63 protein-coding genes and 1 riboswitch (2 of these 64 cut by a window edge) are annotated in these 56825 nt (G+C 36.3%); of the genes, 29 read left to right on the top strand and 34 right to left on the bottom strand.

The features are described 5' to 3' along the window. Positions 1 to 1664, bottom strand: the 5' portion of a protein-coding gene (locus tag ACFQO1_RS12565) for a TonB-dependent receptor plug domain-containing protein (RefSeq protein WP_380218501.1). It extends 259 nt beyond the left edge of the window; only the first 1664 of its 1923 coding nucleotides appear in the window; the start codon lies at positions 1662 to 1664; its stop codon lies off the left edge, out of view. Between the two features lie 103 nt (positions 1665 to 1767). Further along, a riboswitch (cobalamin riboswitch) is annotated at positions 1768 to 1963 on the bottom strand. 188 nt (positions 1964 to 2151) lie between these two features. Here ACFQO1_RS12565 and ACFQO1_RS12570 point away from each other — a divergent pair. The 8 genes from ACFQO1_RS12570 to ACFQO1_RS12605 all read left to right on the top strand — a co-directional run bounded on the left by ACFQO1_RS12570 (position 2152) and on the right by ACFQO1_RS12605 (position 8026). Then, complete coding sequence (locus tag ACFQO1_RS12570; RefSeq protein WP_380218502.1) at positions 2152 to 3282, top strand: ABC transporter substrate-binding protein; 1131 nt, start codon at positions 2152 to 2154, stop codon at positions 3280 to 3282. Next, positions 3282 to 4313 (top strand): FecCD family ABC transporter permease, encoded by a 1032-nt coding sequence (locus ACFQO1_RS12575; RefSeq protein ID WP_380218503.1) that lies wholly within the window; start codon positions 3282 to 3284, stop codon positions 4311 to 4313. The genes ACFQO1_RS12570 and ACFQO1_RS12575 overlap by 1 nt, the downstream gene beginning before the upstream one ends. Beyond that, positions 4313 to 5107: an ABC transporter ATP-binding protein gene (locus ACFQO1_RS12580; RefSeq protein WP_380218505.1), complete on the top strand. Its 795-nt coding sequence runs from the start codon at positions 4313 to 4315 to the stop codon at positions 5105 to 5107. The genes ACFQO1_RS12575 and ACFQO1_RS12580 overlap by 1 nt, the downstream gene beginning before the upstream one ends. A 167-nt stretch (positions 5108 to 5274) precedes the next feature. After that, positions 5275 to 6600 carry a DNA recombination protein RmuC gene (locus ACFQO1_RS12585; RefSeq protein WP_380218506.1) on the top strand — a complete coding sequence of 442 codons (1326 nt, stop codon included), beginning with the start codon at positions 5275 to 5277 and terminating at the stop codon, positions 6598 to 6600. A gap of 31 nt (positions 6601 to 6631) precedes the next feature. Beyond that, positions 6632 to 6844, top strand: a complete 213-nt coding sequence (locus tag ACFQO1_RS12590; RefSeq protein WP_380218507.1) for a hypothetical protein — start codon at positions 6632 to 6634, stop codon at positions 6842 to 6844. Positions 6845 to 6877: 33 nt separating this feature from the next. Further along, positions 6878 to 7246 (top strand): 6-phosphogluconate dehydrogenase, encoded by a 369-nt coding sequence (locus ACFQO1_RS12595; protein ID WP_380218508.1) that lies wholly within the window; start codon positions 6878 to 6880, stop codon positions 7244 to 7246. Positions 7247 to 7252: 6 nt separating this feature from the next. Then, complete coding sequence (locus tag ACFQO1_RS12600; RefSeq protein WP_380218509.1) at positions 7253 to 7546, top strand: hypothetical protein; 294 nt, start codon at positions 7253 to 7255, stop codon at positions 7544 to 7546. A gap of 9 nt (positions 7547 to 7555) precedes the next feature. Next, on the top strand, positions 7556 to 8026 hold the full coding sequence (locus ACFQO1_RS12605; RefSeq protein WP_380218510.1) for a DinB family protein: 471 nt from the start codon (positions 7556 to 7558) through the stop codon (positions 8024 to 8026). A 49-nt stretch (positions 8027 to 8075) separates the two neighbouring features. Here the strand turns inward: ACFQO1_RS12605 and ACFQO1_RS12610 are convergent, their stop codons facing one another. The 3 genes from ACFQO1_RS12610 to rpmH form a co-directional block, all read right to left on the bottom strand. Then, positions 8076 to 8654, bottom strand: a complete 579-nt coding sequence (locus ACFQO1_RS12610) for a T9SS type A sorting domain-containing protein (protein WP_380218511.1) — start codon at positions 8652 to 8654, stop codon at positions 8076 to 8078. A gap of 143 nt (positions 8655 to 8797) precedes the next feature. After that, the gene (gene carB / locus ACFQO1_RS12615; RefSeq protein ID WP_380218513.1) at positions 8798 to 11650 is read right to left on the bottom strand and encodes a carbamoyl-phosphate synthase large subunit; all 2853 of its coding nucleotides are present in this window, start codon (positions 11648 to 11650) and stop codon (positions 8798 to 8800) included. A 102-nt stretch (positions 11651 to 11752) separates the two neighbouring features. Next, positions 11753 to 11914, bottom strand: a complete 162-nt coding sequence (gene rpmH, locus ACFQO1_RS12620) for a 50S ribosomal protein L34 (protein ID WP_380218514.1) — start codon at positions 11912 to 11914, stop codon at positions 11753 to 11755. Positions 11915 to 12112: 198 nt separating this feature from the next. On the opposite strand from rpmH, the gene ACFQO1_RS12625 reads away from it, so the two are divergent. Beyond that, positions 12113 to 12676: a DUF2892 domain-containing protein gene (locus ACFQO1_RS12625; protein ID WP_380218515.1), complete on the top strand. Its 564-nt coding sequence runs from the start codon at positions 12113 to 12115 to the stop codon at positions 12674 to 12676. A 96-nt stretch (positions 12677 to 12772) separates the two neighbouring features. Here the strand turns inward: ACFQO1_RS12625 and ACFQO1_RS12630 are convergent, their stop codons facing one another. Genes ACFQO1_RS12630 through ACFQO1_RS12640 form a run of 3 tightly spaced genes read right to left on the bottom strand, consistent with a single transcriptional unit; the run spans position 12773 to position 14823 of the window. Beyond that, positions 12773 to 13144, bottom strand: coding sequence for a TSUP family transporter (locus ACFQO1_RS12630; protein ID WP_380218516.1), 372 nt, complete (start codon positions 13142 to 13144; stop codon positions 12773 to 12775). A 22-nt stretch (positions 13145 to 13166) separates the two neighbouring features. After that, a complete protein-coding gene (locus tag ACFQO1_RS12635) occupies positions 13167 to 14099 on the bottom strand; it encodes a lytic transglycosylase domain-containing protein (protein WP_380218517.1) in 933 nt (310 codons plus the stop codon). A 58-nt stretch (positions 14100 to 14157) separates the two neighbouring features. Beyond that, positions 14158 to 14823 carry an alpha/beta fold hydrolase gene (locus tag ACFQO1_RS12640; protein WP_380218518.1) on the bottom strand — a complete coding sequence of 222 codons (666 nt, stop codon included), beginning with the start codon at positions 14821 to 14823 and terminating at the stop codon, positions 14158 to 14160. A gap of 77 nt (positions 14824 to 14900) precedes the next feature. Between ACFQO1_RS12640 and ACFQO1_RS12645 the strand changes: the two genes are divergently transcribed. Together ACFQO1_RS12645 and ACFQO1_RS12650 are read left to right on the top strand one after the other, a co-directional pair. Next, positions 14901 to 15617 carry a pirin family protein gene (locus ACFQO1_RS12645; protein ID WP_380218519.1) on the top strand — a complete coding sequence of 239 codons (717 nt, stop codon included), beginning with the start codon at positions 14901 to 14903 and terminating at the stop codon, positions 15615 to 15617. 12 nt (positions 15618 to 15629) lie between these two features. After that, complete coding sequence (locus tag ACFQO1_RS12650) at positions 15630 to 15929, top strand: GNAT family N-acetyltransferase (RefSeq protein WP_380218520.1); 300 nt, start codon at positions 15630 to 15632, stop codon at positions 15927 to 15929. On the opposite strand, the gene mtaB is transcribed toward ACFQO1_RS12650, so the two are convergent. Continuing rightward, complete coding sequence (mtaB, locus tag ACFQO1_RS12655; protein ID WP_380218522.1) at positions 15926 to 17266, bottom strand: tRNA (N(6)-L-threonylcarbamoyladenosine(37)-C(2))-methylthiotransferase MtaB; 1341 nt, start codon at positions 17264 to 17266, stop codon at positions 15926 to 15928. The genes ACFQO1_RS12650 and mtaB overlap by 4 nt on opposite strands. A gap of 116 nt (positions 17267 to 17382) precedes the next feature. On the opposite strand from mtaB, the gene ACFQO1_RS12660 reads away from it, so the two are divergent. From ACFQO1_RS12660 to ACFQO1_RS12670, 3 genes are all read left to right on the top strand, one after another. Continuing rightward, on the top strand, positions 17383 to 17745 hold the full coding sequence (locus ACFQO1_RS12660; protein ID WP_380218524.1) for a four helix bundle protein: 363 nt from the start codon (positions 17383 to 17385) through the stop codon (positions 17743 to 17745). Positions 17746 to 17759: 14 nt separating this feature from the next. Beyond that, positions 17760 to 19412 carry an ABC transporter substrate-binding protein gene (locus tag ACFQO1_RS12665; protein ID WP_380218525.1) on the top strand — a complete coding sequence of 551 codons (1653 nt, stop codon included), beginning with the start codon at positions 17760 to 17762 and terminating at the stop codon, positions 19410 to 19412. Positions 19413 to 19478: 66 nt separating this feature from the next. After that, positions 19479 to 19841, top strand: a complete 363-nt coding sequence (locus ACFQO1_RS12670) for a hypothetical protein (protein WP_380218526.1) — start codon at positions 19479 to 19481, stop codon at positions 19839 to 19841. 1 nt (position 19842) lies between these two features. Here the strand turns inward: ACFQO1_RS12670 and ACFQO1_RS12675 are convergent, their stop codons facing one another. Next, on the bottom strand, positions 19843 to 21117 hold the full coding sequence (locus tag ACFQO1_RS12675; protein WP_380218527.1) for an NAD(P)/FAD-dependent oxidoreductase: 1275 nt from the start codon (positions 21115 to 21117) through the stop codon (positions 19843 to 19845). A gap of 111 nt (positions 21118 to 21228) precedes the next feature. Here ACFQO1_RS12675 and ACFQO1_RS12680 point away from each other — a divergent pair, with 111 nt between their 5' ends. Both ACFQO1_RS12680 and ACFQO1_RS12685 read left to right on the top strand, forming a co-directional pair. Continuing rightward, positions 21229 to 21723 (top strand): RNA polymerase sigma factor, encoded by a 495-nt coding sequence (locus ACFQO1_RS12680; protein WP_380218528.1) that lies wholly within the window; start codon positions 21229 to 21231, stop codon positions 21721 to 21723. 4 nt (positions 21724 to 21727) lie between these two features. After that, positions 21728 to 22372 (top strand): hypothetical protein, encoded by a 645-nt coding sequence (locus ACFQO1_RS12685; protein ID WP_380218530.1) that lies wholly within the window; start codon positions 21728 to 21730, stop codon positions 22370 to 22372. Here ACFQO1_RS12685 and ACFQO1_RS12690 read toward each other — a convergent pair. Continuing rightward, positions 22369 to 22908 carry an SRPBCC family protein gene (locus tag ACFQO1_RS12690; RefSeq protein ID WP_380218531.1) on the bottom strand — a complete coding sequence of 180 codons (540 nt, stop codon included), beginning with the start codon at positions 22906 to 22908 and terminating at the stop codon, positions 22369 to 22371. The genes ACFQO1_RS12685 and ACFQO1_RS12690 overlap by 4 nt on opposite strands. 103 nt (positions 22909 to 23011) lie before the next feature. Then, on the bottom strand, positions 23012 to 24076 hold the full coding sequence (locus tag ACFQO1_RS12695) for a zinc metalloprotease (protein ID WP_380218532.1): 1065 nt from the start codon (positions 24074 to 24076) through the stop codon (positions 23012 to 23014). A gap of 92 nt (positions 24077 to 24168) precedes the next feature. Between ACFQO1_RS12695 and ACFQO1_RS12700 the strand changes: the two genes are divergently transcribed. The 6 genes from ACFQO1_RS12700 (at position 24169) to miaA (ending at position 29388) form a co-directional block, all read left to right on the top strand. Beyond that, the gene (locus tag ACFQO1_RS12700) at positions 24169 to 24852 is read left to right on the top strand and encodes an SIR2 family NAD-dependent protein deacylase (RefSeq protein ID WP_380218533.1); all 684 of its coding nucleotides are present in this window, start codon (positions 24169 to 24171) and stop codon (positions 24850 to 24852) included. Beyond that, positions 24849 to 25424 carry an adenylosuccinate lyase gene (locus ACFQO1_RS12705; protein ID WP_380218534.1) on the top strand — a complete coding sequence of 192 codons (576 nt, stop codon included), beginning with the start codon at positions 24849 to 24851 and terminating at the stop codon, positions 25422 to 25424. The genes ACFQO1_RS12700 and ACFQO1_RS12705 overlap by 4 nt, the downstream gene beginning before the upstream one ends. A 75-nt stretch (positions 25425 to 25499) precedes the next feature. Then, entirely contained in the window at positions 25500 to 26153 is a 654-nt protein-coding gene (locus ACFQO1_RS12710) for a YggS family pyridoxal phosphate-dependent enzyme (RefSeq protein ID WP_380218535.1), read from the top strand. Between the two features lie 58 nt (positions 26154 to 26211). Then, positions 26212 to 27591, top strand: a complete 1380-nt coding sequence (locus ACFQO1_RS12715; protein WP_380218536.1) for an exonuclease domain-containing protein — start codon at positions 26212 to 26214, stop codon at positions 27589 to 27591. A gap of 23 nt (positions 27592 to 27614) precedes the next feature. Continuing rightward, the gene (locus ACFQO1_RS12720; protein ID WP_380218537.1) at positions 27615 to 28481 is read left to right on the top strand and encodes an ion transporter; all 867 of its coding nucleotides are present in this window, start codon (positions 27615 to 27617) and stop codon (positions 28479 to 28481) included. Further along, the gene (miaA, locus tag ACFQO1_RS12725) at positions 28426 to 29388 is read left to right on the top strand and encodes a tRNA (adenosine(37)-N6)-dimethylallyltransferase MiaA (protein ID WP_380218538.1); all 963 of its coding nucleotides are present in this window, start codon (positions 28426 to 28428) and stop codon (positions 29386 to 29388) included. Before ACFQO1_RS12720 ends, miaA begins: the two co-directional genes overlap by 56 nt. Positions 29389 to 29422: 34 nt before the next feature. Here the strand turns inward: miaA and ACFQO1_RS12730 are convergent, their stop codons facing one another. The 17 genes from ACFQO1_RS12730 to ACFQO1_RS12810 all read right to left on the bottom strand — a co-directional run bounded on the left by ACFQO1_RS12730 (position 29423) and on the right by ACFQO1_RS12810 (position 45923). Then, positions 29423 to 30139, bottom strand: a complete 717-nt coding sequence (locus ACFQO1_RS12730) for a response regulator transcription factor (RefSeq protein WP_380218539.1) — start codon at positions 30137 to 30139, stop codon at positions 29423 to 29425. A 3-nt stretch (positions 30140 to 30142) separates the two neighbouring features. After that, the gene (locus ACFQO1_RS12735) at positions 30143 to 31705 is read right to left on the bottom strand and encodes a sensor histidine kinase (protein ID WP_380218540.1); all 1563 of its coding nucleotides are present in this window, start codon (positions 31703 to 31705) and stop codon (positions 30143 to 30145) included. 79 nt (positions 31706 to 31784) lie between these two features. Further along, the gene (coaE, locus tag ACFQO1_RS12740; RefSeq protein WP_380218541.1) at positions 31785 to 32366 is read right to left on the bottom strand and encodes a dephospho-CoA kinase; all 582 of its coding nucleotides are present in this window, start codon (positions 32364 to 32366) and stop codon (positions 31785 to 31787) included. Beyond that, positions 32363 to 33310 carry a CdaR family protein gene (locus ACFQO1_RS12745; RefSeq protein ID WP_380218542.1) on the bottom strand — a complete coding sequence of 316 codons (948 nt, stop codon included), beginning with the start codon at positions 33308 to 33310 and terminating at the stop codon, positions 32363 to 32365. Before ACFQO1_RS12745 ends, coaE begins: the two co-directional genes overlap by 4 nt. 22 nt (positions 33311 to 33332) lie before the next feature. Next, entirely contained in the window at positions 33333 to 34334 is a 1002-nt protein-coding gene (locus ACFQO1_RS12750) for a glycosyltransferase family 2 protein (RefSeq protein ID WP_380218544.1), read from the bottom strand. Positions 34335 to 34409: 75 nt separating this feature from the next. Continuing rightward, the gene (locus tag ACFQO1_RS12755; RefSeq protein ID WP_380218545.1) at positions 34410 to 35225 is read right to left on the bottom strand and encodes an enoyl-ACP reductase FabI; all 816 of its coding nucleotides are present in this window, start codon (positions 35223 to 35225) and stop codon (positions 34410 to 34412) included. 35 nt (positions 35226 to 35260) lie between these two features. Further along, a complete protein-coding gene (gene recN, locus ACFQO1_RS12760; protein WP_380218546.1) occupies positions 35261 to 36913 on the bottom strand; it encodes a DNA repair protein RecN in 1653 nt (550 codons plus the stop codon). 68 nt (positions 36914 to 36981) lie between these two features. Then, positions 36982 to 37872, bottom strand: coding sequence for a type IX secretion system protein PorD (gene porD / locus ACFQO1_RS12765; protein ID WP_380218547.1), 891 nt, complete (start codon positions 37870 to 37872; stop codon positions 36982 to 36984). Next, positions 37865 to 39076, bottom strand: a complete 1212-nt coding sequence (gene coaBC, locus ACFQO1_RS12770; protein ID WP_380218548.1) for a bifunctional phosphopantothenoylcysteine decarboxylase/phosphopantothenate--cysteine ligase CoaBC — start codon at positions 39074 to 39076, stop codon at positions 37865 to 37867. The genes porD and coaBC overlap by 8 nt, the downstream gene beginning before the upstream one ends. Before the next feature lie 3 nt (positions 39077 to 39079). Next, positions 39080 to 39415, bottom strand: coding sequence for a DNA-directed RNA polymerase subunit omega (locus ACFQO1_RS12775; RefSeq protein ID WP_380218549.1), 336 nt, complete (start codon positions 39413 to 39415; stop codon positions 39080 to 39082). 9 nt (positions 39416 to 39424) lie between these two features. After that, entirely contained in the window at positions 39425 to 40240 is an 816-nt protein-coding gene (locus tag ACFQO1_RS12780; RefSeq protein WP_380218550.1) for an outer membrane protein assembly factor BamD, read from the bottom strand. Positions 40241 to 40369: 129 nt separating this feature from the next. Beyond that, complete coding sequence (gene dapA / locus ACFQO1_RS12785) at positions 40370 to 41251, bottom strand: 4-hydroxy-tetrahydrodipicolinate synthase (protein WP_380218552.1); 882 nt, start codon at positions 41249 to 41251, stop codon at positions 40370 to 40372. A gap of 22 nt (positions 41252 to 41273) precedes the next feature. Next, on the bottom strand, positions 41274 to 41798 hold the full coding sequence (locus ACFQO1_RS12790) for a DUF6913 domain-containing protein (protein WP_380218553.1): 525 nt from the start codon (positions 41796 to 41798) through the stop codon (positions 41274 to 41276). Positions 41799 to 41868: 70 nt separating this feature from the next. Then, on the bottom strand, positions 41869 to 43899 hold the full coding sequence (ligA, locus tag ACFQO1_RS12795; RefSeq protein WP_380218554.1) for an NAD-dependent DNA ligase LigA: 2031 nt from the start codon (positions 43897 to 43899) through the stop codon (positions 41869 to 41871). A 101-nt stretch (positions 43900 to 44000) separates the two neighbouring features. Then, on the bottom strand, positions 44001 to 44591 hold the full coding sequence (locus tag ACFQO1_RS12800) for an LOG family protein (RefSeq protein WP_380218555.1): 591 nt from the start codon (positions 44589 to 44591) through the stop codon (positions 44001 to 44003). Then, complete coding sequence (gene prmC, locus ACFQO1_RS12805; protein ID WP_380218556.1) at positions 44575 to 45438, bottom strand: peptide chain release factor N(5)-glutamine methyltransferase; 864 nt, start codon at positions 45436 to 45438, stop codon at positions 44575 to 44577. Before prmC ends, ACFQO1_RS12800 begins: the two co-directional genes overlap by 17 nt. Beyond that, complete coding sequence (locus ACFQO1_RS12810) at positions 45435 to 45923, bottom strand: GNAT family N-acetyltransferase (RefSeq protein ID WP_380218557.1); 489 nt, start codon at positions 45921 to 45923, stop codon at positions 45435 to 45437. The genes prmC and ACFQO1_RS12810 overlap by 4 nt, the downstream gene beginning before the upstream one ends. Before the next feature lie 27 nt (positions 45924 to 45950). On the opposite strand from ACFQO1_RS12810, the gene ribD reads away from it, so the two are divergent. The 3 genes from ribD to ACFQO1_RS12825 are packed head-to-tail and all read left to right on the top strand — an operon-like array spanning position 45951 to position 48479. Next, complete coding sequence (ribD, locus tag ACFQO1_RS12815; protein ID WP_380218558.1) at positions 45951 to 47000, top strand: bifunctional diaminohydroxyphosphoribosylaminopyrimidine deaminase/5-amino-6-(5-phosphoribosylamino)uracil reductase RibD; 1050 nt, start codon at positions 45951 to 45953, stop codon at positions 46998 to 47000. Continuing rightward, positions 46997 to 47875: an EamA family transporter gene (locus tag ACFQO1_RS12820; RefSeq protein WP_380218559.1), complete on the top strand. Its 879-nt coding sequence runs from the start codon at positions 46997 to 46999 to the stop codon at positions 47873 to 47875. Before ribD ends, ACFQO1_RS12820 begins: the two co-directional genes overlap by 4 nt. After that, positions 47865 to 48479, top strand: coding sequence for an IMPACT family protein (locus tag ACFQO1_RS12825; protein WP_380218561.1), 615 nt, complete (start codon positions 47865 to 47867; stop codon positions 48477 to 48479). The genes ACFQO1_RS12820 and ACFQO1_RS12825 overlap by 11 nt, the downstream gene beginning before the upstream one ends. A 16-nt stretch (positions 48480 to 48495) precedes the next feature. Here the strand turns inward: ACFQO1_RS12825 and ACFQO1_RS12830 are convergent, their stop codons facing one another. Further along, positions 48496 to 48891 (bottom strand): acyl-CoA thioesterase, encoded by a 396-nt coding sequence (locus ACFQO1_RS12830; RefSeq protein ID WP_380218562.1) that lies wholly within the window; start codon positions 48889 to 48891, stop codon positions 48496 to 48498. A gap of 207 nt (positions 48892 to 49098) precedes the next feature. On the opposite strand from ACFQO1_RS12830, the gene dnaA reads away from it, so the two are divergent. The 4 genes from dnaA to ACFQO1_RS12850 all read left to right on the top strand — a co-directional run bounded on the left by dnaA (position 49099) and on the right by ACFQO1_RS12850 (position 53162). After that, positions 49099 to 50526 (top strand): chromosomal replication initiator protein DnaA, encoded by a 1428-nt coding sequence (gene dnaA, locus ACFQO1_RS12835; RefSeq protein WP_380218563.1) that lies wholly within the window; start codon positions 49099 to 49101, stop codon positions 50524 to 50526. A gap of 62 nt (positions 50527 to 50588) precedes the next feature. Continuing rightward, a complete protein-coding gene (locus ACFQO1_RS12840) occupies positions 50589 to 51041 on the top strand; it encodes a low molecular weight protein-tyrosine-phosphatase (RefSeq protein WP_380218565.1) in 453 nt (150 codons plus the stop codon). 43 nt (positions 51042 to 51084) lie between these two features. Next, a complete protein-coding gene (locus ACFQO1_RS12845; RefSeq protein ID WP_380218566.1) occupies positions 51085 to 52452 on the top strand; it encodes a PQQ-dependent sugar dehydrogenase in 1368 nt (455 codons plus the stop codon). Positions 52453 to 52454: 2 nt separating this feature from the next. Further along, positions 52455 to 53162 carry an SAM-dependent methyltransferase gene (locus ACFQO1_RS12850; protein WP_380218567.1) on the top strand — a complete coding sequence of 236 codons (708 nt, stop codon included), beginning with the start codon at positions 52455 to 52457 and terminating at the stop codon, positions 53160 to 53162. Between the two features lie 6 nt (positions 53163 to 53168). On the opposite strand, the gene ACFQO1_RS12855 is transcribed toward ACFQO1_RS12850, so the two are convergent. From ACFQO1_RS12855 to dapF, 5 genes are all read right to left on the bottom strand, one after another. Then, positions 53169 to 53819, bottom strand: a complete 651-nt coding sequence (locus ACFQO1_RS12855) for a peptidoglycan-binding protein LysM (protein WP_380218569.1) — start codon at positions 53817 to 53819, stop codon at positions 53169 to 53171. Positions 53820 to 53957: 138 nt separating this feature from the next. Further along, entirely contained in the window at positions 53958 to 54599 is a 642-nt protein-coding gene (locus ACFQO1_RS12860) for a hypothetical protein (protein ID WP_380218570.1), read from the bottom strand. 275 nt (positions 54600 to 54874) lie between these two features. Beyond that, a complete protein-coding gene (mltG, locus tag ACFQO1_RS12865; RefSeq protein WP_380218572.1) occupies positions 54875 to 55918 on the bottom strand; it encodes an endolytic transglycosylase MltG in 1044 nt (347 codons plus the stop codon). A gap of 36 nt (positions 55919 to 55954) precedes the next feature. Further along, positions 55955 to 56482, bottom strand: a complete 528-nt coding sequence (locus ACFQO1_RS12870; RefSeq protein ID WP_380218573.1) for a GNAT family N-acetyltransferase — start codon at positions 56480 to 56482, stop codon at positions 55955 to 55957. Continuing rightward, positions 56479 to 56825 carry the end of a diaminopimelate epimerase gene (gene dapF, locus ACFQO1_RS12875; RefSeq protein WP_380218574.1) on the bottom strand. The gene runs 427 nt beyond the window's last position, so only the last 347 of its 774 coding nucleotides appear in the window; its start codon lies off the right edge, out of view; it ends in the stop codon at positions 56479 to 56481. The genes ACFQO1_RS12870 and dapF overlap by 4 nt, the downstream gene beginning before the upstream one ends.

Below are 56825 nucleotides of genomic sequence, written 5' to 3' on the forward strand. Positions count from 1 at the left end.
CCATATTGGTAGGTAACACCGGCATTTATTTTATGCTCCGGAATTCGAAGTGCAAATTTTTCATCTGCTTGCGTATTGGTATAATTTGCTGAAAGCTGCAACCCAAAATCAAAGGTCTTGGAAGCTTCAACTTCTACACCACTTGCTTCAAATGTTTCATCAATATTGCGATACTGAAAAATAAATAGGTCCGGATCCACTGTTACAAAGTCAACAAAATTATCTTCGTTTCGATTAAAGTAAACGGCGCTGATGCGCAAATCATTTTCTAGTGTGAATTCCAAGCCTCCTTCAATAGTTCTGTTTTCTTCTGGGAGTAAGTTCTCATTACCATATAATGGATCATACAGCTGAAATAATGAAGGTGTAATGTATGCGGTACTATACGAACCTAATACTTTCAGGTTAGTTTCCCCTATTCCGAAGTTATAACTCGGATTCACATTGTACACAATATGCGTATCATAAATACTATGAATGTTCACCCGTGCACCGGCATTTAGATTCAATCCGAAATCCGAAATATAGGTGACATTTATATAAGGATCAATATAGTGTAGCTTGGCTGTGTCCTCATCGATATCTTGGGCAAATTCGGTTTCACCAAACGGAATAGTGAAAGAATTAAACTTACTATTATTATAATTCAATCCAACTAAACCGGTAATTGTTGAGGAAAAATTATACGTTAGATAGTTATCCATTGTATAGGATTTACTATCATACGTTGCAGGAAACGACGATTCTATCTCGCGTTCGATCCAAGTAAAGCTATCATTAAAAACATACGTTCCTTTGGCATATTTCCATTCAAAATGCCCTCCAGTTTTCATTTGTTCGGTTATCGAACGATTTTCTGCATCCGCAAAACTGAAATCGTCAAAACCCGCCTTAAATTTATCGAAAGCAAAAAACTGACTTATCGTGATATCATTGTTAAACCTATACCCTAGATTAATTCGTCCGTCAAAACGATTAAATACATCTGCCTCAAAACGGTCTTGTCCTTCGGGGGCAGCTATAGCTGATATTCCATCTACATAACGATTGCTAAAATTCCCATTATAGAAAAACTTTTTAAGCGTTCCGTTTACTGAAATATAATTAGTGAATTCTTCAAATTTGTAGTTTTTATCTTCATTTTCTGAAGAACGATTGCTCCCAAATGTTGAAGTGACTGTTGCAGCTATAGGTCGTTTAGAGGCTTTTTTAGTGGTGATACTGATGACTGCAGTAGCAGCACCGCTTCCATAAAGTACGCTAGAAGCACCTTTAATAATTTCAATAGTTTCGATGGATGAAGCAGGAACTAATCGTAGATCGTAATCATTAGAGATTTGCGAAGGATCATTGAGCTGCACCCCATCCACCATAATAACCACTTGTCGGTTTCGTCCTCCTCGTACAAAATAGCCAAGATTTTGTCCGTCGTTGCTCCTGCTCCCGTTGATCTCAATTCCGGAGACCTCATTAATAAGTTGAGCTACAGTTTTCCCGGTACTGCGTTCTAGTGTTTCAGCAGAAATGGTAGCAATCACTTTTCCACTGTTCTTTCGGGCTATAGGAATTTTCGTGTCCAGATAAACACTATCGAGGATTTCTGCTTTTTGAGCAAAAGTAGTACCTGTAATAAAAAGGCTGAAGAAAATTAAATTACGTATCATTTTACAATTTATTTTTTTCAGAAGAAAACAAATGTGAGAAGGCAGTGCATAATAGTATTGCACGATATTGCGTTTCATCACCTTACTTTTATCCCGAAAGTTTGACAATAATAGAAATGTGGCAGGTCTCCTGGCTCGTCTGCGTGAACCTTCCCATCCCGTTAAAAAAGGACAGTGGTATAGATTTCACAATCCCGACCTACTATGTCGGGAGACTTACAGTTGCGGGAACAGCTTCGGCTTAACCGAATTCCCTTTTAAGAATGTAAAAAACATTCACCAAAAATCTGACGCGAATGTACCACAATCCTTTTATTGAAAACCAAGAATAGATGAATTATTTTAATTTATTGTTTTCGTTCTCAACTGTCATCTCGAAGAAAGTGAGAGATCTCATTAAAGTGAGAAAAAAAAATTAACCCTGTAATGTGATTTCTCGTCGCTACGCTCTGTCGAAATGACAAAATAAAAACCTTACTTTTACCCCATGAATAGAATTTTTCTTTTTATTATACTACTTATAAGTTTTAGCAGCTGCGAATTTAAAAACAAAGACATCATTGTAGAAGGTGCTATTCCTGAATCTATAAGCTATGCGAAAGGTTTCAGCATTGAAAAAATGACGAATATGACCTTGCTTCATATTACAAATCCGTGGCCAGGCGCAGATCAAAGTTATACCTATGCATTGGTAGAAAAAGGTTCAGAAGTAAAAAAAGGAAATGGTATTGACGCTGTAGTAGCAGTTCCTGTTTCGACTATTGTGGTGACTTCTACAACTCATATTCCATCCTTAGAAATGTTGGGTGTTTCAGAAAAACTGATAGGATTTCCAAATCTGGATTATATTTCTTCGGAAAAAACTCGAGAGCATATCGATATAGGAGCAATCAAAGAATTAGGTAAAAATGAAGCCATTAATACCGAAGTCCTTATCGATCTATCGCCAGATGTGGTTGTGGGTTTTGCTGTCGACGGAAACAACACAACATTTAATACGATAGAAAACACAGGAATTCCTGTTTTGTATAATGCAGACTGGACCGAAACGCACCCATTGGGTAAAGCCGAATGGATTAAATTTTTTGGAGCACTCTTCGGAAAGCAAAAAGAAGCCGATAGTATTTTTAGTACCATAGAAAGAAACTACAACGAGGCAAAAAATATTGCTTCTAAAGCATCCTCCTCTCCTACTGTATTAAGTGGTGCCATGTATAAAGATGTATGGTATTTACCTCAAGGCGATAGTTGGGCAGCACAGTTTATTGCAGATGCCAATGGTGACTATCTCTGGAAAGACACCAAAGGAACAGGAAGTATTGCAGCCAATGTTGAAACTGTTTTGGAAAAAGGGCAAAATGCTCAATTCTGGATTGGCCCGGGACAATTTACTTCATTACAACAAATGCAAGACTATCACTCAGCCTATAGTGAGTTTGAAGCATTTAACACTAAAAACATCTATAGTTTTACAAACAAAAAAGGAGCTACTGGCGGAGTTCTCTATTATGAATTAGCACCCAACAGACCCGATCTTGTCCTTAAGGATATGATAAAGATTCTACATCCGGAGTTGTTGCCCAACTACGAATTATACTTTTTCAGTACATTGCAATAGTGCAAACTACACAAACATACCGCATTTATTTTATACTGCTTAGTGGTATGTTGGTACTGACTTTTTTGCTGAATATTAGTTTAGGATCGGTAGGAATTCCCTTGGAAGAAATTGTAAAAATACTAACAGGGTCTGAAGCTATTAAGTCAAGTTGGAGCTATATTGTTCTGGATTACAGATTGCCAAAAGCATTAACTGCAATTCTTGCTGGTGGTGGATTGGCAGTTTCTGGACTGTTGATGCAAACGCTGTTTCGTAACCCACTGGCAGGGCCTTTTGTATTAGGGCTTAGCAGTGGCGCAAGCTTAGGAGTAGCTATTTTAATTTTAGGTGCTGGAGCTTTTGGTGGTTTTTTGGGTAGCCTATTGTTAAGTCAGTGGAGTTTAGTAATCGCATCAGCATTAGGAAGTTTCTTGGTACTATTGGCGGTTCTTGCAGTGACTTTACGAGTAAAAGATACGATGGCAATTTTGATCATAGGATTAATGTTTGGAAGTGTAACTGCAGCCGTAGTAGCTGTATTAAGTTATTTTAGTAATGCCGAGCAATTACAACAGTATATTTTTTGGAGTTTTGGGAGTTTAGGAAATCAATCCTGGAGCGGAGTATTCATTTTAGTCATTTGTTGTCTTATTGGATTATTGCTCAGTGTTTTTAACAGCAAATCGTTAAATGCGTTATTACTGGGAGAAAACTATGCTAAAAGCATGGGTTTACAGATGAAGAAAACCACTTTTCTAATCATTATTGCAACTAGTTTGTTAGCTGGAAGCATTACAGCTTTTGCAGGACCTATTGCTTTTGTTGGGTTGGCTGTTCCACATCTTACCAGACAGTTTATAAAAACTTCCAATCATTTTATTTTAATCCCAACTGTGTTACTTTGCGGAGCAATTCTAATGTTGTTATGCGATACCGTAGCGCAGCTTCCATTTTCTGAATACACCTTACCAATCAATGCAATTACCTCGCTTTTGGGAGCTCCTGTTGTGATCTGGTTATTGGTTAGAAAACGTAAATTATTGTTTTAATGGCTGAAGGAGAAAAAAATATTGTGCTAGAAACCCAGAATCTAATGGTAGGGTATTATCAAAAAAAGAACTCTTTTCCCATTGCATCAGATATTAATTTTAGTTTAACTGAAGGACAATTAATAGGATTAGTAGGTACCAACGGTATTGGAAAGTCAACTTTACTCCGAACGTTAACAAGAATGCAACCCGAACTTGGAGGGAATATTGTACTGAAAGGAAAGTCGCTATCAGACTATTCTTCTGTGCAATTAGCAACTCAAATCAGCGTGGTTTTAACTGAAGCATTTGCGTCAAAAAACCTAACCGTTCTTGAAATGGTTTCTTTAGGCAGACAACCGTACACTAACTGGATTGGTCAACTTTCCGAAGCCGACAAAAGCGCTATTGCAGAAGCACTTTACATAACAGAAACCAAAGCACTTTCAGAAAAAAAATGCTATGAAATAAGTGATGGCCAGTTACAACGTGTCGCAATTGCCAGAGCCTTGGCGCAGGATACACCCATCATAATTCTGGATGAGCCTACCACACATCTGGACTTATATCATCGAGCCTATATATTAAAAATGCTTAAAAAACTCGCTATCGAAAAGGACAAAACTATTCTCTTTTCCACCCATGAAATCGATCTTGCTATTCAGCTTGCCGACAGTATGATTGTGATGACTCCGTCAAAAACATACTTTAATACTCCCTGCCAACTCATTGAAGAAGGCACCTTCGCCTCACTATTCCCTAAAGAAACCATTGCTTTTGATGAAAATACAGGACGGTTTGGGGTAAATTCTTAAAATAATATCTTCCTACCATAGAAGGTAAGAGTTGATCTACACTGCTACTATTTCATTTTTGTTTACGGGGAGATGGTTTTCAGTTTACTGAAAATCTGGGTGGTCTGAAACATAAATTCTCGCTATCTTTACTACAAAATCTATTAAAAATAATACCCTATTATATTTTGAACGAAACTTTTCTTTTTCTTCTTCTTGCCGCAATTTGCCTACTTATTGGAGCTTTTATAGGCAATCTCATTGCACGTCTCAAACAAAAATCGGAAACTGGAAAACTTGAAGAACGTTTGTTGCAAGCCAGTCATCAAGAGGAAAAATTACAGGAACGTTTTGAAAATGTACTGAATGAGCGTGAAGCGATACGGAAAGAAAAAGAATTTTTAAATTCTGAATTGGTCAAACGAAATACAGAATTTGACAATCTAGAACAAAAAAACAGGGAACAAAAAGCCGAGGTTGAAAAGCTTCAGGAGAAGTTCACCAAAGAGTTTGAAAATCTTGCCAATAAAATTCTGGATGAAAAATCCACCAAGTTTACCAAGCAGAATAAAGAAAGTTTGGAGGTTTTGTTAAATCCACTTTCAGAAAAGATAAAAGTATTTGAAAAACGGGTTGAAGATACACACAAAGAAAGTATCGATCGCCACGCCATGCTCCGCCAGCAAATTATTGGTTTAAAAGAACTCAACGAACAGATGAGTAAAGAAGCTACCAATCTTACTAAAGCGTTAAAGGGAGATAGCAAAATACAGGGAAACTGGGGAGAGTTGGTATTAGAGCGTGTTTTAGAGAAAAGCGGACTTGAAAAAGATAGAGAGTATTTTGTTCAAAATAGTTATACCAATGTTGAGGGTAAAAGAGTACTTCCAGATGTGGTGCTTCATTTACCCGACCATAAAAAAATGATTATTGATAGTAAGGTATCATTGGTTGCCTATGAGCGTTTTGTGAATGAAGAAGATGAAGAGTTGCGACCAAAATATCTAAAAGAGCATATCGCCTCCCTTCGAAAGCATATAGATCAGTTAAGTGCAAAAAATTACCAGGATATTTATCATATTGAAAGTCCTGATTTTGTATTACTGTTTGTCCCTATTGAACCAGCCTTTGCTGTAGCTATTAATCAGGATAGTAGTTTATATAATTGGGCATTTGAAAAGAATATTGTCATCGTCACTCCTTCTACCCTATTAGCTACGTTGCGTACAATCGACAGCATGTGGACAAATGAAAAACAACAACAAAATGCTATAGAAATTGCGACACAAGCAGGTGCACTTTACGATAGTTTTACTAACTTAACAGACGAATTAATTAAAGTTGGGAAACAAATAGGTACTGTCCAAGGTAGTTACGAAAGTGCTATGAAAAAGCTAACTGGAAGAGGAAATCTTGTTTCACGAGTTGAAAAACTAAAAAGATTAGGCGCTAAAGCCAGCAAACATATTGATCAGAAGTTGCTGGAAAGGGCAAAAGAAAATGATGATGAATAAAGTGGGAAAAATAATTTTAAATTGATACATCATGGATAAAACAACAAAAGCATTAATCAAAGCAGATAGTATTACGTACTTGATATTTAGTATATTACTTATTGGCGGTGGAATTTACAGTTTACTTGCAACTCCTGTAAGTCCTGGGAATAACATTAATACTTTCTACCAAGCTGTTGGTGTATTTATGTTATTAATTGGGGTTGGAGTTTTTGTTGCTTTATTGATTAAACACAAAAAATAATTAATAAAATCACTGCTTTCGCAGAGATATACTATGAAAAAAATACTCTTTATCATTTTGGGCGTGCTATTTGCCGGTTACTTATTATATTTTGCATTTGTATACTTTGTACCTTATAGTGAAGGTACACGTGCAGGAGAGCTCATAAAATTTAGTCATAAAGGAGTCATTGTAAAAACATGGGAAGGTGAGATAAGCCAGGGAATTAGTGGCGCCCAAATCTTTGAGTTTTCGGTATTGGATCAAAATGAACAGGTTATAGAGGATCTCAAAGAATACCAAGGACAGTATGTAAAACTCACTTATGTAGAACGGTTTGGCACCTTCTTTTTCTGGGGTGACACAAAATACTTTATTACAGCTGTTGAGCAGGAACAATCCCCTCATTTTAATAGAAATTAATAAATAATGATGGTGTTTTTTAATAAAAGGTTTTTTATAATATTGCTTATCATAATGACATTGTTGTTACTCCCTTTGATAGCAGGATACTTCAGCAAACAAATTAACTGGTCACTATCTGATTATGTTATTGCAGGTGGACTCTTCATTTTTGCAGGTGGATGTATCGAATTAATTTTAAGCAGAGCTATAAAACCTAAGCATAAATATTTAGGTATTTTAATTATCATTACCATACTACTGCTTGTTTTTATTGAGCTTGCAGTAGGATTATTTGGAACACCTTTCGCAGGTAGTTAAAATAACATCATGGAGGACTCAAAAAACCTTTCCGTTCGTTTTAAAGAAGTATTGTTTCATGGCACCTGGGTTGCCAATACAAATTATAGAGCTCAATTAGAGAATTTAGATTGGCAAACAGCTACTACTCACATAGCCGACCTTAACAGTATCGCTGCACTTACGCAACATATCAATTATTATATTAAAGGTGTCAATCAAGTATTTGATGGAGGCCAATTAGAAATACGTGACACTTATAGCTTTGACTTTCCTGAGGTTACTTCTCAAGAACAATGGAAAACTATTTTAAATGAGTTTTGGAAGAACGCAAACGATTTCGCCTCTTATATCGAAGCACTTTCAGAAGAGAAACTTGCGACTCACTTTGTGGATAAAAAATATGGAAGCTATCTGCGGAATGTGGAGGGCATGATAGAACATTGCTACTATCATTTAGGGCAAATTGTACTCATTAAGAAAATGCTTCAGAAACAATAAAATAAAAAATCCCGCCGAAGCAGGATTTAAATTCATTCAGAAGATATAATTATCTTTTTACTACCTGAAAAGTTGTTGACAAACCTCCAGATTTTGCTGTTACAAGATACATACCTCTTGATAGATCAGACATATCAATTTCTGTGATATTTCCTGAAGCACTTCCTTGAGTTATTACTTTCCCGAGTACGTTATGAATTACAAAACTATCCAACTCAAATAATGAGCTTACAGTTAAGGTATTTGATACTGGATTTGGATAATAGTTTATGTTTGTAGCAAACTTGTCATCCACACCTAATTCTTCAGTAATTGTAAGTCTTCCAAACATTGAGCCTGGATGTATGGTACATAAATAGTCTATTTCTGCCACACTCATAAAGGTATAAGAATAAACAAATCCCATCCCCGTTTCGGTTCCAGAACTAAAATCTCCTGGAGCATCCGGGTCTGTACTTTCAACATTGTGGGGTGCCGTATTACCCCAAGTCCATTCAACTGTATCCCCAACCTCTAATGTTACGTTTGCGTCTGTAGTTCCCTGAAGCCAGGAAACATTAAAGGTGTCTTGTGCAAAAAGCATTGTGCTGGAAAGTATAAATGCTACGAATAAAGTAATTTTTTTCATGTTGTTATGTATTTAGTTTTGTAAAAGATACGATATAAATTAGGTCTTGGTTCTAATATTAAAGATATTAGTTAAATTTAAATATTTTAAAAAGCAAAAATCCCACAAATAATGGCAGGATTTTATTTTTAAAAAGGTTTTTATTATTTACTTAAATACATTTTTCTTCTAGAATATAAATCGTAGAATTCATCATCTTTTAAACTGTCTATAAATAAGATACTTTCGCCGGTACTTTTCATCTCCGGACCTAATTGTTTATTTACATTCGGAAATTTATTAAAGCTAAAAACTGGTTGCTTGATAGCATAGCCCTCAAGATGTGGTTTAAAATCGAAGTCGGTTACCTTATTGTGCCCCAGCATTACTTTTGTAGCGTAATTTACATAGGGCTCTCCATATGCTTTTGCAATAAATGGAACTGTTCTCGAGGCTCTAGGATTGGCTTCAATTATAAATACCTTATCATCTTTAATCGCAAACTGAATATTAATAAGGCCTACCGTATTTAAAGCTCTAGCAATTTTGAACGTATGGTCTTTTATTTGCTGAAGCACTAGGTCTCCTAAGTTAAACGGAGGTAACAATGCATTGGAATCACCCGAGTGAATTCCGCACGGTTCTATATGCTCCATAATCCCTATAATATACACATTCTCACCATCACAAATTGCGTCTGCTTCTGCCTCGATGGCTCCGTCCAGATAATGATCGAGCAATAATTTGTTATTCGGAATTTTACGCAATAAGTCAACTACGTGCTCTTCCAATTCCTTTTTGTTGATAACAATTTTCATCCCTTGACCGCCCAATACATATGAAGGTCTAATTAATAAAGGGAAATCCAACTCTTCTGAAAGTGCCAAGGCTTCTTCTGTTGTTTCAGCAGTTCCAAACTCTGGATACGGAATGTTATTTTCTTTTAACAAGGTAGAGAAGCTTCCGCGATCTTCGGCTAAATCAAGTGACTTATAGCTCGTTCCCAGTACTTTGATTCCGTAGCGATCTAACTTTTCGGCAAGCTTTAAAGCTGTTTGTCCTCCTAACTGAACAATCACTCCTTCTGGATTTTCATGCCGAATAATATCATAAATATGTTCCCAGAAAACAGGTTCAAAATACAGTTTGTCGGCTACATCAAAATCGGTAGATACCGTTTCAGGATTACAGTTGATCATAATGGTCTCATACCCAATTTCTGAAGCTGCCAACACCCCATGAACACAGCAGTAATCGAATTCAATTCCTTGCCCGATACGGTTAGGCCCAGAACCTAACACAATAATTTTTTTCTTATCGGTTACTACACTATCGTTTTCTGAATAACGGTTTCCATCTGCAGTTTCCATTTCATTCTCGAAAGTAGAGTAGTAATAAGGAGTTTGTGCTTTAAACTCGGCAGCACACGTATCCACTAGCTTGTAAACACGCTGAATATTCATTTCTTCACGTTTTTTATACACCTGACTTTCAAGACACTTCAACATATGAGCGATCTGCCGATCTCCATATCCTTTTTGCTTCGCCTCTAGTAATAATTCTCTCGGAAGGGTATCGAGATTAAATTTAGATATCTCTTTTTCAAGCATGTATAATTCTTCGTACTGACGTAAGAACCACATATCAATTTTGGTGATCTCATGTATTCTGCTTAGTGGAATACCCATTTGTATGGCATCGTAAATTACAAATACACGATCCCAACTAGCATTTTTCAATTTATCTAAGATCTGTTCGTAGTCGGTATAACTTTTACCATCGGCTCCTAGTCCATTCCTTTTAATTTCAAGGGATTGGGTAGCTTTATGTAGTGCTTCTTGAAAACAACGGCCAATTCCCATAACTTCTCCTACGGCTTTCATTTGGAGACCAAGCGTACGGTCACTACCTTCAAATTTGTCAAAATTCCAACGTGGGATTTTAACAATGACATAATCTAAGGTTGGTTCAAATAAAGCTGAAGTAGATTTTGTAATCTGATTGTCGAGCTCGTCAAGATGATATCCAACAGCAAGTTTTGCTGCGATTTTAGCAATTGGATAACCCGTTGCTTTTGAAGCTAAGGCTGAAGAACGTGAGACTCGGGGATTAATTTCAATAGCAATGATATCCTCTTTTTCATCTGGACTTACAGCAAATTGAACGTTACATCCACCTGCAAAATCACCAATACTTCGCATCATATGGATTGCCATATCTCGCATTCGTTGATAGGTACGATCACTTAAAGTCATTGCCGGAGCAACAGTAATGGAGTCACCCGTATGAATTCCCATTGGATCCATATTTTCAATCGCACAAATGATTACTACATTATCATTGGCATCACGTAGAAGTTCTAATTCGTATTCTTTCCAGCCAATTAAAGCCTTGTCAATCATGACTTCATGAATGGGAGAAATTTCTAGACCATGGCGTAGCAAATCATCAAAATCTTCTTCTTTATACACAATGGAAGCTCCAGCTCCACCCAACGTAAAAGAAGCTCTAATCACCAACGGAAAGCCAAATTCCTGGGCAATTTCTTTACCTTTTAAGTACGAATTTGCAGTAGCTTGTGGAGCCATTGGAATTCCAATTTTAAGCATCAATTCTCTAAACTGCTCTCTGTCTTCGGTGATATTAATAGCATCAATATCTACTCCAATGATTTCAACTCCAAAATCTTTCCAGATTCCCTTTTCATCTGCTTCAATACAAAGATTCAAAGCGGTTTGTCCTCCCATGGTTGGAAGTACTGCATCAATTTGTGGATGCTCTTTTAGTACTTTAACTATTGATTTTGTAGTAAGAGGCAATAAGTACACATGATCTGCCATAGAAGGGTCTGTCATGATAGTTGCCGGATTAGAATTTATAAGTATGGTTTCAATTCCATCTTCTCTAAGGGAGCGCAATGCCTGCGATCCTGAGTAGTCAAATTCGCAAGCCTGTCCAATAATAATAGGGCCTGAGCCGATAAGTAAGATGGATTTTAATTTAGAATTTTTTGGCATTTTGAGGTGCTTTTTTTGATGGCTTAAAATTACGATTCAATAGGGTATAAAAAAAAGGTGTTGCTTTTAAAACAACACCTTTTTATATATAACTTATCAACATTATTTTTTGTGACGAGCTTCGGTTGATACAGAAAGTTTCTTACGGCCTTTCGCTCTGCGCGCAGCCAATACTTTTCTTCCGTTTACAGACGCCATACGCTCTCTAAAACCGTGCTTGTTTCTTCTTTTTCTTTTTGATGGCTGAAATGTTCTTTTGCTCATTTTAGTATACTTTAACTTGTATCAATTCTTTCTTTAAAATTCTCTTTTGAGAGCGCCTAAACAAAAGCTTCTTAACTACAACATACTTCTTCGCGTAGGCGGGTGCAAATATACAACGTTTTTTTACTTTCCAAAGAGATTTTGTAAAATATTTTTGAATGTTTTTAGTACCTTTGACACCCGTTAAAAAACCAATACATGTTCAACAAAAATATTAAATTAGTTTTAACCGCATTATGCATAGCAGCAGCTGTCTGGCAGTTTGTAGAAGAAAATATTGGAAACGGTATTATGTTCATTCTGCTTGCCGGCATTTTTGTGTTTCTTTACTTTAAAAACGAAATTATACTATTAGCCTTTCTCCGTCTTAGAAAGCAGGACTTTCCTGGCGCTAAAAAATGGCTTGATAAAATTAAAAATCCCGAAGCTGCATTAGTTAAAAAACAACAAGGGTATTACAATTACCTCAACGGTTTAATGGTTTCTCAAACCAATATGAATGAAGCTGAAAAGTATTTTAAAAAGGCTGTAAGTCTTGGTTTAAGTATGGATACAGATATGGCAATGACAAAATTAAATCTTGCTGGAATTGCAATGACCAAGAATCGGAAACGAGAAGCAGAAAAGCTATTGGCCGAAGCTAAAAAACTCGACAAGCACAATATGATGGATGAGCAGATAAAAATGATGAAACAACAAATGAAACGTGCGGGACAACCTAAGCAACAATACGGCGGAGGCCGCGGAGGTAGAAGACGCTAACTTACGGAACAATCTTCAGTGGTTATTAACACAAAAACAAAAGCCTCAAATAAATAGAAATACTAATTTGAGGCTTTTTTTAGTATTTGAATCTTATTACTTTCCGAAGAACAGTTTTACTGCTGCAATAACTAGGACCACAGCAAAGATCTTTTTAAGAATGTTTTGATCAACTTTTACAGCAAATTTAGACCCTACTAGTGCCCCAACCACAAAAAATACAGCGATAATCAAAGCGAACTTCCAGTCTATTGGAAATCCAGAAGTGTGATAGGTATAGGCAGCAATCAAGGTTACCGGAATTGCCAAAACTGCCAGACTCAATCCTTGAGCTTCATGCTGATTGAACCCTAGAAAAAGAATCATAAGTGGAATCATGACTACACCTCCACCTACGCCCATAAATCCGCTAAAAATTCCGGCAAGCAACCCAATTGCAATAAGTGAAAGTACCACTGTTAAATTCATATCCATGTCATGATTTAGTTATTTATTGTCCCACTGTATAATATCCAGTTTCAGGTATTTCTATATAATATTTTTTTCCTGAGGCATTTTTTAAATACGTATCGCGTAACCACGGATTGTGGATTTTTAAGATCTTGTAATTAATTCCCTGTTCTTTTGCAAAAGCTGCAAAATCTTCAACAGGCTTATCTACCAATACTTTTCGAGTAGGAATCATGGTATATAAATCTTTTTCTCGGAAATTAAATCCATACTTTTTCGGATTACTCATAATCTCTTTAAAGGCAAGAATTCTAAAGACATATCGAGATGTTTCAGAGTTTAACAACAACTCATAATATCCATCTGCGTCCTGGCGCTCCATTTGATTATTCACGCCTGCATTGCCCGCGTTATACGCTGCGCAAGCTGCTGTCCAAGTTCCAAACCGTTCTTTAGACTTTTTAAGGTATTCTGCAGCAACTTCTGTCGCTTTCTCTAGGTTATAACGTTCATCTACATAGTCATTAATTTCTAAACCATATTCTTTGCCCGTCCCTTTTAAAAACTGCCAAAAACCTGCAGCACCAGCAGGAGATCGTACGTTATCTAATCCGCTTTCTGCAACTGCAAGGTATTTAAAATCATCTGGCAAACCATGTTCCTGTAACAAACGCTCGATCGTTGGAAAATATTTATTAGCACGTTTGATCATGATTAACATGTTAGATTGCCAATAGGTGTTTACTAATAATTCGCGGTCAAATCGTTCTCTAATATCAGGATCTGTAAGCGGCACTTCTTCCCCTGCAAAGTTCATACTGTCTGGCAACGGTAATGCATACACATTGTAATCGTTGACTAATTTTTTTTCCATCGTCTCGTCTGTGGTAGGTGCTTCCTGCACCGCATTTACACACAAACTGCTCACTACAAAAAGTATAGTGACCATTCCAATTTTTGTTATTAAGCTCATATTGTATTTTTTTTTATAAAGATATGGAAATCATTCAGCTTTCCATAGTACAGTCTGGCTATTTCTCTTGAATAATGTCAACTATTTTTTCTGAAACTTCTTTCCCTTTATTTAAGATCATGACATGCGTACCCCCTTTTATTATAGCACAATCTTCTATGTTTTTAAGAGGAAAAACTATATCTGAATCCCCGTGAATATGAGAAATCCCAGGTAAGACCTCTCGCCTTTTCCAACAAACCATATTTTTGATTGCCCAATCCAGATAATCCTTGTCCCTAACATGCAAATAATCATTATAAAGTCCTAACCGCTTTTTGGACCTGGGTCCAACAGCATATTTTGTAAGATCATCTGTACTTAACACCAGTCTTGTTGGCACCAATTTATACAGCCCTGTTTTACTGGCGATACGCAATCTTTTAGGTAATTCTGTTCGCTTTTTTACACTTGAAATAATGATAAGTTTATCACATTTTAAAAATTTACTCATTTCCTGAGCAACGACTCCTCCAAAAGAAACCCCTATGAGCACCGGATTTTTATGATGAATTTTCGCAGCCATACGCTGGGCATACGACGACATTTTTTCTTTGTTTTCTGGAAGCAACCACTCTAGAATATGAATTTGAAACGTATCTTCTGGTAACTTTATGTTTCTGAAAATCTCTTTTCCTGCAGCCAGCCCAGGCACAAAATAAACATGTATTTTTTGAGAATTCATAGGAGGTTGTTAACAAATAAGAATCTAACCGATATAATTCGTAACTTTACAACAAAGGTACTTTATCTAAAGCTTCCATGAAAAAGATTTTACACCCAGCTGCGACGAGGGGCACTGCAGATTATGGATGGTTAAAAGCCAACTATTCTTTCAGTTTTGCGAATTTTTATGACCCAAACCGATTAGGCTTCGGAAAGTTACGAGTTTTAAATGACGATTTTATTGCTCCAGCAATGGGCTTCAGCAAGCATCCTCATGCAAATATGGAAATAGTTACCATTCCGCAGACAGGATCTCTAAAACATAAAGATTCTATGGGTTTTTCTGAAGTAATACGAAGTGGTGAAATTCAAATTATGAGTGCTGGTAGTGGTGTTGAACATAGCGAAGTAAATGCAAGTACCACTGAAGCTATCTCCTTATTTCAAATTTGGATACTTCCAGAAACTGAAAATGTACCTCCCCGATACGCACAAGAAAAAATTGCTCCACTATTAATTGAAAATAAACTTACAACCATTGTTTGGCCTAAAGACAAAGCTACGAACACAGAGCTTTATGTACATCAACAGGCCTATTTTAATTTAGGAGACTTTACAGAAGACACAATAACCACCTATACGCTTCATCAACAAAACCATGGCGCCTATATATTCGTAATTAGTGGTACTGTTTTTGTTGACAGTGAGAAACTTAGCGACCGAGATGCTATTGGAATCTGGGATACAGATTCTATAGCTTTGGATATAAAAAAACACAGCAGGGTACTTCTTATTGAAGTTCCTATGAATTAAAAAACTTAAGTTATGATTGAAGATGTAGAAATTAACGACAACGAATTTTTAAGACAATTTGAGCTGGAAGTGGGAGATAATATGGCTCGAATTGAATACTCATTACAGGATCGAAAAATCTTTCTTACCAAATACGACATGCCAGATGATTTGGAAGAACAAGGTTTTAGAGATATTTTTATTAAGGCTGTGTTTGAAGAAGTTCGTGAGCGCGGTATTAGCGTGGTTCCTACTTGTGTAGAAGTGAAAAGTTTTATGCGTAAAAACCGAAGAAAATACAGAGACCTTCTCCCTGTAGGGATTAGTATTTAATGTAAAACCGCTGCTGTTTCTTTGACAAAATCAAAGCGAACCAGCCCGTCTTCATCAATTTTGGTCAAAACGACTTTATGTAAAGTATTTATCAATTCTGGATTCCAAGGTGCTTTTACTTTGATATAATTTTCGGTAAATCCATGAATATAGCCTTCTTTATTTTCCCCTTCAAAGAGAACAGTTCGTGTACTCCCTATTTGCTGCTCATAAAAGGCTCGTCTTTTTTTTACAGAAAGTCCGCGTAGCATTTTACTGCGTTTTTTTCGGGCTCTATTTGATACAACTCCAGACATCAAAGCTGCTTCGGTATTATCTCTTTCAGAATACATAAAAACATGAAGATACGAGATGTCAAGCTCGTTTAAAAAAGTATAAGTTTCTAGAAAAAGTTCCTCAGTTTCACCCGGAAAGCCTACAATTACATCAACCCCTATACAGGCATGAGGCATTACCTCCCGAATTTTTTTCACCCTATCTACATATAATTCCCGCATATAGCGACGTTTCATCAATTTTAGAATATCATTGCTTCCACTTTGCAATGGAATGTGAAAATGAGGCACAAATGTTTTAGCCTTGGAAACAAATTCAATTGTTTCATTTTTGAGTAGGTTTGGTTCTATGGAAGAGATTCGTAATCTTTCAATTCCTGGAACTTTTTCTAATGCTACGCATAGTTCGTAAAAAGTGTGTTTATGTTTTTTATTTCCAAACTCACCTTTACCATAATCTCCAATATTAACTCCAGTAAGAACTATTTCCTTAATCCCTTTTGCCGAAATTTCTTCGGCATTCTTTAACACATTTTCAAGCGTATCACTTCTTGAAATTCCTCTGGCTAGTGGGATTGTACAATAGGTACATTTGTAATCACACCCATCCTGAACTTTTAAAAAAGCTCTGGTACGTTCACCAACAGAATACGAACCCACATAAAAATCGGCTTCCTCAATTTCACAAGAATGCACTTCACCCATGTCATTCTTAGTAAGATCATTTAAATAATCTGTAATCTTGAATTTTTCGGTAGCACCCAATACCAAGTCTACACCATCCACATCTGCCAATTCCTGTGGTTTTAATTGCGCATAACAGCCTACGGCTATTACAAAAGCTTCAGAGTTTACTTTTTGAGCTTTTTTAACAATGGATTTAAATCGCTTATCGGCATTTTCAGTAACACTACAGGTATTTATCACATAAATATCTGCAGATTCAGAAAAATCTACACGATTAAAACCTTCATTAGTAAAACCACGCGATATGGTAGCAGTCTCGCTAAAATTAAGTTTGCATCCTAAGGTATAAAAAGCAACTGTATTCTTTGTTTCCATTGAATTGTAAAAGGAGGGCAAATTTACAGTTTTTTTTAAAATGGCAGGAAGATGGAAGTTAGAAGAGCAAAATTAAAAATTTATTAAATTTGATATACTCCCCACTAAAAGTGATTATGAGTTTTAAATTTGAAAAAATGATAATCTGGCAAAAAGCAATGGATTTAGGTGAAGCAACAAATCTTTTAGCGGAAACATTTCCAAAGAAAGAAATCTATAACTTAAGTTCACAAATTAGGAGGGCAGGAGACTCTATAGCATTAAATATCTCTGAAGGTTCCATTCTACAATCAGATCCAGAATTCAGAAAATTTTTAGGTTATGCTATTCGCTCTACTGCAGAAGTAGTAACTTGCCTCCATAAAGCAAAACGAAGGAATTATTTTAATGAGTCTACCTTTGAATTGCATTATACTAATTGTTTTGATCTTATTAATATGTCTATTGCTTTTAGAAACAGACTAAATCCTAAAAAATAGTTTTAAATTTCAAAATGCTCAAGTTAAAAAACAAAGTCGAGCTTCTGGCTTCCTGCTTCAAACTTCCAGTCATTAAAATTTTAAGTCTAGGGGCACTATTAGTATCCATAATATCTTGCACACAAACTAAAGATTATTACAATGAAAATCTCGTTTTTAGATATAATGAACATAGCAACATTGCTTCATTAGATCCAGCTTTTGCAAGAAACCCCCAGATTATCTGGCCTACCAACCAACTCTATAATGGGTTACTGCAGTTAGATGATTCCTTGAATATTAAACCCGACATCGCAAAATCCTGGGAAATTAACGACAGTACTTCCACCTATACATTTACGTTACGTGACGATGTGTTTTTTCATAAGAATAAAGTCTTCGGAAGGGATTCAACTCGAAATGTAGTTGCACAGGATTTTGTGTATAGTTTTGATAGATTACTTTCCAGTGAAGTAGCCTCTCCCGGAAGTTGGGTGCTTCAAAATGTAGATTATTATAAAGCTGAGAATGATTCAACATTCGTCATCAAGCTAAAAAGTCCGTTTCCTGCGTTTTTAGGCCTTTTATCTATGCGATACTGCTCGGTAGTCCCAAAAGAAGCTGTAGAAGGGTATGGAAATTCTTTCCGAAGAAATCCTGTAGGCACTGGTCCGTTTCAATTTAAATTTTGGGAAGAAAATGTAAAATTGGTGCTTCGTAGAAATCCGTTGTACTTTGAAAAGGATCAAAATGGAGAGCAGCTCCCTTACCTAGAGGCCGTTGCGATTACTTTTTTGCCAGACAAACAAAGTGAGTTTCTTCAGTTTGCGCAAGAAAAAATTGATATGGTATCTGGGCTTGACAATTCGTACAAAGATGAAATTATCACTACCACAGGAAACCTTCAGCCTGCTTATTCCGAAAAATTTAAATTAATTACTACTCCCTATCTCAACACAGAGTATCTAGGGTTCTTTTTGGGCACTGAAACTTCAGAAATCAATTCGAAAGCATTGCGACAGGCTGTTAACTACGGATTTGACAGAGAAAAAATGGTAAAATATCTTCGAAACGGAATGGGGTTTCCTGCTGTAAACGGATTTATTCCAAAAGGCTTAGCAGGGTTTGATGCTATTGAAGGGTATACCTATCAGCCAGAAAAAGCAAGGCAACTTATTGAACAATATAAAACTGAAACTGGGGATACAAGCCCCCAAATAACAATTGGCACCAATAGTCAATATCTGGATATTTGTGAATATATACAACGTGAACTGGAAAAACTGGGGCTTGATGTGATCATTGATGTGGTTCCCCCTTCTACCCTTAGACAAATGAAGAGTAGTGGTGAATTGGATATTTTTAGAGCGAGTTGGGTAGCAGATTATCCCGATGCCGAAAATTATTTATCACTCTTTTACAGTCCTAATTTTACACCAAACGGTCCTAACTATACGCATTATAAAAATGAAGTATTTGACAGCCTGTATCTAAAATCACAAAGCATATCTACGATAGACGACCGCAAAAAATTGTACACTAAAATGGACAGTATTGTAATTGCAGATGCTCCTATAGTACCTTTATATTATGATATGGCCATACGGTTTGTCAATAAAAAAGTTACAGGTTTAGGGATTAATCCGCAAAATTTTCTGGTTTTAAAAAGAGTAAAAAAAGGTAAATAAGGTGTGTGGTTAATTTTTTGGAACAATTTGTGTTTCAGAAAATAATAAATTTAAACACACTATCTTATGAAAACCGATACGTATACTAAAGTAATTTTAACCATCATTGCTGTTTGCTTAACACTAAACGTGCTAAAAGATTTTGAAATTTTACCGAAAGCATATGCAACTGAGTTTGAAAACAACTTAGAAATCCCAATTGATTATAAACTTGTTCCCGTAAATGCTTCAACTACTATGGATGTTCGCATTGTCGATATTGCTACCTATGACGAATTAAATGTAAATCTAAAAAGTGTAGATACGTATGACGAGGTAAAAGTAAACCTGAAAAGTATTGACACCAGTGATGAGTTGGATGTTAATATTGATGAAGTTGGAGGAAGTTATTTGGGTGCTGGAGGTGCAATTAAAGTAAAAACCGACTGATTTATTTTTTCTTAAAAGGCCTTATAATTAACCGTGCAGCACGATCGTAATTGATATAATTATAGGTCCAATTGAAAAAAGTAATTACGCGATTACGAAAACCAACTAAAAAAAATAAATGAATAAACATCCATAAAAACCAGGCCAAGGGACCTCCAAAATTAAGTTTTTTAATATCCACAACAGCTTTATTACGGCCAACGGTAGCCATCGTCCCTTTATTAAAATAGTCAAATGGCTTTAACTCTTCATTAGCCAATAGCCGCTTAAAATTTTCACCCAAATGTTTTCCCTGCTGTATGGCTGGTTGGGCAACTTGCGGATGGCCCTCTGGAAAATCCTTCGTATTCATTAATGCGATATCTCCTAATGCAAAAATGGTGTCATACCCCACTACCCTATTAAAACTATCCACTTGATATCTGTTAGGTTTTTCTAGCAATGCTTCGCCATTTAATCCTTGTACTGGAGCGCCTGTAACCCCAGCCGCCCAAATAAATGTAGCCGTTCTAAAATTTTTACCATCTTTTGTTTTAACTAAGGTACCATCATAGTCCTCTATGAGTGTGTTTAGATGAACTTTTACCCTTAGCTTCTCCAGATATTTTTGTGCATTTTTTGAAGATTTTTTACTCATGGGCGGCAAAACACGGTCTGACCCCTCGACAAGATGCACATTCATTTCTTCTTCTTCTAATTCTGGATAATCATGCTCTAAAATGCCTTTTCGAAACTCTGCCAAGGCACCAGCTAGCTCTACCCCGGTAGGACCAGCTCCAGCGATGACAAAATTAAGTAGTCGCTCCCGTTCTTTCGGATCTTCGCTAATATCTGCTTCTTCAATATTTTGGAGCATCAAACTGCGAATATTAAGCGCCTGAGGAACTGTCTTCATTGGCATACTGTTCGATTCTATATTTTTGTTTCCGAAGTAATTGGTACGTGTCCCTGTTGCGATTACCAAATAATCATATGTCAATTCGCCTATAGAAGTTGTAATTTTCTTTTCTGAAGGAGCAATCTCTAGTACATCCGCCATTCTGAAGTGAAAATTCTTATGGTTTCTGAAAATTTTCCGAAGCGGATATGCAATCGAATCAGGTTCTAAGCCAGCAGTGGAAACCTGATAAAGTAATGGCTGAAACGTATGATAATTATGCCTGTCAAAAAGTACTATCTGTACCTTTAATTTTTTTAGTTGTTTGATAAGCGAAATACCTGCAAAACCTCCACCTATAACAATAACTCGAGGATGTGTTGAAGAGGGAATATTCATAGAAAGACGTTTCTACAAAAATACATAATTGAAGGCTGGCATAGATTAATTTTAGGTATTTTGTAACAAAGAAAGAACTCTTCACACTAACGTAATAACTATCAATCAACCTTGAACAAAGAACTAGAACATAGTTTTGTAACGCAGCTAGAAGCTAATCAAAACATTGTGCATAAAATTTGTCGTTTATACACCAATGACAATGATGCACATAATGATTTGTTTCAGGAAATTACAATCCAATTATGGAAAGCATTTCCTAAGTTTCGTGGCGACTCTAAATTTAGCACTTGGATGTATCGTGTAGCACTTAACACAGCTATTACATTATACCGAAAGTCAAAACGAAGGGTTCAAACTCAGGATTTTGAAGGAGTTAGTTTTAAAATTTCTTCGGAAGAATATGACGATACTGTGGAAGAGCAATTAAAATTAATGTACAGCGCGGTTAAAACGTTAAATGATATTGATAAGGCGCTGGTATTCTTGTATCTGGAAAATAAAAATTATAAAGAAATTTCTGAAACTCTAGGAATTAGCGAAGTGAATTCACGGGTAAAGATGAACCGAATTAAGGAAAAATTGAGAAAAATACTAAATCCGTAATGCTATGGATGAATTAGAATTATTAAAAGAAAGATGGCAAACTAGAGAGCAGGAGCTCCCTTCATTGTCGTATAAAGATATCTACGGAATGTTATTAAAAAAGTCTTCTTCTATTGTGAAGTGGATCTTTTTAATTAGTGTAATCGAGCTCGCATTTTGGGTGAGCATGACTTTTTTCCTTCCTGAAACTGGAAAAGAATTTTATGCTGAAATGGGACTTAAAAATATTATGGTTGCCCTTACGGTATTTAATTATACAGTTATGGCTTTCTTTATTTACCTGTTTTATAAAAACCATAGAGCCATTAAAGTCACAGATTCTGCCAAGGATTTAATGAAAAACATTTTAAAAACTCGAAAAACTGTTCGCTATTTTGTAATTTTTAATGTAGGAGTGACTGGGCTTATGTTACTTATCTTCAATATTTACTTCTATCTAGAAAAAGATAAACTCAACAATATATTATCTGGAATGGAAGGGTATAATTCGTTACCTCCCAATGATGTAACTACTGTATTCTTTGTTGCTCAAATTGTAGTTGGCGTAGTGATGTTAGGGTTGCTTATGCTCATCTATTGGTTAATCTATGGAATGCTTCTTAAAAGATTGAATAGAAATTACAATGAACTAAAAAAGATAGAGGTCTAGTTTTCAAGAATTCTCTTTAACTCGCTAAGTCCTTCTTCAAAATCTTTTCCTACTGCTTTGTCCATATTAAAAAATAAACCAAAAACATTTGCAGGAATTTTATGAGTTCCTTCAAATCCCCAAGTGACCTCGGTTTTTTCTGGATTGATCTCAGTAAGAATAAAGAATCCGTTGCTTTTAGACTTCCAAGGTTTAAAGAAGCGAAGTTCACTATCAATACGGGTAGGAGACACAAGAAATTTGATTTCCTGTTCTCCACTTCCTACTTGTTTGTGATTACTATCCCATTTTGATATAAATCCAACCTCTCCATCGGTACCTATATAAGTCTGCTTCATTTCTGGGTCTCTTTTTTTCCAAGGAGACCACTCATCCTGATTTTTAATAAAACGCAAATACTTGTAAATTTCTTTGACTGGTCTTTTAATAATCATACTTCGTTCTACATGATATTTTTTTGGAGCAATAAGAGCTAAAAGGATTATGGCGACAACAACTATGGCTACCACCATACCAATAATTGTAAGTATATACATTCTAATTAAGTTGAAATTGTTTAGGTAAAGCTACAAAAAATAACGATTTCCTAAATAAAAAAAGGTGCCTTTGAAGACACCTTTTTACTAATGTTTAAACTATTTAAGGTATAAATGAATCTCGGGGTCCACCTGCTAAGAAAATGGTTCGCATTCTGGTTTTTTGACCTTCAGAAAACATTTGCATACAAGCATCGTCTACATAATCCATATAATTCATACTCATATCATTTGAGCGACAGTTGTTAACTGGATAATTTGGACAGCCATAGTTTGGTGCATCAGACTTAGGTGTATCATTAACAAAATCATCTCTGTTACATCTACCGTCACCCCAAATATGTCTTAAGTTTAGCCAGTGTCCTACTTCATGTGTTGCTGTTCTACCTTTATCAAATGGTGCAGAAACAAATCCTGTTGTGCCGAAAAATTGTGGACCAACTACGACACCATCTGTAGCAGAATTACCGCCTGGAAATTGAGCATACCCTAAGATTCCACCTCCTATGTTACACACCCATATATTTAATTTGGTATTGGGTGAAACTGCATCAGAACCCCCATTTGATGAGAATTTCATAGCATCATTTGTGCCCCAAGACGTTCTCGTAGAAGACACTCTAATTACTTGATCTAAAGTAAAGTTTACATCTACATCTGCAATTAATGAACTAAACTCTGATGGAACCTGATTAAGATCACTATTTGATTTATTGAAATCAGCATTCAACACATTAATTTGACTAGTAATTTGTTGGTCTGAAATATTCTGATTGGCATTATTATATATTACATGAACTACAACAGGAATGGTAATCGCACCTAAATTGTCACCTGTTGGATCTGGGTCTGGATCTCCACCGCCACTATTCCCATTGCCATTACCGTTCCCATTTCCAGGGGGTCTACTTTGTATTTGAGCTTGAATGCGTGTAAATTCTTCAATTTCATACATTCTTTGAATTAATTCTGGGTTTTCAGAAATCTGTCTGTTAAGGACTTCCATAGAATGACATTGACGACCCTGTTCAGCTGATGGGGTTTCTTCTATAGTTAATCGAAAATCGCTCATATCGATTTGATTTTCAAGATTTTCTTCTTGGGGATCATTTTCACATGCTGTGAAAGTTAGTGCTGCAAGCGATGCATACATTATTAGTTTTCTCATAAAAAATTAGGTTTTTGTTATTAAAATTAAATTATTGTTAAATATATATTAAGTAAATTAATAAAAAGGATATAAATTAATTTTTTTACAAAATGAAAATAGTAGTACTCACAGGAGCCGGAATTAGTGCAGAGAGTGGTTTAAAAACATTTAGAGATAGTAACGGTCTTTGGGAAGGACATGATGTATTATCTGTTGCTTCTCCAGAAGGTTATGCAAACAATCCAGAACTTGTTTTGGATTTTTATAATAAACGTCGTCAACAATTACTGGAAGTAACACCTAATATTGCCCATAAAGCTTTAGCTGCATTAGAGAAAGAACACGATGTTGTGATCATTACTCAAAATGTAGACGATCTACACGAAAGAGCAGGCAGTAATCATGTGATTCATTTACATGGGGAGTTGTTAAAAGTACGGAGCACCTTTGATGAAAACTTAGTATTGGATTGGAAAGAGGATCTTAATCTGGGGGATTTTTGTGAACATAACCACCAATTGCGTCCACATATTGTATGGTTTGGAGAAGCAGTTCCTATGTTAGATATTGCTATCGAGCAGGTAGAAAATGCAGATATTATAATTATTGTAGGAACATCTATGCAAGTATATCCAGCGGCTGATCTTATACAATACGCTCCTTACGACTCTCAAATCTATTTTGTGGATCCCAATCCCTCTATTGCTTCCAGCAAACAAATTAAAGTCTATGCCGAAAAAGCAACTACAGGAGTCCCTAAAGTTGTAGCGAATATAAATGCTTTGGAAGGATGAGCAGCTCCGGATTACTTGAACACATAAATTATGAAAAGGCCTATCGGATAAATAGATTAGAAGCTGCGAACTGGGTGCTTGCGCACCCTGAAACACTGCCAGAATTAGTGGCGTATTGCTTCGGAAAGGATAAAAAAATAGCTACCAAAGCTGCTTGGGTGTTAGAATTTGTCTGTCGCTCTAAGCTTTCATTGTTGTTTCCCCATTTAAATACCTTTATCATCCAACTACCAAAAGCCGAAGGTCATGGCGCTTTAAGGGCTGTTTCTCTTATATGTGAATTGCTTATGCTCGATTATTATAAAAATAAAAATGCAAAGCTCCAGGCAATATTGACCTCCCAACATAAGACAATTATTACCGAATGTTGTTTTGATTGGATGATTACCAATCAAAAGGTAGCATGTCAAGCAAGAGCCATGCTCGCACTCTATTTGCTAGGAACAGAAATTGACTGGATTCACCCAGAACTACAGGCCATCCTTAATCAAAATATCGTTAAGGGAAGCGCCGGATACAAATCTAGAGGCGGAAAAATCTTAGAAAAGATACATCGCTTTAAGCAACCATGAGGTTAGAATATCTTCATTATCAAATCTTTTAATTTGTGATGACTTCTATACAAAAACTTCTATTTTTGTACCTCTATGAGTATTACCGAAAATCTTCAACAAATTACCTCTTCTATTCCTGCTACGATTACGTTAGTAGCCGTTTCAAAAACAAAACCTGTTTCAGATATACAAAAAGCCTATAATGCAGGACACCGTGTTTTTGGCGAAAATAAAGTGCAGGAAATGGAAGCCAAATGGAAAGAATTGCCAGAGGATATTCAATGGCATATGATTGGTCATGTACAACGCAATAAAGTAAAATATATGGCTCCATTTGTGAGTTTAATTCATTCGGTTGATAGTCCACGATTGCTGAAAGAAATAAACAAGCAAGGAAAGAAAAATAATCGGTTGATTGATTGTCTGCTTCAGTTGCGTATTGCAGAAGAAGACACAAAATTTGGTATGACGGAAGCAGCTATTACTGCACTGTTAGCTTCAGAAGAAACAAAGAATTTTCAGCATGTAAACATTAAAGGATTGATGGGGATGGCTACGTTTACTGAAGATACTTCTCAACTCACACGTGAGTTTCAGAAATTAAAATCCTTTTACGACTCGTTGAAGCAAACACAGCAATTTTCAGTTTTATCTATGGGAATGAGTGGAGATTACCAGCTTGCTATCCAAAACGGAAGCAATATGATACGAGTTGGGAGTGCCATTTTTGGTGAAAGAAATTATTAAATTTTAATGCCGAAAAGCTAAAAATAAAAAAAACTACTTTTAACATTTAACTAGAATAGTGTACGCAATACTTGATATAGAGACTACCGGCGGAAAATACAATGAAGAAGGCATCACAGAGATTGCTATTTATAAGTTTGACGGACACCAAATTGTAGATCAGTTTGCGAGCCTAATCAATCCGGAGCGCAGTATACAACCCTTTGTAGTTAATCTTACAGGTATTAATAGTGAAATGCTTCGAAATGCACCAAAATTTTACGAGGTTGCAAAACGCATAATTGAAATTACCGAAGACTCCATTTTAGTTGCACATAATGCAAAATTTGACAACAGAATTCTAACAACAGAATTTGACAGATTGGGCTACAATTTTGAAAAAGATACTTTGTGTACTGTAGAACTTTCAAAAAAGTTGATTCCAGATTTACCTTCTTATAGTCTTGGAAAATTGGTGCGTTCTTTAGGGATTCCGTTGAGTGACAGACACAGAGCCCAAGGAGATGCAAAAGCAACGGTAGCTCTTTTTAAGATGCTTCTTAACAAGGATGCTGCAAAAGAAATCATCACAAAATCTGTTCGCAAAGATCCAAAACGACAGTTAGAAACCAAGCTGTTAGATATGATCGCCTTGGCTCCTACAGATACTGGAGTGTATTATATGCACAATAAGGATGGAGATGTTATTTACATTGGGAAAAGTAAAAACATTCAAAAGAGACTTACCCAGCATTTTACCAGTGATAACCGAAAATCAAAACGAATTCAGTTAGAAGTTACTACGGTAAGTTTTGAGAAGACCGGCAATGAACTTATTGCATTACTAAAAGAAAGTTCAGAAATAAAAGGGTTAAAGCCAAAATATAATAGAGCACTTCGTAGGACTCTCTTTCACTATCAATTAAATTCATTTATAGATGCTGAAGGCTACATACACCTTAAGATTGAAAAAGCGGACGCACGAAAAAAACCAATCACTACATTTACCAACTATCAGCAGGCAAAAACTTCTCTTATCAATATTACTGAAAAATACAATCTTTGTCAGAAGCTTACTGGAATTCATACTACCAGCGGAAGCTGTTTTAATTACAACATTAAAGAGTGTGAGGGAGCTTGTATTGGAGAAGAAAGCCCTTTAGAATACAACGAAAAAGTGACATCATTTTTGGAGGACTACAGTTTTGCAAACAAATCGATGCTTATTATAGACAAGGGTCGTGATCTTGATGAACGGTCGGTCATTTTGGTTGAAAATGGAGTGTATCAGGGTTTTGGTTATTATAATCTAAATTATCAAATCACTAATCTTGATATCTTAAAGTCTATTATTAATCCGATGAAAAATGATCGTGATTCGCAACATATCATTCAGTCGTATCTTAAAAAAAGAAAAGTACTTAAGATTGTAAATTTGGAAAAAAATACAACCAATTAGCATAAACTTAGTACATTTAGGAAATGGAAGCAACTTCAAAAAGTTCATGGCGTAAAAAACTGCATCAGATTATCTACGAAGCAGATACTCCAGCTGGAAAATTATTTGACGTAATGCTGCTTGTCCTCATTCTATTGAGTGTCATTTTTGTCATGATAGAAAGCATAAGGGGGCAACCAGAAGTGGTCTATGATCTCCTTTATTATGGAGAATGGGTGATTACCATTTTTTTTACATTCGAATATATTGCTAGAGTCATTACTGTAAAAAAACCATCTAAATATATTTTTAGTTTTTATGGAATAATTGATTTTCTTTCAACAATCCCATTGTATCTGTCATTTATTTTAGTGGGCAGTAACTTTTTACTAACGGTAAGGGCCTTGCGTCTGTTACGTGTCTTTAGAATTTTAAAGATTACTCGTTACATTGGGGAATCGAATAAGCTACGAAAGGCTTTAAATGATAGCCGCCCAAAAATCTTTGTATTTCTTTTTGCGGTACTTATTATATCAATTATCGCTGGTACTCTTATGTATATTGTAGAAGGTGAAGAAAGTGGGTTTGTTAGTATTCCTGTGAGTGTTTATTGGTGTATTGTAACATTAACCACAGTTGGTTTTGGAGATATCGCTCCGGTTACGCCATTGGGACAGTTTATTGCTGCCGTCATTATGATTATGGGATATGGAATTATAGCGGTACCCACAGGCATTGTAAGTGCAGAATATGCAAATGCGAACAAACCCAAGGATAAAATTACCATAGATGATAAGGAATATGTGCATGTAAACAGTCAGAGCTGTAGAAATTGCGGATCTTCTAAACATAGAGATGACTCAGAATACTGCCATAGATGTGGAGAATCTTTACATCCTGATGAGTTCTAAAAAACCATTATTAATTTGTGTTGTAGGCCCTACCGCGATAGGCAAAACTGCTCTCGCTATTGAAATTGCCCGTGCTTTTTCTACGGAAATTGTTTCGGCAGACTCACGCCAGTTTTTTCAGGAGATGAATATAGGAACTGCCGTACCTTCTGTAGAAGAATTAGCATTGGTACCTCATCACTTTATTCAGCAGATCTCGATTACCGAAAATTATTCGGTAGGAGATTTTGAAAGAGATGCATTACAAACATTAGATACTCTATTTAAAAAAAAGGATGTTGCTGTTATGGTGGGTGGATCGGGATTATATGTCGATGCGGTTGTAAAGGGATTGGATACTTTTCCTGAAGTACCTTCAGAAATAAGAAATCAACTTACCAAAGAACTTGAAGAAAACGGATTGGAGGCACTTCAGAAAGAACTTGAAAAAGTAGACCCTACATACTATAAAACCATCGATTTTCAAAATCCCAGACGTATTACGCGTGCTCTCGAAATATATAGAACTACTGGTAATCCCTACTCTACTTATATAAGGTCAAAACCTGCAGCACGTAATTTTAATACTATATATATTGGAATTCGTGCAGATCGTAAAATTATCTATGACCGTATCAACCAACGGGTAGATATTATGATGGATCATGGATTACTAAACGAAGCTGAAAAGCTTTACGAACATAGAGATCTAAATGCGTTGCAAACAGTAGGCTACAGGGAATTATTTCAATATTTTGATGGAGCATTTTCACTAGCTGAAGCAGTTTCAGAAATCAAAAAAAACACCCGAAGATTTGCCAAGCGGCAATTAACCTGGCTGCGAAAAAACGAAGCCATTCATTGGATTGATTTTCCCGTACATGTTTCCGAAGTAATCACTCAAATTAAAGCAAAAAACACCCTATAAAAGGGTGTTTCTACTAATTAAACTACTCTTAAAATTAGTTGTCTACTTCATCTTTTACGACAAGACGGAAACCTTCTCCATGAATATTGATAATTTCAACTCCATCATCTTTTCCTAAGTATTTACGAAGCTTAGCGATGTAAACATCCATACTTCTTGAAGTAAAGTAGTTGTCATCTCTCCATATTTTTGTCAGTGCCAGTTCACGAGGCATCAAATCATTTTTATGAAGTGCAAGCAATCGTAATAACTCGTTTTCTTTTGGAGATAGTTTTATAGGATCTTCTTTCTTATAGGTTAAGAAGCGTAACTTAGAATTTAAAAAGAAATTACCCACTTCAAACTCAAATTGTTTGCTGTCTGCAATAGAATCTGTGGCTTTTCTCTGTATGATGGCTTTAATTTTCATTAGGAGAACTTCACTATCAAACGGCTTATTTAAATAGTCGTCTGCTCCTACTTTATACCCTTTTAAAACATCTTCTTTCATCGCCTTAGCAGTTAAGAAAATGATAGGCACTTCTTCGTTTTTTTCACGAATCTCTTTCGCTAAGGTAAAGCCATCTTTATAAGGCATCATAACGTCTAAGATACAAAGATCATAGTCGTCTTTTTTAAACTTTTCAAAGCCTTCCATTCCGTTTTTAGCGTGAGTGACATCATAGTCGTTCATTGCTAAATAGTCTTTTAGTACTGTTCCAAAGTTTGGATCGTCTTCTACTAAGAGAATTTTTTTGTTTTCAGTTTCCATAATTTAAGATATTAAGTGTAGTTTAATTATAAATGTGCTTCCTTTGTCTTTATCACTTTCCACATAAATTTGTGCGTCGTGATCATCTAATATTCTTTTAACGTACGCTAAGCCTAAGCCGTGCCCTTTTACATTGTGAATGTCTCCCGTGTGTTCTCTGTAAAACTTTTCAAATATTTTTTTCTGAACAGCCTTACTCATACCAATACCTTGGTCACGAATTTTTACAAAAATAGCATTCTTTGCATTTTCTGTAAAAACATCGATTTTAGGGGAGTCTTCACTGTATTTAATTGCATTGTCCAATAAATTTACAATTACATTGGTCAAGTGTGATTCATTTCCTAGTACAGAAGATTTTAATGCTCCAAAATGCGTTTTAACATAACCGCCTTTATCTTCTACAATTAGACTTACATGTGAAATTGCATCTTCTACTACGTCGTGAAGTTTTATTCGTTCTTTTGGTAAATCCAATTCATTTTTCTCCAGTTTTGAAATACGTAGTACATTTTCTACTTGAGCATGCATTCGTTTATTTTCATCCCTGATCATTCCCAAGTAACGCGAAAGAAATTCTTGATTGTCTTTCACTTTAGGATTTTTTAAAGCATCTAAAGCAAGATTTATCGTTGCAATAGGTGTTTTAAATTCATGCGTCATGTTATTGATAAAGTCACTTTTTATTTGTGAAATCTGTCGTTGTCTAAAGATTTGAGATAATGCATTGGCAAAAGCAATTACGATCACTCCTGTAAAAACCAGTGATAAAACAGCCATTCCCAAAATAGAATTCAATACATCTTTTTCCTTTTCTGAAAAATTTACATACAGTTGATAGCTTGTATTTAATTCGTCATTGACAAACAAGGGTACTTCATACGTTGACCCTGGATCGAGTTTAAAATTTTTAGACCGAACTTTTGTCGCCAACCCGTTACTGAAAATAGCAAAAGAATAGGTCGATTTTACGTCTCTGCTTTTTAGTTGTTCTTTTAAATAAGAGTCAATTTCTTCTGTAGTCACCCGTTTATGTATGGGTTGCTTGGCGGCTATATTTTTAAAAAAATCTTCAAACTGATTTCTCTCATGATCTTCTAACCTTCTGAAGCTTTCAGTAATCACTTCGGTATCTCCCTCTTCATCGATTCCTTTTTTTATCTTTCGGGTGGTTTTCTTGTTGGTTATTTTTTTAAACTGAAAACTATCTGTTTCATAATCCAATAGATTTGAAGATATTTTGTAATCTTCAGCTAAAATTCCATCTGAAAAAATTATTGTTTCATTGGTATTGTCATCCCGCGTACTATAAATCAATTCACTAATAGCAATATTATCAGGCTTTTCAACACTGTCTGCAAGTCCGCTATACACATTGTAGTAGTCTTCTGCTTCTCTAAATTGAACTTGTTTTGCAACTTCAATTAAAACTTGTTTTACGTTAAAATTGAATTGATCTTCTTTTGTTTTGTAGGAGTTTGAGATCCAATACCCTTGAACAAAAATAATCCCTAGCAACGATAGGGACATCAATGCAATTAGCAAGATGAATAGCTTTTTGTTCATGTCCCCAAAAGTAAGATTTTAACATTTAGGCAAGCCTAGGTTTAACCAAATGTTAACAAAATGAAATGTTGCAGATTTATTAGGCTAAAGAGAGCTTTTTGTGTATTTTTTTTACTTCTTTTTGAGTGGCTTCTAAATTTATATTTTCGATGCAATAAGTAGCAAGTTTTATTTTTTTTGCATCGGTCCATTGCGCATTCATTCGTTCTTGTATCGCCTGTTTGGTAGTGGTATCTCTTTGCAAAACTCTCGTTATACGAATTTCTTCAGGAGCAGTTACTAAAATGGTCGCATCGCATTGCTTATAGCCTCCGTTTTCAAATAAAATAGCAGCTTCTTTTATGCAATATTCGCCATCTTGTTTAGCAACCCATTTTTTAAAATGACGTGCTACTCTTGGGTGGATAATTGAATTTAGAGCTTCTAGCTTTTCCGAATCCTTAAAAACAATACCCGCCACATAATCACGGTCCAGCTCTTGATCTTTAAAGCTTTTGTTTCCTAAAAGTTCTATTATTTTTCGTTTAATAACTTTAGACCTATTGGTAAGTGCCCGGGCTTCAATATCTGCAATGTAAACAGGCACTCCTAATTCAGAAAACATAGCAGCCACAGTAGTTTTCCCACTTCCAATACCACCCGTAAGTCCTACAATTTTCATTTTACTATTAAGAAATCTACTTTTTTTGTATCCAATTCAACATCCCTGATTTGTTCTGGTCTTTTCACCAGCTTCGGTATGATAAAATTTCCTTCTTTATTTCTTTCTGAAAAATCACAAACCAATTCAAAATCCTCTTTTGTTATTTTATTAAAATCACTCAACGATACATTAAAAGTTACCGTAGCAGTTTTTGGCAATAGTTTTATGGTTTGCCCAGGAGGGAAATTAATTCTGTTAATTGGTAATAACAATTGTTTTTGAGTGAACTCTTCCACCTTAATTTTAAATGCAACTTCTTTTGGATCTACTGTTAAGCCATCTACGTTGGGTAGTTGCAATCCAATTGTTCCCTTACTGCTATTCTCTAAATTTTCTAAACGTATTTTCGCGGTAGCTATAGAGTCAATTGTCTCTAACAATTCTCTAGAACCAAACAATGCTACAGAGTCTGGAATTACCTCCATTGGTTTTACCGATTTATATCCTTCTTTGTAGGTAATCTCTTTGATGGCAATAACAGGTACTTTCTTCACCTGGATGATGTGTAGATTAATTTTTAACTCGTTTATTGAAAGGTTTTTTACCGAAAGATTTTTCTCCAATTGGGCCGTGACCAATCGTGTTAGCTGTTCTTTTGAGATGACGATTTGCTCATTTCCTTCGCTGTAATATTCGGTAATATTGAACGTAATAACAGGTTCATTTAATTTATAAGATAAAAATTCAAATCCGTTGGCGGCTAAATCAAATGAAAATGATTTCATGTTATCATCTGCGAGCAACACTGCTTGAGGTAAATTTGAATAGACGACCTTAGCCTGAACTGTGGCTTCATATTCTTTCGAAAAAATAGTAAGGATCCAAAAAACAACAGCAAGTAACAGGAAGAAAAAGAATGTCCTAAGTTTCGTTTGTTTGTATTTTCTGGAAGGTGGATTCATTTGCTTTGTTCTGAAACTAAAATTACTTAAAAAATAACTCTGGAAATTGTTTCTTAGGGTCTTTCTTCAGTAAATTTATATAAAAAATTGAGTGTAAGAAGGCAAGCCCATATCCAAAAAACTGTACAAACATCGCAAAGATCGAAAGAAAACCTATCAACGGATTCCAATTTACAATAGAAGAATGAATATATAAGATACCAATGTAAACTAGCAATAAAATATAAAATAGAGGAAATCCTGCTATCATTACTACCACAGATAAAAAACAATAGAACACAAAGAGAGAGGGCAACCAATAAGTTATTTTAGCAGCTTCTGGATGCCAGCTATTTAAAATAGGTCGTACCAATCCAAATTTTCTCACTTGAGTATAAAATTTTCTCCACGAAATTCTTCGTTTATGATATACATACGCATTTTCAATAAATGTTGTGCGAAAGCCTGCTTTTCTAATACGTTGTGATAAATCTGGATCTTCACCCGGATGTATTTTACCAAAACCTTTAGTCTTTATAAAGGCCTCTTTTGAAATTCCCATATTAAAACTACGGGGCTCAAATTTTGAAACACTATTCTTACTTCCACGAATGCCTCCGGTGGTTAAAAAAGAAGTCATAACATAATTGATCGCCTTTTGAAGAGCTGTAAAACTTTCATGAGCAGCATCTGCACCTCCAAAACAATCCACAAAAGTTTCAGATAAAAACGCATCTACAGTTTGCAAATAATGTGGCGGCAGTAAACAATCACTGTCCAAAATGATAAAATAGTTTCCTTTTGCTTTTTTCATTCCGAAGTTTCGGGAGTCTCCTGGTCCAGAATTTTCCTTGAAGTAATACGAAATGTTTAATCTGTCTTTAAAATTTTCGACAACCGTTTGTGAACGTTCCGAAGAGCCGTCTTCAACAATCACAATTTCGAAATCACCCTCAAATTGCATCTTGGTAAAACTTTCCAATAGCTCTCTGGTTTCTTCAGGCCTGTTAAAAACAGGAATAATAAAAGAGTAGGACAACTTCATATTGCGAATATAGGAATAAAGAAAAAGCTCCTCACGAATATTATCAGGAGGAGCCTTTCATCTAAATTTTTGCAGTTATTCTTCAGTAAAATAATCAATCACCTCATTGCTAACTCCCATGTTAGAAAAACCACCGTCGTTAAATAAATTCTGAAGCGTTACTCTTTTTGTTAAATCACTAAACAAGGTAACTGTATAATTTGCACAGTCTATTGCGGTTGCGTTTCCAAGTGGCGACATTTTTTCTGCATACGCAATAAAGCCGTCAAATCCCTTAACACCTTGACCAGCCGTAGTAGGGGTTGGTGATTGTGAAATCGTATTTACTCGTACTTTTTTATCTTTTCCGAAGAAATAACCAAAACTTCTTGCAATCGACTCCAAATAGGCTTTATTATCTGCCATATCATTGTAATCTGGAAATACTCGCTGCGCTGCCATATAGGTTAACGCTACAATACTTCCCCATTCATTCATAGCATCCTTTTTATACAAGGTTTGCATCGTTTTATGAAACGACACCGCCGAAACGTCCCAACCCTTATGCGTCCAGTCGTAATTTTGATCAGTGTAGGCCTTTCCTTTACGTACATTAACAGACATGCCAATAGAATGTAGTACAAAATCAAGTTTTCCTCCTAAGATCTCTGTCGCTTTATCTACAAGGTTTTCGAGATCCTCCAGATTGGTAGCATCTGCAGGGATAATTTGAGAACCTGTTTTTTCTGCTAACTGATTGATCTGTCCCATTCTCATTGCTATAGGAGCGTTTGTCAATACAAATGTCCCTCCTTCTTCATGCACTCGTTCTGCAGTTTTCCAAGCGATCGAATTTTCATCTAAAGCTCCAAAAATAATACCTCGTTTTCCTTTCAGTAAGTTATATGACATAGTTTGATTGTTTTGATTTATACCACAAAGATACACTAATTGAGTAATTCTTTCGCGTTTGCAATTGCTGCATCACTCACGTTTTTACCACCAATCATTTGAGCAATCTCCACAATACGCTGTTCTTCGTTTAAAGTTTGTAATCTGGTTTGCGTAGCTTCGTTGACATCTTCCTTATAAATTTTTAAATGATGTTCTCCTTTGGCAGCAATTTGCGGCAAATGCGTAATACTTAGAAGTTGCATAGTTGCACTCATCTCACTCATAATTTCTGCCATTTTATGAGCTATTTCTCCTGAAACTCCAGTATCAATCTCATCAAAAATAATAGTTGGCAATTTTTTATAGCGCGACAATACTGCTTTTACTGCAAGCATGATACGACTCATTTCACCTCCTGAAGCCACTTTTTTCAACGAACCAAAAGCCAAACCTTTATTGGCAGTAAACAGTAACTCAAGATCATTAATACCGTTCTTTCTGAAAGTTTCTGAAGGTTTTAAATCAAATTGAAATCGTGCGTTTGGCAATCCCAGTTCGCCCAGAATAGTTTCCAATTGTTGCTTTAACTTCGGAATCGCTATCGCTCGGGACTCCTCTATTTTTTTTCCGGTAGTACGTGTTTTTTCTTTTTCTGAAGCGACCTCTTTCTCCAGTTTCTCTATCTCTGAATCAATATGCAATGTCACCTCTATTTTTTCAGACAAACGGGCTTCTATCTCAAGCAACTCCTCAACAGTAGCAACATTATGCTTTTTCTGAAGCGTATACAAGGTTTGTAATTTTTCGTTCAATACCGCAATTTCTTTTGGGTCTGCCTCCATAGTTTCGGCAACTGTTTCAACCGAAGATTCTATGTCCTCCAATTCAATGATCACACTATTGATTCGCTCCCACAATTCCTCAAATTGCTTAGAATAGGTTCGAAGTTTCCCTAAAGACTGCCTCGCTTCTTTGGAGGTTTGAAGCGTTCCTATTTGGTCTTCAGATAAAAGTTGCGCTACCTGTGATAATGTTTCTGTAATTTCTTCGGCATTGGTAAGTTGCTCGTAGGTTTCCTCCAAGGCTTCCTGGTCGGTTCCTTTTAGATTTGCTTCAGTAAGTTCGGTATGTAAAAAAGTATTGAAATCAAGTTCTTTGGTAGCTTCAGCTTTCTGATTTTTTAATGCGGAAAGTCTTTCCGAAGCCTTTAAAAAATTACGCCACTGAGTACTATACTCCTGTAAAAGCAATTTATTTCCTGCCAGTGCATCTACAACTTCCATTTGATATGCCGTATCTGTTAACGCAAGCGTTTCATGCTGACTATGAATATCTACAAGATGGATTCCCAGTGCTTGCAGTTGCGCAACAGAAACTGGCGTATCGTTAACAAATGCGCGTGACTTTCCGCTAGGAAGAATTTCACGCCGAACAATCGTATCACTTTCATAATCCAAATCATTTTCAGCAAAAATTGATTCCAGCTGATAGCCTCCTAATGAGAATTCTGCTTCAATGATGCATTTTTTAGAAGCGTCTTTCACACTACTAATGTCTGCCCTTTTCCCTAAAAGCAATGATAATGCACCCAGCAAAATTGATTTTCCCGCCCCTGTTTCACCGGTAATTATAGTCATGCCAGCGTTAAGATCGACACGTATGTCTTCTATAAGGGCATAATTTTTTATGGAAAGAAATGTAATCAAATTGCAGTTTAATGGTTGTTCTAATGTAATAGGCTTTTACAACTTCTGCAAGTAAAAAGAAGTGTTATTTAGAACTTAATTTCGCTCCAATTGTCTCTTTTGGTAGGTGCCATTCTATTTAAGTCATCTACGAGCTTTGCGATATCGACACTAGGACCTCCGCTAAAAATATTCTGAATTTCCTGCGCTTTTGCATCAAAGAACGTTCTAAGCAAAAAAGAATTAGGGCGTCTATCGTTAATTCGCCTTAGGTCACTTAAAGATTTTTTGAGACTATTTTTAGCAATCTTTGCATCTACGCTCATTAGATCGAGACCTAGCCTATGATAATTGTACATTACGTCATGGAATTGCCGGTACACACTTGATAGTAGATCATCATTAAAACTGAATCGGGAAGGTCTGCTATCATTCGCTTTCCAGCCTAAAAAATTACTAGACGCTGCAGTATTAACAATTTGTTTTGCAGTTTCAAAATAAGGATCGCCTCCATTTAATTCAAAAGTACTCGAATCAAGACCAATGATCGTATACACATGGAAAGCTATAACAGACATTAAGTTAGAATCGAACGAATTTAAATTAAAATTTAAAGGCTGAAACTCTACATAATCAAAAGAAAATTGCTTGTCATTATAGTTGTATATAGGAGTATCGTAGGTAGAATTAAAGACGGGTCTCGAAGCCTGAACCTGTAAGGTTGCTGTAAATAAATCTGAATTGTACTCTGAAATAATAATCGAAAAGTTACAATCAATACGTTCTTGGTTTTTGTATTCTCTGTTGGTCCAACGCGTGGTGCTAATAAATTCGGTTAACTGTCGCTGTAATGTTCTAAATACTTGTAAATCTGGAACGGCTGTTTGGCTGGCATCTACTGTTACAGTAGCATTAAGCTCCTGAGCTTTTAGTGTAGTTGTGATCGTCAATAACGCGAAGAAAAGTAAAAATTTACGCATGAATATGTTTAATAATGTGTTCTAAAATATCTTTGGCGACTTCAGTCTTAGGTTTAACTTTAAAAGGGATGGTTTTATTGTCCTTCCCAATTAAGGTAATTTTATTGGTATCGCCTTTAAACCCTGCTCCCTTATCGTTTAGCGAATTTAACACAATTAAATCTAAATTCTTTTTTTTGAGCTTCGTTTTTGCATTTTCTACTTCGTTTTCAGTTTCTAATGCAAAGCCAACCAGATATTGATGTTTTTTGATAGCTCCCAAAGAAGCTAGTATATCTTTTGTTTTAGTAAGTTGAAGTGATAAATTTTCATCCTTCTTCTTTATTTTTTGGTCGGCAACATTTACTGGCTTGTAGTCTGCTACAGCTGCACTTAGAATTGCAATATCACAGGATTCAAAATTTTTATGAGCCGCATCATACATTTCCTGTGCAGAAGTTATCTTTATCAAGGTTACAAAACTGTGCTCAAGCTGTAGACCTACAGGTCCTGTAATGAGCGTCACCTCAGCACCAAGATTGGCTGCGGCTTCAGCAATAGCAAAACCCATTTTTCCACTGGAGTGGTTTCCAATAAACCGTACTGGATCAATTGCTTCAAAAGTAGGGCCTGCAGTAATTAAAACCTTCTTTCCGCGTAAAGGCAGTTGTTTTAAAATATCTTGTTCTAAAAAAGCCACAATAGTTTCTGGTTCGGCCATTCTGCCTTGTCCAACTAAGCCACTGGCAAGTTCGCCAGATTCGGCTGGAATTTGAATGTTTCCGAAGGAATTCAACGTAGAAAAAGTAGCATTCGTACTGGGATGCTTATACATATCCAAATCCATAGCTGGAGCGTAATACACAGGGCACTTTGCCGAAAGATAGGTCGCAAGTAATAAGTTGTCGGAGGCACCATGTGCCATTTTTGAGAGGGTATTGGCAGTGGCTGGGGCGATTATAAAAAAATCTGCCCAAAGGCCTAACTCAACATGGTTATTCCATTGGGCATTATTATTTTCTTCATCGGTAAATGATGAAAACACTTCATTCTTTGAAAGCGTAGAAAGCGTAAGTGGGGTTACAAATTCGGTAGCCGAAGGTGTCATTACTACCTTAACATTGGCTCCCTTTTTAACTAGTAGCCGAACTAAAAAAGCAGATTTATAAGCAGCAATACCGGCTGTAACACCCAGTAATATATTTTTACCGCTTAAAATTGACATTTTTTATTGGTCTAATTCGTCCTCTGCTGTATTGCGAAAGTAGATCTTCTCCTCTAACCATTCCTGTACAGCCAAAGCATGTGGTTTTGGCAATTTTTCGTAAAACTTAGACACTTCAATTTGTTCTTTGTTTTCGAAAATCTCTTCAAGACTATCGTTATACGTTGCAAATTCGTCTAATTTTTCTAATAACTCCTTTTTAATGTCTCCATTAATCTGGTTTGCTCTTTTAGAAATTATAGAGATCGCCTCGTAAATATTGTTTGTAGGTGCATCTACTAAATTCTTATCAATCGTAGTTGTATTGATAGGTGCGTCGCTGTTCTTAATATCGCTCATATGTATGTATTAACTTGTAGGTTCTGAAACTTCTAATCTGTTATTGATATCTTGTAAAATAGCATCTGCCTCATCTTTTAAGTCGCTATCGCTATAATACTTATTAAAACTATTGTAAAATTCTTTGGCTGAAAGTAATCGTTGATTTACCAACGATGGTAAACTATTAATTGCCTGTTGATATGCTGCATTAAATCTTCCAAAAAAGGCATCTTTTCTATAAATAGATCCCGGGTGGTCTGTAATAAAATTATCATAGGATTCGATCGCAGGCTTGTAACTACCAAAGGTTTGTGCCGTTCTTAAGTGCTGATTTGCAATCTCAATATCCTTTTTCTCCAGTTTTTCACGAAGCTCTTTTACCAAAGCATTTGCTTCAATTCTTTTTTCAGATTCTGGATATTTATTGATAAACTTCTGAAGCTTCTCAAGCCCCGTGTAGGTATCTTTTTGATCTAATGAATAGCGTGGTGATAGCTCGTAAAAACTTCTAGCAGAACGATAGGCTGCAACTTCAACACTATCACTGGTAGGATAGGTTTGTTCAAATCGCTCAAACTGATACCCTGCCAAGTAATAATCCTCTAACAGATAAAATGAATTCGCATAAATGAACATCAAGCGTTGCGCCTGAGCTTTACCGCGATACGCAGGCACTATCTGCTCCATTAACTGCAAGCTTTTTTTATACTTCCCTGCATTGTATAACGAGTCTGCCATAGCATATTTCCTGCTCGTGTCGTCACCATTTAATACTCGTTGGTATTGGCTACAAGAAGCAAATAAAATAACACTGCAAAAAAGGATTAAAATTTTAGTTTTCATAGTTGTAAAAAACATCGTGCAAAAGTAGTAAATTATCCGTTACTATTAAAACTTATTATGAATAAGCAAGTCTTTTACAACGTGGGGTTTATAGATTAATTTTATTTCTAAAAATATCCAGTGGTTTTTTTAAGGTTGGTGGATATCAAGATACCGCACTATTTTTTCTTGAAGCGGTTTACTTACTCCTACCAAAGGCAGTCTAACCGAAGCATCACAAAGTTTCAATTGATGCAACATGCATTTAATTCCAGACGGATTTCCTTCAGCAAAAATATAATCGATCGAAGGCGCAATTTTATAATGCAAATCATAAGCGTTTGCAACATTTTTAGCCAGTCCTTGTCGTACCATTTCGGAGAAATCTGCAGGAAGACCTTGTCCAATTACAGAAATAACTCCAGCACCACCCGCCAAAATCATAGGCAAGGCAATCATATCATCACCAGAAATTACTAAGAACTCTTCAGGACAACCATCAATCAATCGCATTGCCTGTACCATATCTCCTGCAGCTTCCTTTATCGCAACAATAGTGTCAAAATCGTTTGCTAATCGTATTACAGTTTCTGGCAACATGTTGGAAGCTGTTCTTCCCGGTACGTTATACAAAATAATTGGTTTTTCTGAAGCTTTCGCAATCGCAGCAAAATGTTGATAAATACCTTCCTGCGAGGGCTTATTGTACATTGGCGACACCGAAAGTATTGCTGTAAAAGCTGACAAATCCCGTGATTTAATCTCTTCAATTATGGCTGTAGTATTGTTTCCTCCAATACCTAAAACCAGTGGCAAGCGTCCATTGTTTGCCTTAATAACAGTATTGACAACCAGTTCCTTTTCTTCGGAAGAAAGTGTCGCACTTTCACCCGTAGTTCCCAATACCACTAAATAATCAATACCATTTTCGATATTAAAATCCACCACTCGTTTTAATCCGTCTACATCAACCTCAAGATCCTTTGTAAAAGGAGTGATCAATGCAACGCCTGTACCTATTAATGCTTTCATAGAAATTTTTTGTAATCGGTTTTTACTTGTTTTTTAATTTCCCTAAAACGGTTAGGTATTTTTTTAATTCCGTTTTAAATTTTCCGAAGTCATCCAGAGACACATCAATCAGCAAATCATATAAATCTGGATTCGCTTTCGACACGCCCACTTTGAACTTCGCTTTGCTTTTTGCCATCATCATATCCAAATACCGATGCTCATTAGTGTAATACCCTACTAACACATCAAACGTAGCGTCCAAAAACTCTACTGCATTTTTATTGGTGATAACTCCCTTCCAACTAAAGTCTTTATTACTTACTTGATTCTGCCGTAAAGACGGTGCTTTTTTACTGTATGTTACAAAAGTAAATACCTTTACATCCTTTGGCTGCAATCCAAAATACGCATAGGATTCTAATAACGCATCTAGTTCCTTAAACGTATCTTCATTTACCAAAAAACCCAACGTATGCATTTCAGAATTGATCTGAGAGCAATCACGTTTAGCTATTTCGCTTGCCATCGTCTTTTCAAAAGAACGCTGTTTAAAGGTTTGAAACATGTTTATTTAGTTGTCCTCGCAAAAATACGTTGAAGGTTTATATTACTGAAAGGTTTACACCCAATTTATCTTAGGCGATCATTCCAAGAAAAACATCTTCAGAAATGATAGGAATTCCAAGTGATTCGGCTTTGGCTAACTTACTCGGACCCATATTCTCACCTGCGACCACATACGAAGTTTTTCCAGAAATACTTCCCGAAACCTTCCCGCCGTTATCCTCAATTAATTTTTTAAGCTCTGTTCTGGAAACTTTCGCAAATACCCCTGAAACGACAAAGGTATTTCCCTGTAGCTTGTCGGTCTGATGTGCCAATTTCTCTGCGGAAATTTCTAACTGAACGCCATAAGACCGTAATCTTTCTATAATCTGTCTATTGTTTTCTCCTTCGGAAGGATTTGAAAATAAATCTTCTTTTTCCGTAGCAAAAAATGCAACCACACTTTCTGCAATACTTATTCCAATTTCATCTACTAAAACCAATTCTTCTACCGAAGCATTCATCAAGGCATCAATTGTCTTAAAATGTTTTGCTAGTTTTTTGGCAACCGTTTCTCCTACATATCGAATCCCTAACCCAAACAAAACTCGTTCAAAAGGAATATTTTTTGAAGCTTCCACTCCAGCAACCAAATTTTCGGCGCTTTTCTGCGCCATACGTTCAAGTGGTAGTAAATTTTCCACTTTCAATGTATATAAATCTGCATAGTTATGGATCAATCCATTCGTGACCAACAGAGCGACGGTTTCACCTCCCAGCCCTTCAATATCTAGAGCTTTTCGCGAAATATAATGCTGGATACGTCCTATGATTTGTGGTGGGCACCCGGCAGTGTTTGGACAATAATGTTGTGCTTCCCCTTCAGTTCGGATAAGAGTCGTGTGACATTCGGGACAGTGTGTGATGTACTGAGTTGCTTCTGAGTTTGGGTCTCTTTCAGTAAAATCTACACCAATGATCTTTGGAATGATTTCTCCTCCTTTTTCCACAAACACCGTGTCACCCTCGCGTATGTCCAGCTTTGCTATCTGATCTGCATTATGCAATGAAGCACGTTTTACTATGGTTCCAGCCAACTCCACAGCCTCGAGATTAGCTACAGGTGTAATAGCCCCTGTACGTCCTACCTGATATGTGATTTCATTTAGTTTTGTGGATACCTGTTCGGCTTTAAATTTATACGCCATTGCCCATCGGGGAGCTTTGGCAGTATATCCTAATTCTTCTTGCTGTTGTAAATTATTCACTTTAATCACCACACCATCGGTTTCATAAGGTAAATCATGCCGATGAGTATCCCAGTAATTCACAAAGGCCAGCACCTCATCAATATTCTTAGCAAGCTTCGCAATCTCAGGAACTTTAAATCCCCATGCTTTTGCCTTTTCTAGCGCTTCCATTTGTGTTTTGACAGGCAACTTATTCCCCACCAAACTATACAACAAACACTCTAAAGGTCGTTTGGCCACCTCAGCACTATCTTGCAATTTTAGACTCCCAGAGGCTGTGTTTCGAGGATTCCTATACGGCTCCTCGCCTTCCGCTACTCTTTCAGCATTCATTTTTACAAATCCTTCAAAAGGCAGCACAATTTCTCCTCGAATTTCGAATTCTGGTGGATAATCGCCTTTTAGTTGAAGCGGTACTGATTTAATCGTTTTTATGTTCGCAGTCACATCATCCCCCTGAAATCCGTCACCTCTTGTTACCGCTCTAAGCAAACTTCCGTTTTGATAGGTGAGGCTCATAGAAGCTCCATCATACTTTAACTCACAACTATACTGGACTTCCCCATCGACCATTTTTTTTATTCGTTTTTCCCAGTCTTCAAGGTCTTCTTTGGAATAACTGTTATCCAAAGAATACATTCTATAGGTATGCGCCACCGTTTCAAAATTTTTAGTGATGGCTCCACCCACCCGAAGACTTGGTGAATTAGCATCATAAAATTCGGGATGCGCAGCTTCAAGCGCTTGAAGATCCTTCAGTTTTGTATCGAAATCGAAATCGGATATGGTAGGATTATCCAGCACATAATAGTTATAATTATGGTCACGGAGTTCCTTGCGGAGATGCTTAATTTTTTCTTCAGTTGTCATAAAAACAAAGATAGAAAAAGTGGAGATGAGTATCTTGGTATATTAGTAAGTTAGTATTTTAGATTTTCTAAATCTCTAAATAAAAAGGGACAATAAACTCTTTAAGTTCTCTCTGGCTTTAGCCATTTTGGTAATTGAGGGGGCTTAAAATCTTCCATCTTTTGAAGCAAATTTTCTACGGAAGTATCTACGAGTAGTAATTCATAATTATTCATTGAAACAAACCCTTTTTTAACCATGGTTTCCAACATGGCGATAAGGTCGTCATAAAATCCGTTACTATTTAAAAGACCAATAGGTTTGCTATGAAGCCCCAACTGAAGCCAGGTAATAATTTCAAAAAGCTCTTCTAACGTTCCAAAACCTCCAGGAAGCGCAATAAATCCATCACTTATTTCTTGCATTTGTAATTTACGCTCATGCATATTCTGAGTGGTAATAAGTTCTGTCAAACCCAAATGCACCACCTCTTTTTTCTTTAAAAATTGAGGAATGATCCCTATTACGCTTCCGTTAGCGTCAAGGACTGTTTTGGCAAGAGTTCCCATCACTCCAATTTTTGCAGCGCCGTACACCAAGGTGATATCTCTTTCGGCAAAAAGCGTTGCAAGTTTGAAAGCATCTGCTTCAATCTGAGGGTCATTTCCGCTACTGCTTCCGCAGAACACACATATCTTAGAAAGTTGAGTCATTAGATGTACATTTTAACATTCGGTCCTTTCCGAAGATATCTTTTTTTAATTCAAGTTCTGAAAAACCTTCGGTGATTAACATCTGTTTCATAGCTTCTCCAAGATACTCATTAATCTCGAAGAAAAGAAATCCATTAGGCTTCAAATGCTTTTTTGCCAAGCGTGCAATCTTTCTGTAAAATACAAGCGGGTCTTTGTCACTTACAAACAATGCTTGTTCTGGTTCGTAATCCAATACATTTTTTTGCATCTTTTCTTTTTCCAGTTCGCGAACGTAGGGCGGGTTGGAAACGATAATGTCATAGGATACCGGCAGATTTTCTGCCAGTAAAATATCTTTTTGAAGAAAATTGACCTCAACGTTATTCAATACTGCATTTTCTGATGCGACTTTCAATGCTTCCTTTGAAATATCTATAGCAGAAACAGAGGCTTCCTTAAGGTGTTTTGCCAGCGAAACTGCGATACAACCAGAGCCGGTACCGATGTCTACAATCGTGAAACTTGAATTGTGATTAGTGTATTGTGATAGAATCCATTCTACTAATTCTTCGGTTTCCGGGCGTGGAATAAGGGTATCTTTTGTTACTGTAAAGGGCAGTCCATAAAATTCTGTTTGACCAATAATATACTGAATGGGTTTGTATTGCTTTAGCTGGGAGATTGCATTTTCAAACTGTTGCCCACTTTCTGCCGCAAGTTCCTCTTCTGCCTTTACAGAAGTTTCATAACGTGTAAGTTTCAGAATCCTTTCAGAAAGAATCCCAAAAAACGACTGAATCTCCTCGACGGGATATAACCCTTCGAGCTCCTTATTAAATTGGTTTCGTAATTCTTTAATTTTCATGAGAGCTCTTTCAGCATCTGCACAGGACAGGCACAATGACCCGTGTCTCCCATAGGGCCATCGAGATATTCAAATCCGTGCTTTTTATATAATTTTTGAGCCGCTTCCATATAGGTCATGGTTTCCAGATAGCATTTTTCAAAGCCAAAACTTGTAGCTGCTTCTAAACACTTTGAGATCATTTCATGACCAATCCCGCGTCCTCTGGCTTGAGGCATGTAATACATTTTTTGCAGTTCGCATACGTTTCCGTCGTAATTAGCCAACTGAGCAATCCCTGCACCTCCAATAAGTGTTTTATTTTCTTCGACTACAAAGTAGACTGCACGCTCTGTAGCATAGGCTTCAAACATACAATCGAGTGCTGTATCTGCATAAGCGGTCCCTACCTTTGGGACATTATGCTCGATCAATACACTACGTATCACTCTGGCTATTTGCTCGTTATCATTTTTCTGAATGGGTCTAATCGTATACGTACTCATGTCACATTTAAGCTGTATTTTTGAGGTGTGAAAATACATGAAAAATACATGTCACGCTGTATTCAGCTCGCAAAAAATGGATTAGGAACTACCTATCCAAATCCGTTAGTAGGAAGTGTACTAGTGTACAATGATAAAATTATTGGCGAAGGCTGGCATTATCAAGCAGGACTTCCCCATGCCGAAGTCAATGCAATGGCAAGTGTTAGCACTTCTGAAAGTGATAACCTTTTAGAAGCAACCATGTATGTAAGCCTGGAGCCTTGTAGTCATTTTGGAAAAACACCTCCTTGTGCCGATCTTATTATTGAAAAAGGGATAAAAAAAGTGGTTGTGGGCAGCACAGATCCAAATCCGAAAGTAGCTGGACGCGGCATTAAAAAATTGTTGGAGGCTGGCTGTGAAGTCATTGTAGGTGTATTAGAAACTGAATGTGACGCCCTCAACAAGCGGTTTTTCACCTTTCAGAATAAAAAACGGCCGTTTATCTTTTTAAAATGGGCGCAGACCGCCAACGGCTTTATCGCTCCTTTAACCAAAGAAAAAAAAGAACCTGTTTGGATTACCAACGAATACTCACGGCAGTTGGTTCATAAAATGCGTTCTCAAGAGCAAGCTATATTAGTAGGTACAAATACCGTACTAGAAGACAACCCAAGCTTAACCACTCGCAACTGGAAAGGCACGTCACCTATTCGAGTGGTCATTGACAGAGCCTTAAAAATTGCTGAAACTGCTTCGGTGTATGATCAATCTGCACCCACTATTTTTATTTCTGAAAAAGCAAGAGGTAGTACAGAAAATATATATTTTGAAACTGTCGATTTTTCCGAAGCTTTACCCCTTCAAATCTGTGAGGTTTTATACAAATATGATATTCAGAGTTTGATTGTTGAAGGCGGCACGAAGATGCTTCAGCAATTTATAGATGCTTCTATATGGGACGAGGCAATTATTTTCACTGGAAAAACTACTTTTACCAATGGAGTCAAGGCACCTGTCTTTGAAGGCACATTGCTTTCCGAAGAAAACATACAAACCGACACTCTTCAATACTATAAAAACAACAACTCTTGATCTATTTACTCCTAAGCATTTTAGCGTCTACTATCATTTTTGTAGTATTTAAACTGTTTGCAACATTTAAAATAAATACGCTACACGCTATTGTGGTCAATTATTTTGTGGCCTGCCTTTGTGGAATGATAGCCTATAAAGGTTCGGTTTCCTTGAGTGAAATTCCGCAGCAAGATTGGTTTTATTATACCTTAGGGTTGGGAGCGCTATTTATCATCGTTTTTAACCTTATGGCCATAACGACACAACGTTCGGGACTTTCGGTAGTTTCGGTAGCCACTAAAATGAGTTTGATCATCCCTATTATATTTGGTTTAATATATTATAAGGAAAGCATAGGGATCTTTAAGATTATAGGAATAGTTCTGGCACTTGCAGCCGTTTATCTGGCCTCTATCAAATCTAAAGATGGAATTGCCATTCAGCCGAAAAATCTGGTATTTCCTGTTCTTGTCTTTCTTGGAAGTGGAGTTATAGATACTTCTATTAAATTTTTGGAGGACAGTTTTGTTGCCGAAACCGATGTTCCTGTATTTTCTTCGACCATATTTTCTGCAGCCTTTACTATAGGAGTACTTGTGCTAACAATACAAGCCGTTCAAGGAAAATTTACGTTTGAGTTTAAAAACATACTTGGCGGGATCGCCTTGGGAATTCCTAACTATTTCTCCATCTACTTTTTAGTGAAGGCATTGCGTGGCGGATTATTAGAAAGTTCTGGTGTGTTTACCATTAATAATGTTGCTATTGTGTTACTCTCTACAGTTCTTGGCATACTTTTGTTTAAAGAAAAATTAATTCCGAAGAACTGGATAGGCATCGCATTGGCAGTTCTTAGCATTGCATTTATATTTTTAGCGGCGTATGACTTCTGAAAAAGACACCTATAAAACCATTACAAAACCATCTGCTGAAACGCTATTTAAAGAAAAAGGCAGTAAATTTTATGGGTATGCATTTCCCGTAACTTCTGAAGATGATGTAAAATACTATCTCGAACAACTGAAGAAACAACACCACACCGCAAGACATTTTTGCTATGCCTGGCAACTGGGAAAAAATTATGATAACTACAGAGCTAATGATGACGGAGAACCTTCTAATAGTGCAGGTATGCCAATCTACGGACAACTACAGGCCTTTGATGTGACAAATGTATTAGTGGTTTCTGTTCGGTATTTTGGCGGAACAAAACTAGGCGTGGGCGGACTCATCCAAGCCTATAAAACCTCAGCTCAGTTAGCTTTAGAAGCTTCCAAGATTGTTAAGCGAACCATCGACAAAGAATTCATACTTACATTTGAATATCCAGAAATGAATACAGTGATGCGCATTATTAAAGATGAAAATTTAAAAATTACCAATCAAATTTTGGAGCTGACCTGCCAGATAGAAATTTCAGTACGAAAAAAAGAAGCACAGCGAGTTTTTGAAATATTTACAAATACCTATAAAGTAGCTATCAAAAGAAAAAAATAATTAAGAGATCTTGTTTTTAAATTAATTTTTCTAATAAATAATCAGGTGCTTTTGTAAGCTTTTTTGTGCTACTATTTATAAAAACCAATGTGGTTGAAGCAGTTACCAAAAGTTCATCTTTTTCATTACGAATTTCATAGTCAAATTCGATCTTGACTGTAGGAATTTTCCTTAAGACTGTTTTCACTGAAATGACATCATCATACCGTGCAGGTTTTTTATAATCGATCGTAAGATTAACCACGGGAAGTTGTGTGTTATTTTCTTCCATCCATTTATAAGAAATGCCCATTTCACGGAGCCATTCGGTTCTTCCTTGCTCTAAATAATGTGCATAATTGGCATGGTAAACAACACCCATTTGATCCGTTTCACCATATCGCACTCGTAATTGTATCGTATTTTCTTTCAAATATTTTTTGTTTAAAAAAGTACCCTTTTCGTTAATCAAAAAAAGCATATTGAGTATGCGAAAAAAAAACTACAAATTCAATAGCCAAACCATTTTTTTTTTCAATTAATTGTTCACATATTTGTACCGTTGGATAATCACACGGAAATTTCTCTTTCTATCTTATTTCAACCACCAAGTATAATCAAAAAACAACAACTAACAACTATGAGTAAAACTGCGCAATCGGTTTGGAATAACTGTCTTTCTTTCATAGAAGACAATATTACCTCTCAAGCTTATAAAACTTGGTTCGAACCTATAAAAGCAGTAAAACTTGCAGAAAACGCTTTAAGCATACAAGTTCCCAGTAAATTTTTCTATGAATGGCTGGAAGAACACTATGTAAAACTTTTAAAAGTTGCTTTGACCAAAGAGTTGGGTACTACAGCAAAATTGGTGTATGTGATTAAAATGGAAAACACCTACGGTAACAAGCAACCATTTACCGAAAAAATACCTAGCTCAAACCGAAGTCAGGTAAAATCTCAGGATGTCGATGTCCCTCTAAAGAATAAAAGTCCGGAACTTAAAAATCCGTTTGTCATTCCAGGAATTCGAAATGTAAAAATTGAGTCACAATTAAACCCTAATTATAATTTTGAGAATTTTCTTGAAGGTGAGTCAAATCGTTTAGCACGATCGGCTGGTTTAGCGGTGGCAAATAAGCCAGGTGGCACCTCTTTTAATCCATTATTGGTGTTTGGAGGCGTAGGACTGGGAAAAACTCACTTAGCGCATGCTATTGGTGTTGATATTAAAGATAAGTACCCAGAAAAAACTGTTTTATATATTTCTGCTGAAAAATTTACACAACAATATATTGAAAGTGTAAAAAAGAATAACAGAAATGATTTTATACATTTCTATCAGATCATCGATGTTCTTATTGTAGATGACATTCAGTTGCTTTCAGGTAAAGCAGGTACTCAGGATGTATTCTTCCACATATTCAATCACTTACACCAAAACGGCAAGCAAGTTATCTTAACAAGTGATAAGGCGCCTGTCGATATGATTGATATTGAGCAACGACTCCTATCAAGATTTAAGTGGGGACTTTCAGCAGAATTAAACCATCCCGATTACGATACTCGTGTTGCCATTATAAAAAACAAACTGTATCGAGATGGTGTTGAAATGCCTGAAGATATTATAGAATTTCTAGCAAATAATATTAAGACCAATATTAGAGAACTGGAAGGAGCCATTATATCTTTAATTGCGCATAGTTCTTTCAATAAAAAAGACATCACGATAGATCTTGCTAAAAATATAGTTGATAACTATGTGAAGCATACCAAACGTGAAGTTTCTATAGACTACATTCAGAAAGTAGTAAGTGAATATTTCCAAATGGATGTAGACACTCTGCAATCTAAAACCCGAAAAAGGCATATTGTACAGGCAAGGCAATTGGCGATGTTCTTTGCTAAAAAGTTTACCAAAGCATCCCTTGCATCCATTGGCTCACAAATTGGCCAGAGAGATCATGCTACCGTGCTTCATGCTTGTAAAACAGTTGACAACCTTTCTAGTACAGATAAACAATTTAGAAAGTATGTAGAGGATCTTCAGAAAAAATTGACGCTTTAAACAAACCATTCGTCCCGCTTTCTTGCGGGATTTTTTTTTATCTTTTCTGAAAATTTTTCTATATGAAAACTAAAATCTTAATGGTATGCCTAGGTAATATTTGTCGCTCCCCGTTAGCTGAAGGTATTTTAAAATCAAAATTAGATCTTTCAAAATATCAGGTTGATTCTGCAGGAACTGGCGGATGGCATGTAGGAGATTTACCAGATCCCAGAAGTATTGCTGTGGCAAAGAAAAACGGACTGGATATTACAGACCAACGCGGAAAACAATTCTCTCCCTACGATTTTGAAATCTACGATCACATTTTTGTGATGGACAACTCAAATTATAAAGATGTTCTCAAGCTTGCCAAAACAGATGAAGAAAGGGCAAAAGTACAACGCATACTTGATGAACTTTTTCCAAATGAGAATGTAGATGTGCCCGATCCTTATTATGGGGGCGATAGAGGGTTTGATGATGTTTATAATATGCTAGATCAAGCATGTGAAAAAATAGCAGCTAGACTTTAATTTTATAAGTGCGTTACAATTATGTATCTTAGTAAAAAAAATCATGAAAAAAATTATCCCTTTATTTGCCCTACTCTTTCTAGCATGTTCAATTCAGGCTCAAGTTGTTTCGATTGAACCTTTCGCAGATGGTTTTTCAAGTCCTATTGATCTGCAAAATGCAGGTGATGAACGTCTTTTTGTCGTTGAAAAAAGCGGAGTCATAAAAATTTTAAACTTAGATGGTACGGTTAATCCAACTCCATTTTTAGACATTCAATCACTAATCAACGATGCGGGCGAAAGAGGCTTACTAGGTCTTGCCTTTCATCCAGATTATGCAACAAACGGGTTTTTCTATGTGCATTATTCAGATACGAATGGAGATACTCAAATTTCAAGATTCTCTGTAGATTCTGGAAACCCTGACATTGCAGACTCAACATCTGAGCTTTCCATTCTATTTGTAGATCAACCAGCCTCTAATCATAACGGAGGCTCTATCGCATTTGGTACAGATGGCATGTTGTATATTGCTTTAGGTGACGGCGGCGGCGGCGGTGACCAAGATAATAATGCGCAAAACTTATTACTATTATTAGGAAAATTACTTCGAATAGATGTCGATAATCCTACAGGTGGAAACAATTACGGAATTCCGGCAAACAATCCTTTTGTGGGCAATCCAGACGGAAGAGATGAAATATGGGCGTACGGACTAAGAAACCCTTACAGGTTTTCCATAGATGATGAAGCCGGAGATATATGGATTGGAGATGTAGGTCAAGGCTCTGTAGAAGAGGTAAATAAAGCACCTCTTTCTGAAGCTGGTATTAATTACGGATGGCGTTGCTTTGAAGGCTCTGAACCGTTTAATACGGGAGGCTGCCCAGACCCTAGCGAACTTACATTTCCTGTCGCCGAATATCCTTGGAGCGCAGGAGGATCGGTTGTTGGCGGATACGTATACAGAGGGTCTATTTATCAGGATTTACAGGAAGTTTATATTTTTGCAGATATTGACGGTATGATTTCTACAGTAGACAGCGACTTGAATTATATTGACCAAGGTAGCTATCCAGAATTTTTCTGGGTAGGTTTTGGTGAAGATATTAATGAGGAACTCTATTTGCTTGATATCACAGGTAGTATCGTAAAAATTCAAGGGTCTGTGTTATCGGTTCCAGAATTTGACAAAAACAGCATTAGCATCTCCCCTAACCCTGCTTCAGACTATGTAACGATTTCTTCTTCGGAAAGGATTTTAACTTCTATTCAGGTTGTAGATATTAGAGGAAGTATTATTATGTCTGAAAATTTTTCAGCACCACAAAGAACAATTGAAACAACCTCATTATCACAAGGAATCTACATGATACAAGTTCTTGCTGATGATGGTTCTAAAGTGACAAAAAAATTAGTAGTTCAATAGGGATGACGAAAGGGAATTTATACCTTATACCATGTACACTAGGCGATACTCCTCCTTTGGAAGTATTGCCTTTTTTAGTAAAAAAAGCTGTGGAAGAAATTAATCATTTTGTCGTAGAACACGAAAAAAATGCGCGCAGATTCATCAAAGAGATTGCACCAAAAAAATCGCAACCTGAGCTACACATAAAATTGATCAATAAATTTACCGATGACCTGGAGATACCAGACATGATTCAGCCCTGCCTCGAAGGGCATCATGTGGGTATTATTAGCGATGCAGGTTGCCCTGGAGTTGCCGACCCAGGTGCTGCGGTTGTTGCCGCTGCTCATCAAAACAACATAAAGGTTGTTCCATTGGTAGGACCGTCGTCTATCTTGCTCGCCTTGATGGCAAGTGGCTTCAATGGACAGAATTTTGCTTTCACAGGCTATCTACCTATTGATAAACGAGAACGAAAAATAGAAATTAAAAGATTGGAAAGACTTTCAGCAGAGCAAGATCAATCACAATTATTTATAGAAACACCATATAGGAACAATCAGATGTTAGAAAGTTTACTTTCTACCCTCCATAATGACACTCGAATCTGTGTTGCCTGTGATATTACCTTAGCCACCGAATATATTAAAACGGCTCCCGTTTCAGTATGGAAAAAAATAAAGGTGGATCTTAATAAAAGACCCACCTTGTTTATTATACAGAAATAATGTGTTTTATAACACTTTTGCTTTTTTATCGGCTTTGATCATCGAAGTGTCATATCCTGAAAAGCGTTTCATGTAATATTTTATAGAAGTTCCAAAAGCATCATTAAAAGTTACAGCACCACCACTTCTTAAAAACTTTTTTACACTACCAGGGCCTCCTAAGTGAGCTGCGGCTAAGATACCTGATTCGGTAACCTTTACACCGCCTACCCAAGTTCCTGCATAGCGCTTAATGTCTCTTCGTAAAATCCATTTGTTTCTGGAAGCATTGGCATGAAAAGCATCTTCTTGTAAACGTGTATCCTCTAGAAAATCTGCCGTATTTCTAATTCCAATAAGCGCAAGTGTATTCTTAGAGAATTGATATTTCCCTAAATAACCATATTGATTAACTACGTTGTATTGTCCTTGCGACTCTTTAAAACCAACAGCTTCTTTAAATCCTGTATAAGTTTTACCTAAATACAATGAGTAAGAAGGCTTTGCAGGCGCTTTTAGCACACTGATTTCTTCTTCTGTTAATACATTAAAACAAAAAGGTGCGTCTTTAGAAACCTTATATACTGATAAATCAACTCCACTTCGAGTCTTGAATCCTGTAGCGACTACTAAAGCCACTATAAGAAGAAGATTGATATAAAGAAATTTATGTTTCATAGTTTAAAAATTAGGACATGTAAAATTGTCTCATTTTCAGCGCGCAAAGATACACATTTTTATACACAATTGATTTATAACCTATTAAAACTTTGTTAAATGAAAAAACCAGGCGTGTCGGCCTGGTCTCTTCAATAATTATAATATCGCTTTGGCGTTTGCATTAGCAGGGATAGATGTAAGGTCATAATTTGCAAATTGCTTCATGTACTTAGTGATAGGTACGTTATTTGCATCTGCAAACACATTGTCTCCATCTGAGCAGAGAAACTTCATTACGTTTCCTGCACCTCCTAAATGCGCTGCGGCCACAAGGCCCGATTCGGTTACTTTAACACCACCAATGACCTTTCCGGCGTAAGAAGTAATATAGTCTCTAAGAACAAACTTATTTTTTGCAATCAAAGCTTCAAAAGCTTTGTCTTGCAAATCTGGATCATTCAAAAATCTTTTTTTACTCTTTACACCCACCCATCTCAGGGCAGACCATCCAAACTGGTATTTGCCTACGTAACCTAATCTGTTCACAGCTTTGTAGTTGTTGCTGCTTTCTTGGAAACCAACATCACTACTAAAACCTTCAAGCGACTTCCCAACAAACGGAACTGAATGATGGGATTTCATGTTTACTTCATATTCAAAGGGAACATCGGCTAGTTCGCCTACGATATCTGTCGTAAACATAGAACTGCTATTATACTCTTTTTTTGAAGAGAAACCTGAAACCACAAAAGTGGCTACAAGGAGCAGCACAGACAATTTCATAAAACGTTTTCGCATGTTCTACTTATTTAGATTATAATTAAGGGTTTCCACTTCGTGCGGAAACAAAAATCATCCAACAAGTATACAGCGTGCTAGTAACAATATACTTGCTAAACTGTGTTTATGAATTGTGTATTGTAATATCAAAGAACGTATTCCAACATCATTGGAATATTAATTTTTTTTGCCTAAAACCATTGCTTCAGACCCATTAAAAGTACGCAGAAAACTAGCATTTTACGGCATACTTAACACTCTTTAACCTCCCATTTTACAAAGGTTTAACGTTTTTAGCGACGAACTCCGTTCTCGTTGATCCAACGGACATATTCAGCCTTATTACGATTGTGTTGCGCAAGTGTTTTGGCAAACTTATGATACCCAAAATTAGTAACATCTGCCACAAAATATAGGTACTCGTGTTTTTCGAAGTTGAGCACTGCATCTATTGCAGTAATATCTGGCATTGCAATAGGTCCTGGCGGAACTCCAATATTTAGATACGTATTATAGGGAGAATTTATTTCAAGGTCTTTGTATAAGACTCTTTTAATAATTTGATCAAAATTATTTTCTGAACGCTTTTTTGCATAAATAACCGTAGGATCTGCCTGTAATGGCATGCCACTCTGTAATCTGTTGATGTAAACTCCTGCCACCCTAGGACGCTCGTCTACTTTTGCCGTTTCTTTTTGTACAATAGCTGCTAAAGAAATTACTTGATCTCTTGTAAGCCCAATATTCTTCGCTTTCTGATTTCTTTCTGGAGTCCAAAAACGATTATATTCATTGAGCATCTTACTCCTAAAATTTTCAGCCGATGTATTCCAATAGACTTCGTAGGTGTTTGGAATATACATTCCTAATGCAGTAGCTTCTGAAAATCCAGAAGTTGTTAAAAATTCAGAATTCCGCATCGTATTCAATAGGGTAATACTATCTGGCTCAATTTGATTTGCTAAGTGACCCGCTAAATCTTCCAATCGTTCTTTATTATTGAATTTGATATTGATGGGCACATTCCTACTGCGAATAGTATTTACAATATCATTATTGCTCATTCCATTCGTAATAACATAATGCCCTGCTTTTATATTCGAAGTGTATTCTTTTTTAGTTGCCACTTTTACAAAGCTGGAACGGTCCTTAAGTAAAGGTTCTAATTCTTCTAGGACATTATTGAAAGAAGCATTGGTAGGGATATATACATGTGCCTCTTTATTATTAAAAGCTGTATTAGGGGCAAAAACCGCACTATATACATACCATGAAAAAATGGCCATTCCAACTAGACCCAACAACAATACGGCTATTAAGATTTTCTTTAAATACATAAGCTGCTACTAAAACATTTTCAAGCGAAAACGATTTTATTTCTTATTTATTAATTGATAAAAGAATTCATTTTTAAATTTATTTCCACTCAAAATCCAGTCTGCTTTATTTCCCGCATTTTTAAACCCTGCATTTTCAAAAAGTGAGAGACTCGTCGTGTTATCTTCTGTAATATTTGCGAAAATCTGATGTACTGAAAGATGTGTAAAGGCATAATTAATAACAAGTTTCAGTGCTTCGGAAGCATATCCCTTACCTCTATAGGTTTCAGAAAAAATAATAATTCCTACGCCAACTCTCAAATGCTTCGGATCAAAATCAAATAAGTCAATAAAACCTATTCCAACCTGTGTTTCAATTTCACATATTACCAATCGTAATTGTTTTACTTCGTAAATATCACGATGTGCATTCTCTAAATATTGTTTTAAAACAAACTTAGAGTAAGGTGTAATCGTATTGCTTACTTCCCAAACCGACTCGTCATTTTCTAATGCCATTAAAAAAGACAGATCTTCTGGCTCCAGAGCTCTTAAATATATTTTTTCGCCTCGTAACGTCATGACCACTCTCCTTTGTAAACCTGTTTTGCAGCGCCTTCTAAATACACATTTTCATACCCCTTTTGGGTTTTTTCAAAATACACTTTAAGATTTCCTCCAGGAGTTTGCAGGGCAATAGTAGTCGCCTCAGTTTTTAAAATTGCATGCATCGCTATAGCCACAGCAGTAACCCCTGTGCCACAAGACAAAGTTTCATCTTCTACACCTCTCTCATAGGTCCTAACTGAAAAAATGTCACTTCCTACTTGAGTTACAAAGTTGACGTTTGCACCTTCGCTTCCGTAGATTGTATTTCTAATTCTTTTCCCTTCTGAAAAAACATCATATTGTTCAAGACTATCCA

The sequence above is a fragment of the Jejudonia soesokkakensis genome, from assembly GCF_042664795.1.
Taxonomy (GTDB): domain Bacteria; phylum Bacteroidota; class Bacteroidia; order Flavobacteriales; family Flavobacteriaceae; genus Jejudonia; species Jejudonia soesokkakensis.

Coding starts and splice junctions, on each gene's coding strand:
- ACFQO1_RS12570 (WP_380218502.1), top strand. CDS start 2,152: ATGAATAGAATTTTTCTTTTTATTATACTACTTATAAGTTTTAGCAGC.
- ACFQO1_RS12580 (WP_380218505.1), top strand. CDS start 4,313: ATGGCTGAAGGAGAAAAAAATATTGTGCTAGAAACCCAGAATCTAATG.
- ACFQO1_RS12590 (WP_380218507.1), top strand. CDS start 6,632: ATGGATAAAACAACAAAAGCATTAATCAAAGCAGATAGTATTACGTAC.
- ACFQO1_RS12595 (WP_380218508.1), top strand. CDS start 6,878: ATGAAAAAAATACTCTTTATCATTTTGGGCGTGCTATTTGCCGGTTAC.
- ACFQO1_RS12600 (WP_380218509.1), top strand. CDS start 7,253: ATGATGGTGTTTTTTAATAAAAGGTTTTTTATAATATTGCTTATCATA.
- ACFQO1_RS12605 (WP_380218510.1), top strand. CDS start 7,556: ATGGAGGACTCAAAAAACCTTTCCGTTCGTTTTAAAGAAGTATTGTTT.
- ACFQO1_RS12610 (WP_380218511.1), bottom strand. CDS start 8,654: ATGAAAAAAATTACTTTATTCGTAGCATTTATACTTTCCAGCACAATG.
- carB (WP_380218513.1), bottom strand. CDS start 11,650: ATGCCAAAAAATTCTAAATTAAAATCCATCTTACTTATCGGCTCAGGC.
- rpmH (WP_380218514.1), bottom strand. CDS start 11,914: ATGAGCAAAAGAACATTTCAGCCATCAAAAAGAAAAAGAAGAAACAAG.
- ACFQO1_RS12625 (WP_380218515.1), top strand. CDS start 12,113: ATGTTCAACAAAAATATTAAATTAGTTTTAACCGCATTATGCATAGCA.
- ACFQO1_RS12630 (WP_380218516.1), bottom strand. CDS start 13,144: ATGAATTTAACAGTGGTACTTTCACTTATTGCAATTGGGTTGCTTGCC.
- ACFQO1_RS12635 (WP_380218517.1), bottom strand. CDS start 14,099: ATGAGCTTAATAACAAAAATTGGAATGGTCACTATACTTTTTGTAGTG.
- ACFQO1_RS12640 (WP_380218518.1), bottom strand. CDS start 14,823: ATGAATTCTCAAAAAATACATGTTTATTTTGTGCCTGGGCTGGCTGCA.
- ACFQO1_RS12645 (WP_380218519.1), top strand. CDS start 14,901: ATGAAAAAGATTTTACACCCAGCTGCGACGAGGGGCACTGCAGATTAT.
- ACFQO1_RS12650 (WP_380218520.1), top strand. CDS start 15,630: ATGATTGAAGATGTAGAAATTAACGACAACGAATTTTTAAGACAATTT.
- mtaB (WP_380218522.1), bottom strand. CDS start 17,266: ATGGAAACAAAGAATACAGTTGCTTTTTATACCTTAGGATGCAAACTT.
- ACFQO1_RS12660 (WP_380218524.1), top strand. CDS start 17,383: ATGAGTTTTAAATTTGAAAAAATGATAATCTGGCAAAAAGCAATGGAT.
- ACFQO1_RS12665 (WP_380218525.1), top strand. CDS start 17,760: ATGCTCAAGTTAAAAAACAAAGTCGAGCTTCTGGCTTCCTGCTTCAAA.
- ACFQO1_RS12670 (WP_380218526.1), top strand. CDS start 19,479: ATGAAAACCGATACGTATACTAAAGTAATTTTAACCATCATTGCTGTT.
- ACFQO1_RS12675 (WP_380218527.1), bottom strand. CDS start 21,117: ATGAATATTCCCTCTTCAACACATCCTCGAGTTATTGTTATAGGTGGA.
- ACFQO1_RS12685 (WP_380218530.1), top strand. CDS start 21,728: ATGGATGAATTAGAATTATTAAAAGAAAGATGGCAAACTAGAGAGCAG.
- ACFQO1_RS12690 (WP_380218531.1), bottom strand. CDS start 22,908: ATGTATATACTTACAATTATTGGTATGGTGGTAGCCATAGTTGTTGTC.
- ACFQO1_RS12695 (WP_380218532.1), bottom strand. CDS start 24,076: ATGAGAAAACTAATAATGTATGCATCGCTTGCAGCACTAACTTTCACA.
- ACFQO1_RS12700 (WP_380218533.1), top strand. CDS start 24,169: ATGAAAATAGTAGTACTCACAGGAGCCGGAATTAGTGCAGAGAGTGGT.
- ACFQO1_RS12705 (WP_380218534.1), top strand. CDS start 24,849: ATGAGCAGCTCCGGATTACTTGAACACATAAATTATGAAAAGGCCTAT.
- ACFQO1_RS12710 (WP_380218535.1), top strand. CDS start 25,500: ATGAGTATTACCGAAAATCTTCAACAAATTACCTCTTCTATTCCTGCT.
- ACFQO1_RS12720 (WP_380218537.1), top strand. CDS start 27,615: ATGGAAGCAACTTCAAAAAGTTCATGGCGTAAAAAACTGCATCAGATT.
- miaA (WP_380218538.1), top strand. CDS start 28,426: ATGACTCAGAATACTGCCATAGATGTGGAGAATCTTTACATCCTGATG.
- ACFQO1_RS12730 (WP_380218539.1), bottom strand. CDS start 30,139: ATGGAAACTGAAAACAAAAAAATTCTCTTAGTAGAAGACGATCCAAAC.
- ACFQO1_RS12735 (WP_380218540.1), bottom strand. CDS start 31,705: ATGAACAAAAAGCTATTCATCTTGCTAATTGCATTGATGTCCCTATCG.
- coaE (WP_380218541.1), bottom strand. CDS start 32,366: ATGAAAATTGTAGGACTTACGGGTGGTATTGGAAGTGGGAAAACTACT.
- ACFQO1_RS12745 (WP_380218542.1), bottom strand. CDS start 33,310: ATGAATCCACCTTCCAGAAAATACAAACAAACGAAACTTAGGACATTC.
- ACFQO1_RS12750 (WP_380218544.1), bottom strand. CDS start 34,334: ATGAAGTTGTCCTACTCTTTTATTATTCCTGTTTTTAACAGGCCTGAA.
- ACFQO1_RS12755 (WP_380218545.1), bottom strand. CDS start 35,225: ATGTCATATAACTTACTGAAAGGAAAACGAGGTATTATTTTTGGAGCT.
- porD (WP_380218547.1), bottom strand. CDS start 37,872: ATGCGTAAATTTTTACTTTTCTTCGCGTTATTGACGATCACAACTACA.
- coaBC (WP_380218548.1), bottom strand. CDS start 39,076: ATGTCAATTTTAAGCGGTAAAAATATATTACTGGGTGTTACAGCCGGT.
- ACFQO1_RS12775 (WP_380218549.1), bottom strand. CDS start 39,415: ATGAGCGATATTAAGAACAGCGACGCACCTATCAATACAACTACGATT.
- ACFQO1_RS12780 (WP_380218550.1), bottom strand. CDS start 40,240: ATGAAAACTAAAATTTTAATCCTTTTTTGCAGTGTTATTTTATTTGCT.
- dapA (WP_380218552.1), bottom strand. CDS start 41,251: ATGAAAGCATTAATAGGTACAGGCGTTGCATTGATCACTCCTTTTACA.
- ACFQO1_RS12790 (WP_380218553.1), bottom strand. CDS start 41,798: ATGTTTCAAACCTTTAAACAGCGTTCTTTTGAAAAGACGATGGCAAGC.
- ligA (WP_380218554.1), bottom strand. CDS start 43,899: ATGACAACTGAAGAAAAAATTAAGCATCTCCGCAAGGAACTCCGTGAC.
- ACFQO1_RS12800 (WP_380218555.1), bottom strand. CDS start 44,591: ATGACTCAACTTTCTAAGATATGTGTGTTCTGCGGAAGCAGTAGCGGA.
- prmC (WP_380218556.1), bottom strand. CDS start 45,438: ATGAAAATTAAAGAATTACGAAACCAATTTAATAAGGAGCTCGAAGGG.
- ACFQO1_RS12810 (WP_380218557.1), bottom strand. CDS start 45,923: ATGAGTACGTATACGATTAGACCCATTCAGAAAAATGATAACGAGCAA.
- ACFQO1_RS12825 (WP_380218561.1), top strand. CDS start 47,865: ATGACTTCTGAAAAAGACACCTATAAAACCATTACAAAACCATCTGCT.
- dnaA (WP_380218563.1), top strand. CDS start 49,099: ATGAGTAAAACTGCGCAATCGGTTTGGAATAACTGTCTTTCTTTCATA.
- ACFQO1_RS12840 (WP_380218565.1), top strand. CDS start 50,589: ATGAAAACTAAAATCTTAATGGTATGCCTAGGTAATATTTGTCGCTCC.
- ACFQO1_RS12845 (WP_380218566.1), top strand. CDS start 51,085: ATGAAAAAAATTATCCCTTTATTTGCCCTACTCTTTCTAGCATGTTCA.
- ACFQO1_RS12850 (WP_380218567.1), top strand. CDS start 52,455: ATGACGAAAGGGAATTTATACCTTATACCATGTACACTAGGCGATACT.
- ACFQO1_RS12855 (WP_380218569.1), bottom strand. CDS start 53,819: ATGAAACATAAATTTCTTTATATCAATCTTCTTCTTATAGTGGCTTTA.
- ACFQO1_RS12860 (WP_380218570.1), bottom strand. CDS start 54,599: ATGCGAAAACGTTTTATGAAATTGTCTGTGCTGCTCCTTGTAGCCACT.
- mltG (WP_380218572.1), bottom strand. CDS start 55,918: ATGTATTTAAAGAAAATCTTAATAGCCGTATTGTTGTTGGGTCTAGTT.
- ACFQO1_RS12870 (WP_380218573.1), bottom strand. CDS start 56,482: ATGACGTTACGAGGCGAAAAAATATATTTAAGAGCTCTGGAGCCAGAA.